Here is a 57,671-nt window from a genome sequence, read left to right as displayed (position 1 = left end):
GGATTGAAAAGGCCAAAGACGTGATGCTGGAGTCCGCTTTGCCCCTGAAAGAGATTGCAATCCTGTGCGGCTTTGCCGATCAGAGCCATTTTACCCGTGTTTTCACCAGAGCGACGGGGGCAACGCCAGCCTCCTGGCGGCGTATTCGACAATTTTAAGGTGCGGCGAAATTTGACAATTGAAATGTACAAAAAGGAGTTTCTATCAACAAGACGTCCATAATTGGTTGCATCATAATCCGCCCATTGCTGAAGACCACTTCAAGCCAGCGGAGATTATCTGATTATGACTTTGAACGCCACACCCACACCAGGCCCAAAGCTGTTGACGCCCAAGGATCACACGCTCATCCTGATTGATTTTCAATCGCAAATGGCGTTTGCCACCAAAAGCATTGATGCCGTTAATCTGCGCAACAATGCAGCCCTCATCTCGCATGGTGCCAAGGGCTTTGGCGTTTCCACCATTTTGACCACAGTTGCGGAAAAGAGCTTTTCCGGCCCGATGTTCAGCGAAATCACCGAGGCTTTTCCCGGTCAGTCCCTGTTTGATCGCACCTCGATGAACACATGGGAAGATGCAGCCGTTATCGACGAAGTCAACCGCCTCGGCAAAAAGCGCATTGTGCTGGCCGGTCTTTGGACGGGCGTTTGCATCGTCGGTCCTGCGCTGTCGGCCATCGACCAGGGCTTTGAGGTTTACGTTATCGCTGATGCCTGCGGCGATGTATCGGATGAAGCCCACAACCGCGCCATGGACCGCATGGTGCAAGCCGGTGCGCAGCCAATGACCTCGGTGCAATATCTGCTGGAATTGCAGCGCGATTGGGCGCGCACGGAAACCTATGACATGACCACCGGCATTGCCAAGAAATATGCTGGCTCCTACGGCATTGGCATTACCTATGCCAAGTCGATGTTTGGTGCCTCCGAAGGCCATTAAGCTGGTGCAAGACACGACATCCGGCGCGAGTTTGCTTGCGCCGGTCTCCTTTGCTCCCAAATGTGCTGGTCGCATATTGCATCATTCTTTAAACCGAAATCGGTTCAAAAAATAAAATTATGAAGCGAAAATAAAGAGTTAAAGAGAATTTTTGTGCGTCATGTATGGCGCACGGCGCTGTAGCGTCGGCCGCATCGTGTCGATTGCGTAAAGCGCATCCCACTCAAGGAAACGTCGATGAAGATCTATCTTTTCTCGCTCGCGGCAGGTTTGCTCGTTGGCATCATCTACAGTCTCATCAATGTTCGCTCGCCTGCGCCGCCGGTTGTGGCGTTGGTTGGCCTGTTGGGCATTCTGGTTGGCGAGCAGATTGTGCCGATCGCCAAAGGCCTCTGGAAGAATGAGCCCGCAGCAACGTCATGGCTGCACCAGATCAAACCGCATGTGTTTGGCCATTTGCCAAAGGGCAATGACGGCGCTGCGCGCGCGTCTGTTCTGGACGCTGAGAAGACGAAAAATTTGAGCTGAGGTGGCCGCAGACCGGCACCGCACATTTTGTTAGACATTGGAGATCTTCCATGACCGCAGACCTTATTCTCCACCACGGCCTTGTCACGACCCTTGATCGCGAAAACCCGACAGCCTCGGCAATTGCCATCAAGGATGGGAAGTTTATCGCCGTGGGTCGAGATCACGACATCATGGCGTTTGCCGGTCCTGAGACGAAGATTGTTGATCTGAAGGGCAAGCGTGTGTTGCCGGGCCTGAATGACAACCACACCCATGTTGTGCGCGGTGGCTTGAACTTCAATATGGAACTGCGCTGGGACGGCATTCGCTCGCTAGCCGATGCGATGAACATGCTGAAGCGGCAAGTGGCGGTGACGCCTGCGCCGCAATGGGTGCGGGTGATTGGCGGCTTTACCGAGCATCAGTTCGTGGAAAAGCGCCTGCCGACCATTGATGAAATCAACGCGATTGCCCCCGATACGCCGGTTTTCCTGCTGCATCTTTATGATCGCGCCTTGTTGAATGCTGCCGCCGTGCGGGCTGTTGGCTACACCAAAGACACGCCCAATCCGCCCGGTGGCGAAATTACCCGCGATGCCAAGGGCAATCCCACCGGCCTGTTGCTGGCCAAGCCCAATGCGGGCATTCTTTATTCCACGCTGGCCAAAGGCCCGAAGCTGCCTTTTGAGTATCAGGTTAATTCCACCCGCCATTTCATGCGTGAGCTCAACCGTCTTGGCATCACCAGCGTGATTGACGCTGGTGGCGGATTTCAAAACTATCCCGATGATTATGCGGTGATTCAAAAACTGGCTGATGAGCAGCAGATGACGGTGCGGCTTGCCTATAATCTGTTTACGCAAAAGCCCAAGGAAGAAAAGGAGGACTTTTTGAAATGGACCTCCTCGGTCAAATACAAACAGGGCGATGATTATTTCCGCCACAATGGCGCTGGCGAAATGCTGGTGTTCTCAGCCGCCGATTTTGAAGATTTCCGCGAGCCGCGTCCCGATATGGCCCCGGAGATGGAAGAGGATCTGGAAGGCGTTGTGCGCATTCTGGCCGAAAACCGTTGGCCGTGGCGTCTCCATGCCACCTATGATGAGACCATTTCGCGCGCCCTTGATGTGTTTGAAAAGGTCAATCAGGATATCCCGCTCGATGGCCTCAACTGGTTCTTTGACCATGCCGAGACCATCTCGGATCGCTCCATCGACCGTATTGCAGCGCTGGGCGGCGGCATTGCCGTGCAGCACCGCATGGCCTATCAGGGTGAATATTTCGTCGAGCGCTATGGCTTTGGTGCCGCCGAAGCAACGCCGCCCGTTGCCAAAATGCTGGAAAAGGGCGTGCCGGTGTCAGCTGGCACCGATGCCACCCGCGTTGCCTCTTACAATCCTTGGGTCTCGCTTTCGTGGATGATCACCGGCAAGACCGTCGGCGGCATGAACCTTTATCCCCGCGCCAATTGCCTTGATCGTGAAACGGCACTGAGGATGTGGACGGAGAAGGTTCAATGGTTCTCTAACGAAGAAGGCAAAAAGGGCCGGATCGAAAAGGGCCAGTTTGCGGATCTGATCGTGCCCAGTCAGGATTTCTTCGCTTGCGCCGAAGACGAGATCAGCTTTCTCACCTCAGACCTGACCATGGTGGGTGGCAAGATTGTTTATGGTGCGGGCGATTTTGCCGGTCTGGATGAAAACCCTCTGCCGCCCGCCATGCCGGATTGGTCGCCTGTGCGCACGTTTGGCGGTTATGGTGGTTGGGCAGAGCCAGACGGTGCCGGTCGCAACTCGTTGCGCAGACACGCAATTTCCTCATGCGGATGCGCGAGCAATTGCGGTGTGCATGGCCATGACCACGCCGGTGCATGGACATCGAAACTGCCAATTGCCGATCTCAAGGGCTTCTTTGGCGCACTTGGCTGCTCGTGCTGGGCTGTTTAAACGGGAGAAAAACATGCTCGGACGTGTTGAAAGGCCTATCGCACAAGCCATCGCACCCTTTGTAAAAAGCAGAGTCCTGTTCTGGATCGGATTGCTGGGCCTTTGCTCCGCCTATCTACAGGGGAGCCTGATGAAGCTCTTCGATTTTGAATCGGCGATTGCCGAAATGCAGCATTTCGGGCTTTGGCCTGCCGCTCCGTTCGCGGCCGCTGTCATCGTTTTTGAGCTTGTTTGCTGCCTGTTGGTTTTAAGCGGTTTTTGCCGGTGGCTCGGTGCGTTGGCCCTTGCGCTGTTCACACTGGCGGCAACATTTGTGGCACTCCGCTTTTGGCAGTTGCCGCCTGGTCCCGATCGCATGATGGCGACCAACGGCTTTTTTGAACATCTCGGCCTGGTGGGTGCGTTCATCCTCGTGGCCTTGAACGATCTTCGACACAAAGCAGATCGCGTTGCATGAATTGGCCAGCCTGCTGGCCGATGGATAACGCTCATCTGCCCATATGTCTGACGACCACCAGAACAAGGAAATTGTTATGAAACAATCGATTAAAGGCACGGTCCTAAAACTCTTGGCCACGGCTGTCGTCAGTGTTGGGCTGCATGGCGCGGCCTTGGCCGATGACACGCAAATCGGTGTCGCGCCACAATATGACACCACCCATGTCTATGTTGCGCCAAAGAATGTTGACGCATTTTCCCGCAGCTTTTTGGCGACATTTGGCGGCAAAAGCACCAAGCAGGTGGTGGCAACCGTAACCCCAACACCCAGCAAAACCACATCGCAATTGCTGCAGACACCAGTAGGCACTGTATCCCTGTTTGGCTTCAAGACACCGGTTCCCTATCCGTTTGGTCTGGAGCGCACCGGATATCTCGTCAAGGATATGGATGTTGCCGTGAAGCAGGCAATAGCGGCTGGCGCGGAGGTGGTGGTCGCACCATTTCCGGATCCAATTGGCCGCGATGCGGTCATTCGGTGGCCGGGCGGCGTGAATATGCAGCTTTATTGGCACACGACGACGCCTCATTATCAGGCGCTCGAGACTGTCCCCGACAACAGGGTCTATTTGTCTTCGCAAAAAGCAGATGCATTCGTCGCCAGCTTTGTGGCCTTTTCCGGCGGTCATGTTGTGTCAGACACGCCGAATGCGCCCGGTGTTACCATCGGACGACCCAATGAAACCTATCGTCAGATTCGCCTGACATCCGCATTTGGCAATATCGTCGCTTTCGTCACCGATGGACATCTGCCCTATCCCTATGGACGAGAAATGACCGGCTATGCCGTGCCTGACCTGCGCCAAACGCTGAGCAAGGCGAAAAAGTCTGGAGCAGAAATTCTTGTGCAACCCGTCACCTCCAACGGCGTCGAAACGGCGATGGTCAAGTTTCCAGGCGGTTATGTTGCCGAAATTCATAGCACCTCTCACTGAAACTGGCTGTGTGCGCGCAGCACACTTGAAAGGGGCCTCGCGATGGCAAATCTCTTGCTCTCCCGTCGTCAAACTCTGATTGTAGGGGGCAGCGCCTCGCTTGTGATGATTGCGCCGGCTTTTGCAGCAATGAAGACCAACTCTCAGCCAACCCATGGAGCTATCCCAATGACAGAAAATTTTGTAAAAACCAAAGACGGTGTCGATATTTTCTATAAGGATTGGGGTCCAAAAGACGCTCAGCCCATCGTTTTCCATCACGGCTGGCCGCTGTCATCCGATGATTGGGATGCGCAAATGCTGTTCTTTGTGCAAAATGGCTTTCGCGTTATTGCCCATGATCGTCGCGGCCATGGCCGCTCGGCACAAGTGAGCGACGGCCATGATATGGACCATTACGCCGCCGATGCCGCCGCCGTTTTTGAGCATCTGAATCTCAAGAATGCCGTGCATATTGGCCATTCCACCGGCGGCGGCGAAGTGGCCCGCTATGTTGCGCAGTTTGGTGAGCCGCAGGGCCGGGTTGCCAAGGCCGTTCTGGTCAGTGCCGTGCCGCCATTGATGCTGAAAACTGCATCAAACCCTGGTGGTTTGCCAATGGAGGTGTTTGATGGTTTCCGCTCTGCGCTGGCCGCCAATCGCGCTCAATTCTTCCTCGATGTGCCTTCTGGCCCATTTTACGGCTTTAACCGTGATGGAGCAAAGGTCTATCCGGGCGTGATCAACAACTGGTGGCGTCAGGGCATGATGGGGAGCGCCAAGGCCCATTACGATGGCATCAAGGCGTTTTCGGAAACCGACCAGACTGAAGATCTGAAAAAGATCACCGTGCCAACCTTGGTGATGCATGGTGATGACGATCAAATTGTGCCAATCGAAGACACCTCGAAGCTCGCCGTCAAGCTGCTGAAAAACGGCACGTTGAAGGTCTACAAGGGCTATTCCCACGGCATGCTGACCGTGAACGCCGATGTGATCAACCCCGACTTGCTTGCCTTTATCAAGAGCTGATCCGCCTGCGTGCCCCGCCGACAGGCCGGGGCACGTCCGCCATGCCTAGAGTCTGTCTGGTTCAATTTAACTCTGACAGACTCTAGGAACGCTTGGCTTCAAAAATAAAAAGGAAACACCATGGCCAAGCCACATCTTGCCGTTGTTCTAAGCCTCAATGCTGGTTACGTCGATACAATGGGCTTTCTCGCCCTTGCCGGACTTTTTACCGCGCATGTCACCGGAAACTTTGTCACGCTGGGTGCTGCCAGTGTTTTTGGCAGCAGTGGCGGTTTGGCCAAGTTGCTGGCGCTGCCGGTATTTTGCATCATTGTTCTGCTGACCGGGCTGCTCATGCTACGCCTGAAGCAAGGGCGTGAGGAAAAGATTCGGCTTTTGCTGGTGATACAATTGCTTTTTCTGATCGCCGCCGCCGTTATGGCGGTCCTCCATGGCCCACTACAGCGCAGCGATCAATACACTGAGGTCACCATCGGCATGACACTGGTGATTGCCATGGCCATTCAAAATGGCCTGCACCGCATTCACCTCGGAAAACTGCCACCCACCACCCTGATGACCGGCACCACCACACAGATCATGCTGGATGCGGCTGAGCTACTCAACGGCAGTGCGGGCAGCCACCGACCTGCTATTATCGGTCGCATGAAGCGCATGATCGCCAATCTCGCCGCTTTCGCCATCGGCTGCGCAGGAGCCGCCATTGCCATCACGGTGTTAGGGATGTGGTGCTTCGTTATTCCACCGGTCATTCAGGCAATTGCGTTTTTCACCGAAACCGCTGAACCAGACGCATAATATTGCCTACCTCGACAGCGAGTTTCCACTGAGATCAAAATAGCTGCCCAAGAAAAGAAAAAGCTGGCCTCATGAGCAGTCATGGGGCCTTTGCCGTGCGATTAAGGCCAAGAAACACTCAGCAGACTTTTGCCGCAGCAAAAGCATAAATTGCATATCATATTGAATGAAAAGAGAGAATTGGCTGGGGAGCCTGGATTCTCACATGATTTCAATGGCTTAACGAAAACGCCTTTGAATTCCCTGTGTTTCCCTGCCGCGAGCGACCGTGGATGCCACCTTTGTGCCCTGGCTTTGGGCCTCAGTCAACAGAGGCAGGGACGGTAATTATTTCCGGATGCAAGCAGCGCTAGCATTGATCTTGAACACTGATCAAAAAATTAAATTTCCTGAGTGAACAATAATTTGGGCTGCAAGCGCCTATCAGCGACGGGTAGATTTGGTCCGGCGTCGCCGCTTTAAAAATCACGTTGACTGAGATAGATACAGAACACATTCTCTATCACAGGTTTTATTCTTGGGCGGAGGGACCGTTACCTTGGGGGAGGGAGATTTGAGCCGCATCACTAGAGTTATTTTTGCTGCCATTCTCATTTTATCTTTTATGCCGATACGGTTCATGGCGATCGCTGCTGATAGCCCTTCAACGATGTCGGCTATCCTTGCGTGCGAAGGTAATGGGCAGTCCCGTAGGGAGTGTTTCAGCGTTGCTCTTCGAAGAGTTTCTTCAATAATCCCAAGGGCTTACAAAGGTCAGGTGCTCTACACGGACATCCTTTTAAAAGACTTGGAATCCGAGGCCACGCTCTTTAACGAAAGCCATCTAGCCCTCGGCCTTATGATTGCCGAAACGCTGGATGGCGCGGATGTGCAGTCAATTCGTGGCACACTGCAAGATGTTTGTAGTCTTTCTTTGAAAGAGGCTTCGAATGACCGCAATATTGTATGTGATGTTTCGCACATGCTTGGCATGCTGCTTGATACGACTGACGAGGTCCTTCAGGATCCATTAGGAAACCCATCTCCGGATAATGTTAAAGCGAGATTATCCGCAGTAAACGATATCCTTCGAAAGGTAACCAAACTTCTTCCGCCTCCTGTCAACGGGCAAAATAGTGTATGCTCTTCAAGGGTGAATTTCCAGTCAGAATGCTTGCCGGTTATGGCGGCACTCGTCTTAGGGATTGAGGTTTCTTCACAGTCGAACAGCGACAGGGCAGCGGCTGTATTGAGCAAACTTTTGCCTGCAATTGTTGATGGCCCTTTGGGGGATAGCCCATTCTTTGTAAAGTTCATTGTGGACAGCGCTCAACGAGTGGCAATAAGCGTCCCCATTGGCGACGACAGTCCACATTCCATTGTCGAAATGCTTATGGCGGCCTTTGATCTTGCCAAAGACAAGGGCGCGGATGTGCAAACCAAGGGCGAAGTCGGCGAAGCGCTTGTTAGTGCGGCGTCCAGTTACAAGTCTAGCGGAGTAAGCGAAGCGGATCGAGAAATGATATCCCGTCGGGCGATCGAGATCTTCAAGGCTTTTGATGCGATTCCCGATCCAACTTCCCGTGATGAGAAGTACAGCAGGGCAGTCGATGCCCTTACCACGATGAATCTTGAAGACCTTGCCTTCCAGGCATTGATTGGGCGCTTGGGCACAGAAGGAACTGACTTAAGCGGAACCATATCGCAGGCAAAGTTAGTTAAGTCTATTGCAGGCCTGCCAGGGCGGGAAGAACAGGCGCGTGATCTTGCATTGCAAATAGGGCCTAAACTTCTTCAGCTTCCGAGAGAAACACCGGAGTTGGCAACTGTCCTCGGGGAGTTGGGGCAAATGCTGCTCTTCTCGGAAAAGGTGAGAGTGTTCAAAGACGTCTGCAACATCTCTCCAAATATAGAACTCGCAGCAAAGATGCTCCACTTTTCGCTCTCAATCCTTGAGGACGAGAAGATACGGGCTAGCTACGAGAACGTGGGATTGGAGCCTGTTGTAAAAGACTTTGTGCGAGAGTTGGATGACCCAGCGCGTGCGCCGGGAGCCATCCGTTTTGATGCCGTGTTCAACTGTCTTAACACCATCGATCAAGTCCATGCGGTGACGGACAAGCTAGTCGATGAAGCACGAGCGACAAAGTCACCAGTTGTTCTAGCGCGAGCTTATCAAAAGGCGCTGACGATCGCGAAGAATTTTCTCGACGATCGCGAAGTCCGCAAAACCAATAGTGACCTAAGGCAGGTTGCCGACATGGTCGCTCAGTGGGTCGGTGCGTTGTGGTCGATCGACCCGGTTGAAGAGACGATCTCGGAGCTACAGGCTGATGTTCATCACAATATATTTTTGACGGCCTTGGGGACAGGTATCACGCAGCCATTTACTGATCTTATCGATGAGCGCCTTGCAGTTAAGCGTAGTAAGTTAGATGGGAATTACTTGCATATTGCTCAGCTATTGGCGACAGATGTTTCACTACGTCAACGTGCCATAAAACCGGACGGCGACAGTGTTGGAATGAAATCACTTTTATTACTTTTTGCCGATCACGGAAGAGAACATGAAGCACTCCAATTGTATCGGAATTTGCCTCCGCAAACGGACAATATTTTTTATGGAGCATTCTTTTCAAAGCTGTCGATGACTTCTCTCCAAAAGATTAAGAGCTTTCTTCCGTCTTCTCTCTCAACGGCAGCGCTTGATCGGTTGGATAGCGAGATTAGGAAAAAGCAGGTGGCTGCACTCTCGCCCGCGGCCATGAGAGTCTTCGTTGCCAGCGCGGACGAAAAGGAAATCATCAGCGAGGCACCGGCAATTGTTTCGGTTACTTTGCTAGCAGGCGGGGATACGGAGTTACGCCTTCTCCTGAAAGAATTGCATTCAAGTGCTAGTATCGGAGCGTTGATCCTTGAGGCTACGAGGCACAAAAGGTTCGAGTTAGCGGAAGAATTTGCCGATCAGCTCTTACCGGCCGACGATCTGAGTAGAATTCTCTCACACTTGAAAGGCTTGGAACCGGGAGAGAAATCGGCAGCTCTCCTTCGAAAGGCTGAATCACTTCTGATGGGTATTGAAGATCAGGCCTCCAAGCAAGCTTTGGCGGCCAGACTGTCGATGTCCGCCTTGATTAAAGAGGATTGCAATAGTGCCCTTCGCTTTTCATCCATTGCATTGAGCTCTGTTCGGTCGGGCAGCAGCGTTTTCGCCGCGCTGGACGGCATGATGCCCCTGTTTAAGTGCGGACAAGGCCAGGAAGCGGATAGGCTTCTGGCTGCAGCTGGACCATATTCGGAAAATCTCGACCTTCTGCCTCGCTTGGCGGTACGGCTCTTTGACAGTGGCGAGGTCGTGAAAGCCAATGAGGTCTTGTCGCTAGCGATCGACGCTGCCAAATCGGCGCCAGCGAAAAACAGCAATTCCTTTTCGTTACTTCTTTCGGCATCCACTCATATTAAATGCGAGGACTTCGCCGACGGTGTGGCCCAAGCCCTTTATCCCAAGCCGACGCGAGCTTCGAACGCTCTCGATGCAGGCCTTATCAAGGCCTACGGAGAGGCTAGGTCCGTCATCGCGGAAAGTCTGGCCAATTCTGGTCTGCTAGAGAAATCGGCCGATTTCTTAACCTATACCACCGAGCTTCCAAAAGAGGATCGGTCCAACATTGCTGCAAAAATCGTCAATGATTTGTTGGATCGAGGCGTGGATCCCGACGCCATATCCACGAACATGCGCAGTCTGCTAACCAGCAAAGCTCGAAGCGAATACGAATATGATATGCTGGTTAGAGTAAAGGCTCTCGCGCGGCTTGGGGCGTTCGATGAGGCTGTGGCTTTAGTAAATACGTTTGGGACGGCAGATAATCGAGTCGATGGCATAATGGCGATCGCCGAGACGCTACCTGAGGATATTAGAGCTATGCCGCTGGCGCGTCGGCTATTTGGGGAGGCGATGCAGTCGGCGACGCAGATTGCGAACGCTTCTCCACGCAGTCGCTACCTAGCAAAGATTGCCAGCGGTTTTTGGACGGTTGATGAATTTCGGGAAGAAGCCCTTGCTGCAACTCGTGTTAAAACAAATGACGATCAGCGCGTTCGCGACGATCTGGCAGAAATCCTTGAGTTGACAACCGCGCTTCAGGAAGACGCCCCTGCAAACGAAGCATTCGCGGAGGTTTTAGTCGATGTCGGAAAGGCTCTTGATGAGATTGGTTGGGCAAAGGAAACATCGACTGTAAGGCATGCGTTACTGTCGAGGCCGTTCCTAATCGATAACGAACGGATTGAGAATTTCGCTTACAGCAAAGATAAAGCATCTGACTACAAGCCTAGCGGCATCGATATTGCATCCGAACTGGCAAAAAAGCCTCCCGAAGACGCGCTGCGTTACCTGACAGATGACTATGTTGGGAACGACATCAGCGATCTTCCTGTCCTCCGGCTTAGCTTGAACATTGGAAAGGAGTCGTACCTCGCAAGATTGTCGCGGGATCCCCTTGAACAGGTCACTGCGCCTCGGGCGCTGCCGATATTGCCAAACGCGATAGCGGAAAATTACATGCGGGCGCTCGCTCAGGAATACACGGCAGAAGCGGACACTACTCGGGCCACCGCGCTGGCAAGAGAGGCGTTGGAGGTCATAGCATCCTCTCACCAGAGCGCAGCGGCGACAGCGTATTTTCGAGGCAAAGCTCTGCGAAAAATCTCGCTGGGCGATGCTACCGGTACGGTTCTGAATGGTTCGAGATGGAGACGGTTGCGACAGATCTTATATGAGCAGCTAAAACAGTCGTCGAAGACTGAAAATCCGCTGCAAACAGACGTTATCCAGCAGATCAAGGAATCTGCAGTTTCCATTTTTCATGATACGCCGCTGCTATTCGGGTTTGTAGAGACCTTCGCAAGGGCTGTGGCCGACGCCTCTGGCCGCATTCCGGACCAATTGAACGGTATCGGAAAAGACGAGGCCCTGATTCACTATCGCATTATGGGTGATGCAGTCTATGCGGTTGTCGCAACACGAGAACGCACGGAGTTGCATGTTCTCACAAACCGCGAATTTGATGCAGTCAAGCTTTCACAACTTGTAGGAACGGTAAGAAAGAGCATCGAAGATTCTTCCAAGCCGATGCAGTCAGGGCAAGAGAGTGAATATTACGTATTTGATTTCGAAGCGTCGACGCAGCTATACAAGCATCTTATAGAGCCATTGATGCCGGCGATCGCCGACAAGCGTCGACTGATCTTAATCCCCGATGGCGAACTGTTAGATCTCTCTTTTGCGCTGTTAACAGCGCAAAAGCCCGACGTGTTCGCAGGTGTAGAGGCCTATCGAAATGCACCCTGGCTGGTTTCCAAATTCTCAATTGAGACGGTACCTTCGCTAGCGATCTGGCGTCTGAACGAGGGAGGCTCGAAAGAGGTCCACAACGGGACGTTTCTTGGCTTGGGCAATCCGATGTTCGCAAATAAACATGCGGTCACCGTTGACTGTGAAAAGGTGTTCGAAGGGGCGTCCCGTCGTGCGCGGGCCTATCCCATCGAAGGGAGCGTCTACATGCCTGGTTCAAGGGGAGAGATAGACCAGATCGCGGATTCCAGCGTACTTGGAGGGCTTGTTTCACTTCCCGAAACGGAATGCGAGCTGAACTACATGGCCTCGCAATTCCAGCATGCAGATGTATGGACACAGGCAACGGCCCGTGAAAACAGGCTAAAGAAATTGAACGAAAGTGGCGAACTGGCGCGGTACGAAGTGATCGCCTTCGCGACGCATGCGATCCGCGCAAACGGCGCGAATGCACCCGGTATTGTTTTGACTCCCCCCGGTGATTCCGATCAAGAAGATGATGGGCTCCTGATCCCCGATGAGATCGCTCAATTCCGGATCGGAGCCCGCTTCGTCATCCTCTCCGCATGTTCGACTGGCGCCGGCAGTGCTATCTCCCAGGAAGCATTTTCCGGCCTGACAAGCTCCTTTCTTCTCGCTGGTACGCAAAATGTTCTTGTTTCGTCCTGGGACGTCGATTCCCAGGCCACGGCGCGGATCCTGGCCGGAATGATGGATGGGGTCGTGGCCGGGAATGACGGCATTGCCGGCTCGCTCCAAGCGTCGATGAAGGCGATGCTTTCATCGGCCAAATCGATAAGGGAAGCCCACCCGGTCTACTGGGCAGCTTTCGCGGTTGTCACGACGAATTGAAATGGTAGGGAGGTGGACATGACTCATTGCGGACGTAGATCTCTTCTGAGCTTAGCATTCGGAGCAGCCAGCGCGCAGTTCCTAACTCCGCGTTGGGCTCAGGCGGTTCCTGAGCTTTTTGGCCAAGCGCCGCCGGTTGGGTTTGAGCCCGATGTGATCGTGCCGACTCTGGATGAGCTGCTCGCAAATGCCCCACCTGCAAGAGGCAATGAGCCGCCCTACCGTGACGAGGTAAAGCTCGCACGCCTGATTTTATCGCGGGCGCCGACCAATGCGACGGCATTCAACGTCGCGCAGTTCTATTACAGCCTGTCTACTGGCCTGATGGACGATGAGTTAGGTGCCAATTCTTTTACCTATGGCACAGAGTGGCCCGTTAGAGCAAATCCACTGATTGTCAGCTTTTTCGATGCTACCTTACTGCGTACGCCAAATGGCGACATAACTCCCTGGTGTGCAGCATTCGTGAACTCCTGCATCGAGCAAGGACTACGGGGTCGCAGTAATTCGGCTACAATTGGAGGTACGAGAAGCGCCGCCGCATTATCATTCAGCGACTGGGGGACGGGCACAGAGAAACCGACGCAAGGAGACATTGTCGTTTTTCAACACAAGCGAAAGGCGGCAAATGGGCATGTTGGCTTCTTTGTCACCGAAGTTGAAAACGGGATTTATATACTCGGCGGGAACCAGATGCCTTTACGTTCAAAGCTGGCGGATGGCACCTACGAAGCCAGAAATACTGGCGAAATAAACGTGAAATTTATGCCACGAGATGGAAAGGATCTCAGGCTTTTGACGTTTCGCACCCATCCAAGTCTACATGACGCGATCTAGTTTCAGATGGTGGCGACCCTTTGCAATTCTGAAAGCAATAACATAACGAGAGCTATGAGCGATTTATCTCAGTGTCTGTTCCGAATCTGCAATACAGCAATCTGCAAAAAGCGGTAGAGCGAAATCAAAGGAACAGGGTCCCCAGCTATTTTATGTTAATGTACGTTGCGCCCGCATCACAAAGGGCTTGCCATTGCGCTGGCATTAAGTAGCTAAAAATTAATAGAGAATCGGAATGTTGCTGAATCCAAGGAATTCGGTGTCTATAGCCCCAAATTGCAATTGCCCGGGGACCATGGATTCTCACATCATTTCAATGACTTAATGGAAAAGTCTCAAATTCCCTCTGTTTTCCCGCCGCGAGCGACCGTGGATGCCACCTTTGTGCCCTGGCTTTGGGCATCAGTCAACTGGACGGGCAAAGCGGCAATAATTTCCGCTTCGTGTATCTCCAGCGGACGCAGACAGGCGGTGATTTAAGTTCAGAACAATCTGAAAGCTTTAGATCAATGGATGGCCGACGGCACGATGAGCGATGGGGTATCGTCGCAAGCAATTTCGACGTCGGAAGTTCTTTGAATGCTCAAGCTGGATCGACACATTATCTGCCGTTAAATCTCAAGTCAGGTTGCCTCAAAAGATGGCTTAACGGCGGAAATGACGGTTCAATACTTGCAACGCATTATCGGTAATGGCCCTCACGCTTTTTCCGGAGCAAATGGCTTTTAAGTCGGAGTGTGTGATATGCGCCGTGGAAAGTCCTGCCCACCGTAGGCAATCCTCAAACTTTGCAAGCTTCTGCCCGTCATTCGAAGGTGCAGCTATAGAGCCGTTGGCGTGAAGTCGCTCGGTGGAGAACCTGCGCCCATCCTTTAACGAAATATGGACTTGATGCGGTAGCCGCTCGACCCCGCGCTCTTCTTCAACGCTATACGAAGTCATGTTGATCTTCGCCATAAGACAACGCAGTTCGGGCCGTATGGCGGCTTGCGGAGTGAAGTCACCAAGCGACAGCCCGCCGTTCGTCAATGCGACGGCAAGGCAATATTGCATCGAAAATCTGGCCTGCATTTCATTGGAAGGATCGGGGTAGGCGAGATTGTCGACCGCTGAGCGCCCGACTTTCGTGTCGATCCGTTGGATGTCCTCGATGGAAAACCCATGCTCCTTTTGCAGATCCAGAGCGGCATCAATGGCGCGATGAGTGGATGCGCAGCACGGATGGAGTTTCGTGACCAGACCGCGGGTTTCGATGATGTGTTTCTCGTCCCATGAAAGATTCGTCCAACCGGTCGCCTCGTCGCCCCCAAAAAGATCGAGAAAGCCCTGTGGACGTTCCAGAATATCGAGCCTGCCCGTCAAACCCGATTGGGCCAGTAGCGCGGCCTCAACCGCGTTTCGAGCTGCGATGCCTGCATGAAAGGGTTTTGCTCCCGTTCCAAACTGTCCTTTGGGGCCGGAAGCCATGCTGGTGGCAAGGCTCATGGCGTTTGCTATCTGAGGCTCATCAAGCCCCAAAAGTACGGCCACGCCTGCGGCGGCCCCTATACAGCCTATTGTCGATGTGCCGTGCCATCCCCGGTTATAGTGCGAGGGGATGACGCCGAAGCCGACCGATGCCTGCGCTTCAAGGCCTGCAAGGTAGGCTTTTACCAGCATGGGGCCTGAAAAGTCATCGCTGCTTGTCGCAATCGAGAGAAGGGCTGGCACCAGAACAGCAGATGCGTGCGCGCGTGCGGGATGGAAATTATCATCGAAGTCCAGACAATGGGCGGCGGTGCCGTTAATTAGAGCGGCAACAGATCGTGACGCACGGCCTCCTGTGAAAACCAGCGATGGTCCATCTCGTTTGATTTCATTTGCGAAAGTCGTGGCGATAGACCGGGGGGACGCGTCATTCATGCCCGCAATCATGCAACCGATCGTATCCACAATTGCGTCTTCCGCCCGCTTCGTCGCGAGAGCTGAAAACGATGTTCTGGACATGAGCTGTCGGGCAATTTTTTCGAGAACCGTTGTCATTCTGGCGCGTCCTTGCAAATTTCGCAGCGAGCGGTATTGATGAACGGGTGCCTTTTCCGGCGCAATCTTATGCAGATTACGGGTGACGTTATCCGGGAGTTAAGAGAATGAAAAAGTCGGGCGACGTCCAGATCAGCATCAAGCATATCCAGGCATTCGATGCGATTGCGGCTACCGGCTCGACCATTGCCGCTGCGGTTGATCTCGGTATTTCCCAATCCAACACCAGCCGCCTTTTGCATCAGTTGGAGGTTTATCTCGGTGTGCGGCTGTTCGACAGGGATAAGAACCGGCTCTCGATGACGCGCGAAGGAATGCAGTTGGGTCCGCAAATTCGGGCCATTGCGGACAAACTGACGGCCTTGAAGATCACTGCCCAGGAGCTTGAAGAGGGGCGTTCGACGGATATTCCGCTGAGACTGGCATTTCCCGCAAGCCTCTCCGCGACGCTGGTGCCTCGTCTGGTCAAGAGGTTTCTGGCCGAAGTCGGTTCGGTACGAATCGAGATTGCGTCTGGAAATTACCAGGTCATCGAGCGGATGGTGGCGGAAGGGGCTGTCGATCTCGGCTTCACGCGCCTGCCTTCTCCGACGCCGGGGCTTCGCGAAGAGCATGTCATGCCGACGCGTAATATTTGCGCGCTGCATGAGGGGCATACACTTGCCGCAAGCTCGAAGATCACCATCGAACAGTTGAAGACCGAAAATCTCATTCTTCTAAACCGTGAGCGTGCGGTGCGCCACGAATTGGAGGCCATCTTCTATCGTGCCGGTCTTCGCCGCCGCCCAGCCATCGAAGCGCACTCGGTCGGCTGCGCCTGTGCTCTTGCTGCGCAAGGGCTCGGCATTGCTATCGTCAGTGAATTGCTGGCGTTGGAATATCAGGCTTTGCCGCTGGCATTCGTTCCCTTGGAACCGACCATCCTGGTCGATTACGCGATTGTCAGTTCCGAGCTTTCCCCGCTTCCGAAAATGGCCATGCACTTCTTGAACTACCTCCGGGAATGGGCTTAAGCCAAGTATCAGGCTGGTGAGGGAGTGACGACGGCATGATCAATTTCAGGCAGCTTGAGGTTCTGAAAACGCTCCTCGCGACTGGCTCAACCATTGCCACCGCAAAAAGCATGGGGCTCAGCCAGTCCGGTGTCAGCCGCCTGCTCCAGCAGTTGGAAACCGATCTGCAACTGAGGCTTTTCGATAGGGACAAGGGCAGGCTTATTCCCACGCCTGAGGCTGGCATTCTGGCGCGAGATGCTGAAACCATATTGCTTGGACTGAACAGATTTTCGGGACTGGCAGAAGATCTTCGCAGCGGTGCAAAGGGCCCGGAACTGGTGCGCGTTGGGCTTCCTAGCAGCATGTGGGAAAACTTTGCGCCTGCCATGATGACGGATTTCGTGCGCGACTACCCCTCAGTGCGGATCGAAACCTTTTTTGAAACGACATCGAACATTGCACGCCTAGTCGAACAGAAGGTCATCGATTTCGGCTTTCTGCGTCACGAAAATCCTGTGTTGCCCGGCATCGATATGGAAATCGTTGCGACGGGAACCAGCGTATGCGTTCTGCCTGAAGGGCATAAACTGGCATCGCTGAAAGAAATTCACGCCAAGGATTTGCGTGGGGTGCCGCTGATCCTCATCGGCCGCCAGAGGCCAACGCGCATGCTGCTCGATCAAACTTTTTCGCGCGAAGCCGTGAGGCAAAACGTGAAGATCGAGACCCACACCAACAGCTCCGCCTGCTCTTATGTGGCGCACGGCTTGGGCGTTGCCATTTTGAGCAGCTTCTTTGCCAATCTCTACCAGCACCTTCCCATCGTTCAGCGTCCGTTCGTTCCTGTCACCACGCAGGAATTTGCCCTGGCGACACCCTCGGGCACATCAGCGTCTCTAGCGGCGAAAGCCCTGATGGAAGCACTCAAGCGACAGATCGAAATCTCCCAGAAAAGTGCGGCTGGTTGAAGTCACGACGGGCATTGGCCTGAGTTCAAAACCGGGCGGTGCTTTCAGATTATGCATTATTCTATGACGAAAATGCATAAGATTGCGCTCATTTTTTTGATCCGTCATAGTCTTTCCCATAACAGCCGGTGACTTTGTAGATCCGGTCCCGACAATCGTGTTCAGGGGAACCGATGATAAGATTCATATTCCATCGATTGCTGATGGCGATCCCGACATTGGTGATCGTCGCAATCACAGTCTTCGCGCTCATTCGATTCATACCAGGCGATCCGGCAGCTCTGATGCTGGGAGATATGGCCACACCGGATCAGGTTGCCGAGATGCGCGTAGAGCTTGGGCTCGATACATCGCTGCCCCAGCAGTTTCTGGTTTGGTCTGGCAATGTTTTAAGCGGAGATTTCGGTCAGTCCATCGTCAACAAGGAGCCGGTGCTGCCACTCGTCGTTTCGCGATTTATGGTTTCCGCTGAGATCGTCATCGTCGCGGTCATTCTGGCGAGCCTGATCGCAGTACCTGCGGGCGTGATTGCGGCCTGGCGTCAAAACAGCGCGACTGATCTTTTCCTGATTGGCACGGCGACAGTTCTGCTTTCAATCCCGACATTCTGGCTCGGATTGCTTTTGCTTCTCTTCTTCGGACTGAAACTCGGCTGGCTGCCGGTGCTGGGATATGTCTCCCTCTCTGATAATTTTGTATCGGGCCTGCTCTATCTGGTTCTGCCCATCATGACACTCGTCATCCACGAGGCTGGTGTTCTGATCCGCATGGCGCGTGCTTCCACGCTCGAGGTTCTCAGGCTGGATTACATTGCCCATGCCCGCGCTAAAGGCCTGTCTGAGCAGGCGGTTCTCTGGAAGCACGCTTTCAAGAATGCCTTCGGTCCGACTTGGACCATGATCGGCCTGATCCTTGGAAATCTGCTCGGCGGCATCGCCGTCATCGAAACAGTCTTCACTATTCCCGGCCTTGGACGCCTGATGGTCGATAGCATTTTTCAGCGGGACTACCCCGTCATTCAGGGCTGCCTTCTCTTTGTCGCCATGTCCTATGTGGTCGTCAACCTGATTGTCGATCTCCTTTACCCTCTGTTTGATCCGCGCGTGGTGGCCGAATGAAACACGTATCCCTCAATGGCCTGATCGGCGGCGTTCTCATCGCCTTCCTTTTGACAATTGCCGTCTTGAGCCTGTTCTGGACGCCCTTCGATCCCATGAAGCTGAGCTTCACCGCAAGGCTTGCGGCACCTGGCCCACTCCATCTGCTCGGCACGGATGAGTTCGGGCGCGATGTCCTGAGCCGCCTGATGGTCGGTGCACGGGCCAGCGTCTGGATCGGCTGCCTCACGGTTGGCTTCGCGGTGATCGCAGGCACCCTGATTGGTTTGGTGAGCGGCTATGCTCGCGGCTGGATCGATGGCTTGATCATGGCAGTCAACAATGCGCTGCTGGCTTTCCCCGGCATCTTGCTGGCGCTCGGGCTTCTCGCAGTGTTCGGCGCAAATCAGTACGGCATCATCTTCGCCCTTGGCATTGCCTACACGCCATCCATGGCGCGCGTCGTTCGGGGAGCGGTGCTGTCCCTGCGAGAGCGCGAATTCGTCGAAGCGTCACGGGTCATGGGCAATGGCGAGATCTTCACGATGTTCAGGCACATCCTGCCCAACTGTCTCGCACCGATCACCGTGCTTGCCACCTCTATGTTCGGCTGGGCCATTCTTTCGGAAAGCGCCTTGAGTTTTCTCGGTCTCGGCGTGCCACCTCCGGCACCAACCTGGGGCAATATGCTGGCGGCAGGTCGCCCCTTCATCGAGCAGGCCGTCTGGCTCGGTCTCTTTCCCGGCCTCTGCATCGCTCTCACCCTGCTTGGCATCAACCTTCTCGGTGATGCTCTGCGCGATAAGCTCGACCCACGCATGAGGGGTTTGAAATGACTGAAGGAACACTTCTCAGCGTCCGCAATCTCTCGCTGCAGATCGCCCGTCGTGATGTGGGTGTCGTGAAGGATGTCAGCTTCGACGTGGCACCGGGCGAAATCTTCGGCATCGTCGGCGAAAGCGGATCGGGCAAATCGCTGGCGACACGCGCGCTCGTCTCTCTGCTGCCACCCGTCATACGCAAGATAGCAGGCACGATCATCTTCAAGGGCCGCGACATCACGGCCATCAGCGAGAAAGACTTGCGCTCGCTCCGTGGCGCGGAAATCGGACTGGTCTTTCAGGAGCCAATGACCTCTCTCAATCCCTCCATGACCATCGGGCGGCAATTGGAGGAGGGGCTGGCGCTTCACACGCAGGATACGCCTTCTGTTCGGCACGAAAAAATCCTTTCCATGCTAGGGCGCGTCGGCATTCGCGATCCCGAAAGAGCGCTTGACTCCTATCCGCACGAGTTTTCAGGCGGTATGCGCCAGCGCATCATGCTGGCATCCGTCATGCTTTTAAAGCCAGCCTTGTTGATTGCCGACGAGCCGACAACCGCGCTGGACGCGGTGATCCAGCGTGATGTCATGGAACTGATGGTGGAACTGACGAAGGCGGAGGGCACCGCCGTCCTTCTCATCAGCCATGACCTGCCAATGGTGGCACGATACACCGACCGCATTGTCGTGATGGAGAAGGGCTCAATCGTAGAAGCTGGCACGACGGAACAGATACTGGAGCGCCCGCAGCACCCCTATACGCGAAAGCTCCTCTCGTCTTTGCCCGTGCGTGGCGAAGTTCGATCCATCGATACGACATCCGCACCGATGATCTCGGCTCGCAACATCGTCGTCGATTATCCTGGACGGAAATCCTTTCTCAAAAAGGGCGAGCCGAAGCGCGCATTGCATGGTGTCTCAATCGATATTCATGAAGGCGAAGTGGTGGCGCTGGTTGGTGGCTCCGGCTCCGGCAAGACAACGCTCGGGCGAACAATCGCCGGACTGGTCAAGGAAACCGAAGGCCAGGTTCTCTTCCAGGGCCGCACACGAGACCATGACTGGCGCGACTATCGTCTCAATTGCCAGATGGTTTTTCAGGATCCCTATTCTTCGCTCGATCCCAGAATGACGATTCTTGCTCTTGTTGAAGAAGCCTTGCGTCTCGTTCCGGGCATCGAGCGTGCGGCAAAGATGAAGCGCGCTTACGAAACGCTGGATGAGGTTGGCCTCAGTGCCGATTTTGCGCTGCGCTATCCGCACGAGCTTTCGGGCGGTCAGCGACAGAGAGTGGCGATTGCCAGAGCAATTGCGCGCAGACCGCGCTTTCTCATTGCCGATGAACCTGTTTCAGCGCTCGACGTGACTGTTCGCGCGCAGGTGCTCTCGCTCTTTTCCGACTTGCAGAAGCGTTATGGCTTTTCCTGCCTGTTCATCAGCCACGATCTCGGCGTGGTCGAACAGGTGGCCGATCGCGTCATCGTCATGCAGGACGGCAGGATCATCGAGCAGGGTGATCGCAACACGATCTTCGACACGCCGAAGGAGGCCTATACGCGGCGGCTTCTCTCGGCAATTCCCGCTCTCGATCTCAACGAGACCGGCGGCGTGAAACTCAAATGGCGCTTGGAGGCGTGACGATGAATACAGCACCCATGACATCTGCCAGCTTGGGGTCAACACCTGAGAGGCTGAATGCGGTTTGCGATGCGCAGCCCTTCATCACACGGTACTGCATCAAGAATTTGCGCACCGGCGAGGTTTTTGAACGTGGAGCGGATGAGGAAACACCTTCGGCAAGCACGCGCAAGACCTCCATCATGATGGCAGCGCTCAAGGCCGTGCATGAGGGCAGGCTCGACCTTAATGAGCAGATTGTCTACGAAGCGCGTTTTGCCGAAGAAGTCGCTAGCGGAATGTTTCGCTATCTGACGCCTGGGATCGTGATTTCGCTCCGCGATGCCATCACCGGCATGATGGTACTTTCCGACAATGTCTGCACCAAGATGGTGTTTGAGCGGCTCACTCTGGAAGAAGTAAACAGCTATTGCCAATCCATCGGGATGGTGGGCACGCACCACCGTTTTCTGATCCCCCCGCTGGCACTTTCACCCGATCATTCGCTGAAATCCGTCACCACGACGACGGCACGCGACCAGATGTTCCTGCTTCAGTCAATTCTCGATGCGCAGAGGTCTGAGGAAGCTTCGGAGCGTCTCGGCGTGTCGAAAACTTTGAGTGTCTACGCCTTGCAGACATTGAAGAACCAGATCCTGCGATACGCCATCCCCTCGCGTCTACCGTTCGGCACGGTGGTTGCACACAAGGGAGGCACGGGGAAGCGCGGCCGAATGAACGCTGGCATCGTCTACGATGACGGCCAGCCGCTCTACATCATCACAGCTTTTACCGATCAGGTTCCGCAGGAAATGCCGGATGGAACGCCGGGCTACACCGTTTCTCTCGAAACCATCGGCCGTCTTTCGCGCGTCTGCTGGGATGATTTTCGAGCCTGAACCAACAGCGTCACAACGAACAATAACAGAGGGTAGAACATGAAAAGCTTAACTCTTGCTGGAACCATGCTGATTGCGCTTTCGGGCGTTGCACAGGCACGCGATATTGTGATTGCGCAAAGTTCGGATCTGCGCAGCAACATCCCTGGCGTCAACCGTGATGGGAATACGGACGGCGTCATTCTGCATATCGTCGAAGGGCTGGTGGGCTATGCCAATAACGGCGAGGTGAAGCCTCTGCTGGCGCAAAGCGTGGAGACATCCGCAGACGGGCTGACCTATACCTTCAAGCTTCGCCAGAACGTCCAGTTCCACAATGGCAAGCCGCTGACGGCAGATGATGTGGTGTGGAACTGGAACCGCTACATGGACCCGGCCACGAAATGGACCTGCATCAAGGATTTCGATGGCGGAACCGTGAAGGTAACCGCGATCAAGGTTATCGATGCCCACACTGTGACCATGTCGCTCGAGAAGCCCTCGGCGGTTTTCCTCGGTCTGATGGCGCGGCCTGAATGTGGCTATACCGGAATGATCTCCAAGGATTCACTCAAGGCAGATGGTGCCTTCGATAAGCCTATCGGCACGGGTCCGTTCAAATGGGATGAGTGGAAGAAGGGCGAATACATCCATCTGTCCAAGTTCAATGAATATCAATCGCCAGCCAATGACGGCAAACCGGATGGCATGGTCGGCTCAAAACGCCCGCTGGTGGATGGCATCAAGTTCATGGTCATCCCCGATGCATCGACCGTGAAGGCTGGGCTGCAATCGGGCGTGCTCGATACGGCGGAGATTTCCCCTGACCTTATTCCCGAGTTCGAAAAAAGCCAGAAGGCGAAGGTCATCATTTCGCAGAACAACGGCAAGAACCTATTCTACATCCAGACACGCGATCCCGTGATGAGCAAGCCGGGCGTTCGCCGTGCCATGGCGATGGCGCTCGACATGGATGAACTTGTTGCTGCGGCCTCCAACGGAACCGGCAAGGCGAACGGCTCCATGGTGGCATCGGATTCAATCTACTTCAGCGAAACCCAGAAGAAGCGTCTTCCCTACGATCTGGCTGCGGCGAAAAAGGAACTTGCAGCCTCTGGCTACAAGGGCGAGCAGATCAACATCATTGCCAATAAGCGCGGTAATGTTCCGAGCTTCCCGGCTGCCGTTATCGCGCAAGCCATGTTGCAGCAGATCGGGCTCAATGTGCAGATCGAAGTGCTGGACTATGCTACGCAGGTTGATCGCCGCCGCTCCGGCAATTACCAGATCATTTCGCAATCCGTTGCACCGCGTCTCGATCCCGCGCTGATGTATAGCTTCTATGTGGGCGACAAGGACAAGAATGCCTCGCTGATGTGGGACAATCCCAAGGCAGTCGAGCTGATGAAGGCCGCCTATGCGGAGATCGATCAGAAAAAGCGGCAGGTGATTTTCGACCAGTTTCACGAACTCATGTTGCAGGATATGCCGGGCATCTTCCTCTACGACATGATTGATGTCTGGGGTGCAACCAAGTCCCTGCAAGGCCAGCCTGTCTGGCAGTCCAATGCGCGGCTCTGGGAAGTGTCACTCGCCCAATAACCCGTCATGCAAGGCACCGTATCTGTGCGGTGCCTTTCTCCCTTACAGAAGCCACCGCCATCGTCGATGGGCGGACATGGTTTCGCTTTGCCTTGAGGAACAGCATGCCAGATCAAACAGCCTTGAAATCCCTGACGCAATCGATTGACCGTCTCGCGCCTGATTTTACCTCCCTGAGCGACCTGATCTGGGATTTTGCGGAACTCAAATTTGATGAATTCAAATCGGCTGATCTCCTTGTTCAAACGCTGAAGCAGCATGGGTTTGCGGTTGAACAAGACATCGCAGGGATGGAAACCGCTTTCATCGGACAGTATGGCAGCGGCAATCCCATCATCGCCTTTCTGGGCGAATACGACGCGCTTGCCGGAATGAGCCAGCTTGCGGGCATTGATGAGCCGCGTGCGGGCGAAACCGGTGCCAGTGGTCACGGCTGTGGCCATAATTTGCTGGGCGCAGGCTCACTGTTGGCGGCTGTTTCGCTGGCGAAGTATCTGGAGGCCAACGGTCTGCGAGGCACTGTGCGATATTATGGTTGTCCCGGAGAAGAGGGCGGTTCCGGCAAGACCTTCATGGTGCGGGCGCGTGCATTCGAAGACGTCGACGCTGCGCTGACATGGCATCCGGCCCCTTTCAATGGTGTCAGATCAACGAACAATCTGGCGGTGCTTGAATATTACTACCGTTTCAAGGGAGTTGCCGCTCACGCCTCTAACGCTGCTCATCTCGGGCGATCTGCTCTCGATGCCGTTGAACTGATGAATGTCGGCGTGAATTTCCTCCGCGAACATATGCCGCAGGATTGCCGCGTTCATTACGCTATCACCGACGCTGGCGGGCGCGCCGCCAATGTCGTTCAGGCGAAAGCAGAGGTACTCTATCTTGTACGTGCGCCCGAATTGTCGCAGGCCTTGGCACTGGCCGAACGTGTCGATCAGGTGGCGCGCGGGGCGGCGATGATGACGGGAACAGAGGTCGAGATCGTGTTCGATACCGCTGCGACGAACCTCCTACCAAATCTGACCCTCGAAAACGCCATCCATGAAAATCTGGTGGCGATCGGGCCGGTGCCTTTCGACGAGGCGGACATTGATTTTGCTCGGAAGATCCAGGCGACATTCACGCAGGAAGCGATCAGGAGCAGCATCAAGCTTTACCAGATCAAGCAGGATGTCTTTTCCAACGAGAAGATCGATGGAGCTACCGCGTTGCACACGGGCCTGCGCGCTTTCGAAGGCCAATCCCACTTCCGGGCAGGGTCTACCGACGTCGGAGACGTGAGCCGCGTTACCCCGACAGCGCAGTGCTGGGCTCCGGCCTGGGCAATCGGAACGAACCCCCATACATGGCAGGTGGTCGCACAGGGAAGAAGCCCTGCCGCTCATAAAGCAATGGTTCACGCCGCGAAAGCCTTGGCCTCAACAGGTCTTGATTTGGCCACCTCACCAGACCTTTTAGCGAAAGCAAAAGACGAGTGGCAAAACGCCGTACAAAATGAGCCTTATGTTTGTCCAATCCCTAACCACATTATGCCGGCTGTCCACTTGTCGACTCAATAGGACCACTGGAAGTATCGGTGTTGTGAGTTCTTTGCTGTCCGAAGGAGGCTCAAGCGCGTTCTGGTGAAAAGGTAGTACAGCCGCTTGGAAGACGCGCCAGCCGGTCGAGATGCGAAGCAGCCAAGCGCTTCGGTGGCATCTGGTTGCAGGTCTGCATAACCTTTTTGGGTCCGTGCTATATTTTGACCTGACAACCATACGCCGTTGAGGTCATCGCTAGAGCGGTTCACTGTTTCACGGAAACAGTGAACCGCTCTAACTTTTTGTTTTTACGCATTTCCGGACGGAAAACCGCTACGCACTTTTCCTGGAAATGCTCTAGCAGGTCCCCAGCCGATTTTGCGAGACCCGTTTCAGCACGACGGATGGCCTTAAGAACAGCAGCCAGGATTGCTCAACTTGTTGAGAAGACGCCACTTTTCCGGGCGGGAAATAGGCGCAAATTTGGATCGAAAAATCGGTGAAAAATGACTTACCTGGGGGCTAGATTCCCACATAATTTCAATGACTTCGCTAAAAAGTCTTGAAATTCCCTCTGTTTTCCCATCGCGAGCGACCGTGGACGCCACCTTTGTGCCCTGGCTTTGGGCATCAGTCAATACGGGTCTGAAACGGAAATAATTTCCGCTTTCGGGCTGAAGTTTACGTTCCCGCGGTCGCCGCGCGGATGGCCGCTTCGCGCCTCCATGTCGGTCATTAGAGTAGCTTGGGCAGATGCCGAAAAGCAGACAGTCCAGCCTGTTCGCTTCTCAATTCTGCAAAGCGCCAGAAGCGGTCACTTCCAGATGGAGTGATCTCATTCAGGCCAAGTGAGGAGTCCGATACATCTGATACTCGGAGTCAGGGGAGACTTCCTCACAAATCCCAGTCCGCGCGGCACGCTTGTGCTTCTGCCAGACCTAGTTGCGACAGCGAATCCGCGGTGCAGCCAACCACAGTTGCCTTATTGCGCTTTGCCTGCTTCTTCTTCGATTTTAATCCTTTCAAGTATCGCGGCGACCACAGGCCTAGCTTCGTCGACTGTCTTTGCCATACGAAGATTACCGACATCCTGCTCGAACCGCCGATCTCTAATTGGCTTCTTGATGCGCGCTATACGTGCTCTAATCCTATAAAGTTCGCAATGATGAATAGTGAAACTTCCCTTGTCGGTGAGAGCGTGGAACGTATAATTTCCTTCGATTTCAATATGCTCCTCGTACCGATCAAAGTGCGGATGCACTATCAAATAGCTTGCTGGTGCCGTCGGGAGCCGGACGGACTCCTTGCGAGTGACGGAAACATTGCTCTTGTTGCCATTGCATTCGGTACAGGCGACCGCAAGATTTCGAGGTTCAAACATGAGCCGAGGGTGTTGTGAGCGAGAAATGACATGCTCCACGTCCCAAGCGCGACCGTGCTCATTGATCAACTCTTGCTGACAATAGCAGCACCTATATTGCTGCTCTGCAATGTAATGTTGCTTCACAGAGGAGCGGATGCCTTCGATATTTGGATCAGCCCAGGTGCCCGACGTAAAATTCACGTCTTTCAAGAACGCCCTGATTATTTTTTTCTCGGTATCGCTATATTGTGCGGGATTAGCAATCATTGATGTCATCTATTTCTTATAGATTTTTTCTAAATCATTGATCAGCTCCACCGCTCCAGGGTTATCTTGGATGAGCGGCCGCATCTCGAGAAGTTCGCTCATGGTGTCGACGAATTCCGGGTCTTTTGTTTTTCCATCGGCAGCGAGCCGCAGCGCGGCCACCAAAAGCTCCTGAAGGAAGGAGTTATCGCCACTTATCGTTTGAAAAGCTTTCGCGAGAAGGAAATCGGTGGAACGTCCTGAAACCTCATTGCCGCTTGTGGGGACATCGTCACTAACCGAACACAACGTCGCGCTAGGCGGTGCATCTGCCAGGATCAACGGCGAATGGGTGGCAAGTATATAGTGGCATCCCTTGTACATTGAGAATGTATTGGTCAGTAAATCTATGTATTTTGATTGCCACTCAGGGTGAAGATTCGTTTCCGGCTCATCAATCAGGACGAGAGCGTTATCTTCCAACGATGACGATAACGACATAAAGCTGATGGCTATACTCAGCTCGCCAGAGCTTGCCTGCTTTAAATCGATGCGCTCACCAGTTTTTTTCTGGACTTCGACCGCAGCGAGCCGAACGACGCCGTATCTCCGAAGAAGCTGCATTTGCTCGAAGTCTGCAACATCACTATCTAATGGATGTCTCACGTCCAGGGATACTGCCACATAATTATTTGTTGCCTTGTCAATGGCACGGGAGGCTGCAGCTCTTATTTTATATGCAGCTTCAGGATCATCGCGGAACTCATTTGTTAGGCGGCGTTCAGAGCGAGGAAAATGATCCAGAACCTCGCTTTCACTTTGACCGTTCGAGATATTTCTCAGAGCGGATGATGAATCTATTCGGAAGACGGTCGTGATGTTTGTCCGATACCCAATGAGATCGAACACCTCAGCGATACGAGACCTATCCATTAGCAGTGATCGCGAGAATAGTCCGCTGACAGCACGGAACAATAGCGTCGTAACAGACGCTCGGCCCATTCTATCTCGCATACCAAAGTAATCATAAATTTCGCTGGGATTAGCCGAATCGAGACGACTTTGATTTGCGCTCCCGATCGGGAACTTGTCGAAAGGGGTCATCGACAAAGCGATCACCTTACTAGGGAGCATGACCTCGGAAATTTCAGTCCGAGCGCCGTTGATGGAAAGCGAGAGCCCTTTACCGTGCGAGAACGCGAATTCGTGCAGTTGGCCATCGATCGAGTAAACCAGCTCACTGAGTGGAAAATTCTTTCTCAGACCTTTAGCTTTGTAGCTGGCAAGCAGCTCTATTGAACCTGCAATCGCGGAAAGCAGACGACTTTTTCCCTGCCCGTTTCGTCCCAACAGAATTGAAACATGCTCATTTTGATCGTTGCGATGAGCAACCGGATTGGGAAATGATACAGCGACCGAGTTGCCCTGCCTCGGCTCGCGAGTTAGGTCCCAGCGCGACATCTCAATTCTGTCTGTGGTGCGCGCACTAATAAGTCTAAAACCAAAGGTCATAGGGTCTCGCTATCCAATTCATGACTATCACTGTCGGTATTTCTCAATCAGAGGTTCGTCAAGCTATTGATCGCTCACACGCGCAGCAAACGCTTATTGCGCGCGCGGCGCGGTTCCTAATGCATCGACGGGCAATATCAACCGGAGGCGCAGTCGGCGCTTCAATCTGCTAAGCCATTACGTGGTCATTGAAGTTAGTCGGTCGCAGGATGGGAAGCTATACTGATGCAGCCGGGAGATGATGCGGAAAGGTCCTGGAGCGAAACCTCATAGGTAGCAACTGCTATCAAGCATGACCGCTTCGGGCCGATAGCGGACGTGATTTCCGCTTTGCGCCTCCCAATCGGCCATTCAGACTCACTTTTCGTTTTCCCAAAAGTTGACGACGCACCCCACCAGCCGCAAGGTGGAAACCGGGTGGGAAGCTATCTGCCAGAATTCGGGCGATCCCGCGCCACTTGCGCCGTCAGTAACCTTCAACGCAACGCGCCTCGCACCAGCCCGGACCGCCTCAAGGCCGACAAACGACCACACCGTTTGCGCCGACTTCCGTGCATGCCGAGAAGAATGATTGTAGCAGCCAGTAGAGTTGTACGAAGGACGGTGCAGGTTTGTGACCGGCTTGAATGGCTATAAACGCGTCCGCGACCGCTTGACGGCTGAGCGACGACGTCACAATGACAGCGCGTCGTCGCGCATCGGGAGTCGTTCTTGCACGACGTAGCGCGACCGCAAGATCAGTAGCATTCGAGCGTATGGTTCTTGGAATCTGTGTTTCCTGATCCGGCGCGTTATAGGTAGAGCCCCACAATCCCAGCTTTGCCGCGAGGCGCCCTTCGGGAAATGTCATGTTACCCAGGTTCTTGGTTGCCTGGCTCACCGACACATGGAAGGGGCTGGCACCAAGGGAAAGCGCTCCGTGTTTTGCGTGGTAGAACGAGATTTGCGTAAGCCCCGCGTCGTCCGTAACTCCGATAAAGTCAGCCCACTCATCTCCAAGATCGTCGCACAGCAAAATCGGATCGGCAGAAGCAATGTGATCGACAATCGCCCCAAAGCTTGACGTGGCATCAAAGGCAGTCTGTCCAGCAGCGAATTCCCCTTTTTCGCTGGTAACTGGGTTCAATGAGGCGCTAGCAGAAAAGTACCGCAAGAATGATTCACCGCCGTCCAATAGGGTCTCGTCCCGGAAGACCTGCCCATCTATATAGGCCAATCGCACATCGTCAAAGAGAACGATAAGCGCGTTGATTTCATCGAGGTATTCGCGCAGCGTTTGGCGGACGTCATCTTCCCCCGCGTTCTGGCTGCTCCGGTCCACGTAGACATCCGATGCCGGAGGTAAGGCCAGGGACCGGAGGGCAATTCGGTTCTTATTAAGGCTGACCGATGCCGCCTGATCTCCCGTTGCGGGTTCACGTGCCATCCTGACGCGTTCATCCCCTTCAATGTTCAGGGGGCGATCGAGCTGTTCCATCAACGCCATCAGTTCGGTGGCGGGGAGTTCGACAGCCGCATCGCCTTCTAGACGAATGAGCCGTATGCCCGCTTCGTCATTGCCCACGGCGTCGGACAACCTGTTCGTATCAATCGCCATTGTGATGGGCACCGCCGCCGTCAGGGCTTCAGCCAATGACACTGGTCGAGCAAAAGACTTGATGAACGGTGAGACGTCCGCATTATCCACACTGAGCGCGTCGATAACGCCTTTTGCGAAGGTCAAGATGCCTGGAAGATCGGCGCGCGCTGAACGAATGCCGATACGGCCTGTGCTTGGTGTTGCGGTAGTCTGCGTGCCACTCACAATCACACTGTAGGTGCGAGGCGCATAACGCCTGCTTCCTGCCGGCCCAACGACATTGGCGAGGTTCTGTGCTTCGACAGTCTTGGCTCGCATTGCGTAGGGCGAAATGGACATGTTGCGCATCGTCATGCGCTGGAAAACCGCATCTGCCTTTGCGATTGCTCCTTCGACCCGCGCCGTCGCAACTGGTGAGAAATGTGTCGTCTTGAATGAAGCCGGGAGGCTCAATCGGGATGACAGAACCGCTGCGTGGCCTTGGTATTCAATTAGCAGGACCAATCCGCAAAGACTCTCCCTGACTTCCGTCGTATCCTCAAGAAACGAAGGTGGGCTCTCATATCTGAAACATAACGCAGACCATCGAGCGCCATCGAGCTGCTCGCGCGTATGCTTGAACTCGTTGTGCGCTGTAACGCCATGGCTGGCGCGCAGCGCAATAAATAAATCTTCTACGGCCTTGTCTGACAGTCTCCTTCGTATCGAATAGAAACTGGCTGACGTCGCGACGGATAGGTCGTCTATCATCTAAATATCTCCACCCCACAACACGGATAGTGCCCAGCAGTGCCTCTAGAGTCGAGTCCTGTAATGCGGTTGTGCAATGCCTGAGTTTGTCTATGTCTTGTCGCGCAACTTCTCGTCGAGTTCCAACGGCGACTCCAACCCGGCTTGCCGTCAAGTCCTTCCTCAAACTGGACCGGCTGACGACAGTCCCGTTCAAGCCAAATCTGCATAATCCTAAAATTGCAGGATTCGAGGCACAGGGAAACCGAACTGAACTACTACGATCAGTTCACACGCGGCAATCGAGATTTAATGCGCTGCACGGTCGCTATTTCTTCCCGTCCTTCGGGACTGGGCGGTGTGCTCTCGGCATCAAGGCAAAAATAAACTCCGTAATGCGCGGCAACCCGTTCAGGTGTGAAATTTTTCTTGTAGGGCCGCGGCTCGACAAGTGCCAAGAAAACATCACAGATCTTTATCGTCTGGACATTGTCGGGTATGTCGGATCCGGACGCCGGTGGCAGGCCGAAGGTCAAAGATCGGCATGAGAAACACTGTCGAGATGCGGAAATCGCCTTGGCGCATATACAACTACGAGTATCGTCAATAGTCGTCTCGACCTGTGGGCGCTATAGAAAGATGGTATTAAGAGCTCAGGCCGTGCCGAATACTGCGAGTTGAACAAGTTTGATTTTAGCCGACCAACACAGGCGCGCAACAATGAGTACCCCAACACCAGATAGCCAGGCAGTTTTCGATCGGACTTTTTACCGCCTGACTAACGAAGAATTAGCTGATCTCGGAACCGCCATTTCGAGCGTACGCCGAGCGTATTGGCGAAAAGAACTAAAGTGGGATGACCTGCTGTCCTCCAAACGAGTGCTACTTGTCTCGGAGGCAGGGTGCGGGAAGACCTATGAGTGCCGCACACAGCAGCAGAAGCTGTGGCACGACGGCGAGGCCGCATTTTTCCTCGATCTATCGGTTCTCGCAACCACGCCCATTGAAGAAATACTCTCTGGCGAGGAGTTTAAACGCCTCGAAAATTGGAAGCATGCTCAGTCCGACGTGGCGACCTTCTTCCTTGACTCAATAGACGAACTGAAGCTCACGCGCGGTAAGTTCGATATTGCGCTACGCAGGCTTAGGAAGCTAGTGGATGGGCAATTGGCCCGCGTCCGTGTTATTGTGACCAGCCGCCCGGTCCCGTTCGACCGGAAGTTGATTGTCGACCAATTTCCGATCCCAAAACCCGAAACCGTCACGGCAGGAGCGAGCGCCTTTGCCGAGATAGCGATGCGGCACAGCCGACCGCAGGTAACTGACGATGACCAGGAAAGTGAAGGATGGTCCAATGTTGGCTTACTCCCATTGTCGACCAGTCAGATGCGGGCCTTGGCTGTCTCCCAGCACGTCACCAATCCCGATGATCTCTTACGCGACATCCAGCGCCGCAATGCCGAGGAGTTTGCCGAACGCCCCCAAGATCTCGTGGAACTTTGTGCGGACTGGCGCGACCTTCAGCGCATCAGGAGCCACCGCGATCAGGTAGAGTCTAACGTTGCGACGAAGTTAAAGCCGAACGCCGAGCGTGAGGAACGGACGGAGCTCTCACTTGAGAGAGCACAGACGCTCGCTAGCCGCCTAGCGCTTGCCGCGATCTTGATGCGAAAGCTGACCTTGCGGCATGATGCCAGCTCGGACGACGTCGAAGCGAGTGAATCTGCACTTGATGTGTCGCGCTTGCTTCCTGACGCTTCCACTGACGAGCACAAAACGCTCCTGGAACGCCCCCTGTTTGGCTTTGCCAGCTATGGGCGGGTCCGGTTCCACCACCGCTCTGTTCTCGAGTACCTCGCGGCAATTCGCTTGGAGGCGCTTCTCCAGCGCGGCGTCCCGATGAAGTCCATCAAGCGTCTTCTGTTCACAGAGACAGCTCAAGGATTGCCTGTGGTACGCCCTTCGGTGCGTCCCGTTGCGGCATGGCTTGCCCTGTCGCGCGACAGCGTCTTCGATGAAATTGTTAGCCGCGATCCTCCGATCGTGCTGGATTTTGGGGACCCGCAATCCCTGAGGCCCGACCAACGCATCCGAGCGCTTGATGCCTTTATCTCGAGGTACCGAGAAGGGGAGTGGCGAGGGCTTAGCATTCCGCACATTCAAGTTCGCCGTTTTGCTTCGCCCGAGCTTGCCGACACGATCAAGAGGCATTGGACTGCTGGCATACCAAATCACGAGGTCCGTGATCTAGTCCTTGATCTCATTGCCGCCGGCCCCATTCCGGAATGCGCCGACATTGCTCACGAAGTAGCTCTGGACCAAGACATACCCGCCACGCTGCGCAGCACCGCCATAAGCGTCCTTGTGGCACTAAACGACCCCAGGCTCGCTGCAATCTCAGAGGGCATGGGTTCGCGGCCTGACCTCTGGAATGACGAGGTTACCCGCCGAAGCTTTGTGCATCTCTTCCCGCAGCACCTGCCGCTGACCATTCTAGGGAATATTCTGGCGCGCGTCCGCGAGGACAAAGGTGCCGTCGGCCATCTTACCTACCATCTTCCGAACCTGATCGAGGGATTGGCAAGTACGGACGTCGACCTGGATGACCTGCGCTCACTGCTGACGCAGCTCGTCAAGAATGGAGTAATCTGGGACCCCTCACGGCATCCGCACCTGGTGACGAACCGTCCAGACCTACTTGAAGCGCTATTTGCTGTGTGCCGTCGCCAGGCAGATCTCGGGGTCCGAACATCGGCGTGGCTCACGTCCACGCTCTTGGTCCTGAGGCTGAACGGCAGCCGTCGTGGGGACAACGACCGCCGGGTATCGCTCATGAAAGCAATCGCCGAACTCAGACCAAGGGCAAGGGAAGAAGCGTTTTGGGCGGAGGATGCCTTCTTGTCTGGCATGCACCCGGAGCCGGACCCGTGGCATCGCCTTTACACAATTGCCCGTGGCGGCGGGATGACCCTGACACCCGACTCAGACTTGGACTGGGTGCATAGTCGGCTCGCCAACCCGGACGAGCCGCTGATCCACCGCCAGATGATGTTATGGGCGTTGACCACCGGGCTGCTGCATCGACACAACGAAGCGCCACCAACGATTGAAAACCTCCGCATTCTTGTGCTGGACTCGGCAGAACTGACGACGATGCTTGAAGAGATGATGAAGCCGCGTCCTCTCAGCGATGACATGGCTCGTCACGAGCGCGAGCACGCCAAGCGTCAAAGGAAGGAGCAGCGTGACACCGCCAAAGCGCATGCGAGCTGGGTCGCTTTTTGGCAAGAGATCATCGATCACCCTGAGCAACTTTTTCAGGATACTCGTGCATCGGGCACGGCCTGGAACCTCTGGTGTGTGATGAAACGGACTGGGTCCGAAAGTAGATCCGCCGGATGGAACCGCGCTTTCATCGAAGAGCAGTTTGGTAAGGCGGTGGCCGACAGGCTCCGGGATTCCATGCTTAAGGTCTGGCGTAACGACCGTCCGTCGCTTCGGAGCGAACGACCCGACGGCCAGAAAGGAACGTTTCTTGTCCGATGGCAATTTGGGCTAGCGGCAATCGAAGCAGAGGCCGAAGACCCCAACTGGGCCATCAAGCTCTCGCCACAAGAAGCTGAGCTTGCTTGTCGCTACGCACCCATCCAGCTCAATGGCTTTCCGTCTTGGCTCAATGCCATTGCAGCGGCACATCCCACTGCGATCGACAACGTTCTGGGCGAAGAAATCAGCCACGCGCTCTTTGACACTTCCAATGAAGACCACTCCCATGTGCTTCAGGACATTAATTATGCGTCCCCTGCCGTCGCAGCCGTGTTCTTGCCTCGGATCAGGCTGTGGCTAGAGACCATGCTGAGCGGCTCCACTTCCAATGTGCGAGCCTCAGAGACCGTCACCGACCACGCCATCGAGATCGTTCTGAAGGTGGGGAACGAAGATGACCGTGCATTTCTCGAAAGTGCGGTCGCGTGTTTCCTGGAGGGAGGTATCAATGTATCCGGCGCTCGAGGCTGGTTGCACCTCTTGTTTAGGCTCAACCCTGCCAGGGCCACCGATTTTCTGGAAGAAGGGCTCGCCGATGTCGTACCAGAAAAAGACAGTGATGCTGTCACTTGGTTCGCCCGGCTCTTCGGACGGGACAACAACAGAGTCTACCCAAAGGCCCCAGGGTTTACGCCGGCCTTGCGATTGCGGCTCACTAAGCTGGCTTACCGGCATGTACGCCCATCAGACGATGTTCGGCACGAGGGAACTTACACGCCAGACACCCGTGACAATGCGGAGAACGCAAGAAACAATCTCCTAGGCGCAGTACTCGATCTCAGCGGTACTGAGGGCTGGGTTACAAAAATGGCGATGATCGACGATCCGCTGCTTGCCCATTTCGCGGATCGAGGTCGCATTTTGGCAGTAGAGAAGGCAGCAGAAGAGGCCGATGCCGCCATCTTGTCGGACATGGAGTTCAAAACACTCGACGCGCATGGCGAAGCGCCGCCAAACATGCGCGACGCTATGTTTGAACTACTGCGCGACCGTTTGGACGACATTGATGACGTCCTTTTGCAAGACACTTCGCCCCGCGAGCAATGGGCGCTGATCAAGGATGAAAGGATTATGCGGCGAGCGGCCGCTCGCGAGCTCAATACGATGAGTAATCATCTCTATACCGTCGATCAGGAAGCGGCCACGGCCGATGAGAAGGAAACCGATATTCGCCTCAGGTCGACGTCGTCGTCGCAACAGGCGACGATCGAATTGAAGATTGGTGAAAAAGATCGCTCGGCCGGAGATTTGCACAGCGCGCTCAAGGATCAATTGCTCACTAAATATATGGCGGCCGAACATTCGAAGTCCGGATGCTTGATGATCACCGTCAACTCCGACCGTAGCTGGAGGCACCCGGACACAAATGCGCAGATGTCGTTGGCGATGCTTATCGACTTTCTCAGCGCTGAGGCCCAGCGGCTTGAGCGGGAGCTAGGTGGTGCCGTTAGGCTGATGGTCAGAGGTCTCGACTTGAGGCCACGACTAAAGAGGGAAGCGGTCAGCCGGAAAGCTGGCGCATGAAACTGGTTTGAACGGCCTGCACCACCCTCGTGAAAGTCCGTTATCGACGGTTCTCGCCCCAGATCCGGACGGTCTGTTGTCGGCCCCATGTCAGACGTTAACCGGAGACAGCCGAACATCTGCGTCTCTCCCAACGAGGCCACTCCCCAACACGCTCGAGGCGACGAACTTCGCACCAATAGTGTCTTTGGATAGAACGCTTCTGGGAAGAGTATTGCCTTGATGTCCCGGAAATTATTTCCGCAGATCGGTGACCTTCTTCATCGGCTGGTCGCCACAACTCTAGTTTGCCAGCTTCGGCAACCTATGGCATGTTCCGCCGAATAGCATTGCAAAGCATCTGGGTGGGGCGGTGTCGGCGAATTTCGGTCATTTGGAAGAGATCAGCCCTGAACTATATCGTTTAGGTATGCTTGCGGAACGGTTTTTCTCCGAAGATGCCAATACCTCACTGATCAAGAGCCGCCAGTTCGGCGAATACATGGTCAAGGAAATCGCCGCCCTTTCCGGCACCTACGATCCCGCCGCACGCGACACAACGAATGATCTGCTTCGCAGGCTTTCGGCCCAGCAAGTGCTACCGCGTGAAGTCGCCAATATATTCCACGCGATTCGTACACGCGGCAACAGCGCCGCTCACAGCCTGGCGGGATCTCCTGCCGAGGCGCTGGCTGCGCTGAAGTTCTGTAGCGCTTTAGCGACCTGTATCGCCGTACCTTTGGGCGTGATCCGAACTTCAGACCGGGTCCGTTCGTCCCGCCTAAACCCTCAACCGAAACCGATCAGGCAACGCAGGCCGAGCTCGCCGCCCTGCGTGCACAGGTTCGTGAGACGGAGGAGAGGCTGGCTGCGGCCCATGCCTCTGCCGAAGAGCTTGCCAGGGCCCGAGCGGCCGCGGACGAACTGGCCCGTCAAGCTTCCGTCGAGAGTGCCGTGTGGGAACAGACGGCCGTCGAGATGGAGGCCAATCAGGCAGCGCTCTCCCGCAAACTCGCCGAGTTGCAGAAGGCAGCCGAGGCGCAGCCCGCACAGATCCAGATGCAATTCAAGCAGGCCGGCCTCCAGGCCGCCAGCCGTTTGGAACTAGATGAGCGCCAGACCCGACGGCTGATCGACGTCCAATTCGTTGACGCCGGATGGGAGGCAGACAGCGACAACCTCCCGGAACACTCAAAATTCTGGCTTTTCGTTAATGATATTCTCATTCAGCGAGCAAACTCCCTCGAGCTTCTCGTCACTACGGTCATTTTCGACGGACCGCCATCTGAGTTTATCTTTCCGGACTTAATGATGCGGATCAGGGCGGATGAGAGGAAAGCTCTGCCCAAGTACCTCGCAACGTTCCTGAACAGCGATGGCGCCAGATCTTACTTCCGAGCGAACGCCACCGGGACTGCCGGCAACGCATTCGGCTTAAGCAAGGAAAGACAGGTGCGCGGGTGGTGATACCTGTGGGCGGGCCGCTTAAGGCGATGCTTGACCCGATCCGGCAAAAGGTAGGCCATGTGCTTCTAACGCTTGATGGTACGCCCTGGACTTCGGGCGGCTTTTCATCCTCGTGGCGTAAAGTGTGCGCGGCGGCTGGTGTCGTCGGTGTGACGTTCAACGATTTGCGGGGAACAGCCGTCACGCGCCTTGCGCTTGCCGGATGCACGGAAGCCGAAATTGCGACAATCAGCGGCCACAGCCTGCGCGATGTTCGTTCGATCCTTGATTCCAATTACCTCAACAGAGACCCAGAGCTTGGCGAAAACGCGATTAGGAAGCTCGAAGAGAGAACAAAGTTTCCCAACTGACCATAGATGTTCTGAAAGAAAACGAGGAATTACGCTGTAAAAACAATTGGCTGGGGAACCTGGATTCTCACATGATTTCAATGACTTAATTGAAAAGTCCTGAAATCCCCTCTGTTTTCCCATCGCGAGCGACCGTGGATGCCACCTTTGTGCCCTAGCTTTGGGCATCAGTCAACCGGGCGGGCTGGCGGAAATAATTTCCGCTGTCCGACCTCACGTTTGCGACGAGGCGGCCGTAGGGCTCCCGGCAGCTTTGCGCCCTCAAGTCGGACGTTCGACGCCAACGCAGGCGATCCCAAAAGCTGCCGTTCGCACTATCTCTATAGGTCTCGGACGTTATGAGATTGGGGCACAATCCGTATCAGCATCTTGTGAGGCATCCATTTGCCGCCAGGTCAGCGTCGTCAGATGTTACAACATATGATCGGCCTGAGAAGCCGGCAGCGGCTGGGACGATGATTTGTACATGAACAGCTTTGAGTACGAACCGATGCCGGAGCGCGTAGCCTTGGAGGTTCGATGGTCTTCGTCATGCGCGCAGATTAGATAGCTTTCCCGCGCAATCGCGCGTAACATGATCGGGGGGAGTCATACGCTATGATAGACACGTCGAGCGAAGGATCAGAGGGAACGGCACAGGCTGGTGCCATCCCAATCGTTCATCAGGTATTTGGTTCGTTTGCCGACGCACTTGCGCTACAGCCGGAACGAACGGCCGTTGCTGAACGGCTGCGCAAGGCACTTATCACTGATGGCGCGCGGACCGAAACGACCCTGCGGGCGGCCCTTTTCGAAGGTGGCGACGCGTGATCAAGATCGGGCTGCTTACCATCAATGATTTCAGGGGCATTCGCTCGATTACGCTCGATCTAAATACGAACAACTTCGCGGTCTGCGGTCCAAACGGGAGCGGCAAGAGCGGCGTCGTTGACGCGATCGAATTCTTGCTCACCGGGGACATTTCGCGCTTGGCGGGCAAAGGTACAGGCGGGCTTTCCGTAAACGAACATGGTCCGCACGTTGACAGCACGCCCGAGCATGCCTGCGTCGAGGCCCAGGTCATTATCACCGCGACGGGAAAGACCGCAACGATCCGCCGAACGGTCAAACATCCCAAGGTGCCGACCGTCACGCCTGAAGATCCGACCGTCCGGGCAGCGTTGGCGGAGCTTGCCGCCCACCCTGAATTTGTCCTCTCGCGCCGAGAGATCATCAAGTTCGTTCTGGCCGAGCCAAGCGCCCGCTCACAGCTTGTCCAAGCCCTCCTTCGCCTCGATGAACTCAATACAGTTCGCGCTCTTCTGACGAAGATCGCCAATGCCGAAATACGCGATGAAAAGGCGGCTCTCCGCAACGCTGCTGATGCTGCATCCGAATTAGCATTGGCCCTCGGGATCCCGAAGATCAGTTTGGCACTATTGCTCGTTGCTGTAAACACGCGCCGGACTGCGCTTGGATTGGACTCGTTGGTCGAGCTCAGTGCTACGACGTCCGTGCGCGAGGGCCTCCAATCCACGACCAGTGACACTTCGGTGGCCGTCAACAAGACGCTGATGCTGACCGAACTCAAGTCCGCTCGCGAGCGTCGCGATGGGCTCGCGACCAAGGCGTTTACCGACTTCCTCGAAACTGCCAGCATCAAGATTGGCGCGCTCGAAGCCGATGTCAGTCTGCTCCAGGGTGCCAATCGAGAGAATATGCTGCGGGCCGCGCTGGCACTCTATGATGACGAATGTCCGGTTTGTGGCACCGATTTTGAACTGGCTGAGTTCCAGACCATCGTGACTGCGAAACTGACGGCCTTGTCGATAGCTACGATGAAGCGCCAGGAACTTGAGAACACGCTGGATCCGATCGCCGACGCTCTCGATCAGGCAGCATCAGCCTTCAAAGCCGCAGCAAAATGGGCAAGCGCCGGGAAGACGCCCATTATTGTCGAGAAGCTCCTCGCCGCAGCTCAAAGCAAGGCGAGCGCCGCAGCGACACTTCGGAAATTATTGCCGATCGATGCCACCAAAGACGCGCTTGCTGTCGCCGGCGAACTCGCGGGCCTGGCCGATGAGATCGCTGCACTCGATGCCGTTGCGGCCCTTCTTCCTGACCCGTCCACACAGGATGCTGCCCGCGAATATCTCGTCATCGCGCAGAGCAAGCTGGATAGCTGGCGCAAATTCCGCAAAGCCGAGGTTACTGCAAAAGCGCGCGCCGAACTCGCGTCCGCCGCAAGTTCCACGTTTGGCGATGCCGTTACATCCGGCCTCGAGACAATCTTCGACGCGGTCAAGGCGCGCTTCGGAGAACTCTATCGAGCAATCAACCACGATGACGAGGGCGCGTTTGCGGCCCAGTTCAAACAAGATCCGGGACGGCTCGCGCTCGATGTAGACTTCTATGGTCGCGGTTTTTTCCCACCGGGTGCCTATCACAGCGAAGGCCATCAGGATGGGATGGGCTTGTGTCTATATCTGGCCCTTACCGACCATCTTCTTGGTAAGAAATTCTCGATCGCGGTCCTCGATGACGTGTTGATGTCCGTCGATGCCGGCCATCGCCGCGAATTCTCGCGCCTCCTGAAGGCAGAATTTCCGCACACCCAGTTCGTTCTTACGACTCATGATCCAATCTGGCTTAAACACATGGCGAGTGAAGGGTTGATCGGCCAAAAAGCGAGCGCTCGCTTCCGCAAATGGGATGTGGATCATGGCCCGGCAGAATGGGATACCAAAAACGTCTGGGCGGAAATCGACAGCTATCTGTCTCTCGATGACGTGCCAGCGGCCGCTGGGGCGCTTCGCCGCTATCTCGAATATCTCGGGGAGGAGGTGTGTCACCGGTTACGGGCGCGGGTCGAGTTCCGAGCGGATGCTCAATTCATGCTTGGTGACACGCTGCCACACGGCATCGCCGCGCTCGGCGATGCTTACAAGAAGGGTCGGGTAGCGGCGGGGAAGTGGAACAAGGCCGAGTTGGTCGAAGAAATCAAAGTGCTCGAAGCGGCTTTCGTGGATGCTAGAACCGCCACGAACGTCGATCAGTGGCAGGTGAACACGGCCGTCCATTACAATGCTTGGGCGGCACTCTCGAAATCGGACTTCATGCCCGTCGTAAATGGGTACCGCGCATTGGTGTCGATCTTCCACTGCGGGGATTGCGGCAGTCTGTTGCGGGTCTCACCCGAGCGCGGGCCGAAAGAGGCCGTCCGCTGCACCTGTGGTACGGTCTTCATTAGCCTTGTCGAACCATGAGACCTGGGTCCGGCGGCACCGCGATGGTGAGGGACAGTACCGGACGCTTCGGCCTGACTCGCTGAGTGTTGCCGAGAGGTCGCCGGACGAAAAATCAAACCTTATTCGACATCCGTCGCGTGTCTGCTTCTCAAGCCTCGCCACTGAAATGCCGCCAGTCGGCTTACGGCCCCAAATATGGCCCCGTCATCTATCGGCCAATGAACGTCTCGATGCCCCAGTTACCGCCCTATCGGCTGAAGCCTAGGGCTCAATATTCTTGGACAGGTTCTCTTTCAGAACATCGAGGCAAGCCGATCTAGCAGCAGCATTGTACGGAAATAATTTCCGGTGGATCGAATGCTTCTTAATAGTGCGTCTCCCGGCAGGAAATTGTGGAAGCGAATTGCATTCCATGTGTGCTCTGCGCGTCCCGCTGCTAAAGTGCACATCAGAATAGATCATGGATAGGTAAGGCCAATGTTTTGAATCGATTGCAGCAGCGCCACTTGCTCGGCTTACTCGCGAACCCACTCGGGAATAGCGCCCGCGTGTTCGAGCTCTCCGGAACGAACGTGCTCATAACGAAACGCGGCCAGATATCGACTATTTCGCTTGAGGATTTGGCCTCACCTCCGTCCGTCGAGAAGGGAATATTTGGAGCCACGGCCATTTTGTCGATGTCTGGCAGACGGGAAATCCTACTGCGCGGCGCGCGGTTTGCGGATGCGCGCCTGTTCTCTGACACGGTCAAATCGGCATGGATCGACTTCAACTTGCAAGCATTGGAGCGCGAAGCGGACCGCTTGGCCGTACTCCATTCCGAAATTCTCAACTTGGCACGACCGACCGCTTATCCCGCTGCCTGCGTAATCACGCCGGTCCTTAATGATGCACTGGCCCTGGAGGCCTCACTTCTTTCTAAGCTGAACCCGGACGCCATCGGTCCAGAGGCGGCGGCCTGCGTGGAGCGCATCAGAAATTTCGCGTTAAATCCGAAGGCGATACGGTCGGCCGCCATTGCAACATATGTCACGACCGAGCTTGAGCGGTGGAAGGATTTCTTCGATACGATCGAGAGCAAGCCGCTCACGGCTGAACAGCGGCTTTCGGTTGTCGTTGACGAAGACGCGACACTTGTCCTCGCGGGCGCTGGCTCCGGCAAGACGAGTGTCATCACCGCGAAGGCCGCTTATCTCGTCAAGGCCGAAATTCGCAAGCCTGACGAGATTCTGTTGCTGGCCTTCGCCAAAAATGCAGCCGCTGAGATGTCGGAAAGAGTCGAGGCTCGCTCCGGTGTGCCGATCGTGGCGCGGACCTTCCACGCGCTCGCCTATGACATCATAGGCTTGGTCGAAGGTAGCAAGCCAGCGCTTGCCGACCACGCGACGGATGATCTGGCCTTCATAAACCTGATTAAACAGATCCTGAAGGATCTCGTCCAGACGCTTACCGAGGTGTCGAGAGGGATCATTCAGTGGTTTGCCCATTTCCTCGTAGAGCCAAAGACCGAATGGGACTTCACATCGAAGCACGCCTACTACAGCCATCTGGAAAAGCAGGATCTGCGCACCCTTCAGGGCGAGAAGGTTAAAAGCTACGAGGAACTGCAAATTGCCAATTGGCTCTACGAGAACGGCATCGAATACGAATACGAACCCGACTACGAGCACAAGATCAAAGCAACCGGACGCCGTGACTATTGTCCGGACTTTCGCCTGACCGAAAGTGGCGTCTATATCGAGCACTTTGGCGTCCGTCGTCAGAAACTGCCCGATGGCACCGAGCGTTTGATGACGGCGCCCTTCGTGGACCGCGACGAATACCTGGCCGGTATGGAGTGGAAGCGCAAGGTTCACGCCGAGCACGAGACGACTCTGGTTGAAACCTACAGTTATGAGCAGCAGGAAGGGCGATTGCTGGCCAGCCTGGAGGCAAAGCTGGCACCCCATGTGACGCTGAAGCCGCTCCCTGCCGACATGATTTTCGATCGCGTCATTGAGCTGAAGCAGGTCGACACTTTCTCGCAACTGCTCGGGACATTTTTGCGCAAGTTCAAGAGCGGTGGCTACAGTCTGGCCGACTGTGACGCCAAGTCCGAACGCATGAAGCTTGGCAAGCGTAGCGATGCCTTCCTGGCGGTCTTCGCGCCCGTCTTCGCCGAGTATCAGAAACGGCTAGGCGGCCGGATCGACTTTGAGGACATGATCTTGCGGGCAGCGCACTACGCCGAGACGGGCCGATATGTGAGCCCGTTCCGCCATATTCTGGTCGACGAGTTTCAGGACATTTCCCAGAGCCGCGCCCGGCTGGTGAAGGCGTTGAAAGGCCAAAATCCGAACGCACGTCTTTTTGCCGTTGGCGACGACTGGCAGTCGATCTTCCGCTTCGCCGGATCGGACATCCACTTGATGCGCTACTTCGGTTCGGAGTTCGGCGGCATTTTCGCCGGTGAAAGCGGTGTGCACAGAGCAGTTGATCTTGGTCGGACCTTCCGGTCTGTGGATCAGATTGCATTCGCGGCCAGAACCTTCGTGCTAAAGAACCCGGCCCAGATTGCCAAACAGATCGTGCCCGCCGGGACGACAACCGAACCTGCCATCAAGATCCGGATGGTGGCGAAGGATGAGGACCAGAGAGCGCTGGGTGATGTACTCCATGAAATATCCGCCAAGATTGATCCTGCCCAAACAGTAGCGGTGTTGCTGTTGGGGCGGTACCGTTTCCTTGAACCTGATATGCGAGATCTCCAGCGCCGTTATCCCCGATTACGCATCGCGTACAAGACAATCCACGCTTCAAAGGGGCTCGAAGCCGATCACGTCATTCTGTTAAATGTCGACAGCGGCCGAACAGGCTTTCCCTCTGAGACCGTAGATGACCCGCTGCTCAGCCTCGTGTCGCCGGAAGCCGAGGCATTCGAAAATGCGGAAGAACGGCGCGTCATGTATGTTGCAATGACGCGCGCCCGGCACACGCTGACAATGATGGCGTCAAAGTCGCGCCCTTCGTCATTCATCACCGAGCTGATTAATGATCCAGCCTACGCCGTTGCGGGTGCAGCGGAAGGTGAGGCGCGACCCCATGAATGCGGCGAATGCGGTGGACGGCTGCTCGACGTGCGCGGCCAGGATGGGCGCATCCGGTATCGATGCGAGCATGTCCAACATTGTGGAAACCTGCTGCCGGCTTGTCCATCCTGCGGCGCAGGCCTGCCGCGTCATGCTGACGGAACAGCGAGTCTTACATGTCGTTGCAGCACCACATTCCCGACATGTCCGGACTGCAAGGATGGCTGGCTGACTGAACGGTCTGGACGTTATGGAGCGTTCCTAAGCTGTGTTCGATATCCCGTCTGCTCGGGAAAGGCTAAAATTACCACAGTGTCCAGTGGCCCTAGATTGATGAACTTAAAGCGATAGCTTCACAAGCGGACGCGGAGTCTGCTTGCGCTCACCTTGTTTTTTACAATTCATGTCTTCAAGGCAATCTCAGCGATCCGTCAGTATCGGCGATAGGCAGTTCGATTTGATCTCGCGCAAACATCATTTTCATCGCGATAGCTAAGGCATCGCCATCTGCTCGGCCTGCATCAGCCGCGATCAATCGTTGCAGTTCCCCAACATCGTCTTGGGTGTCACCCATCGGCCAAAGTGCCGAGCTTGCCAAGCGACGCTTACGAGTCATCAAGCTCTGGAGCAGGCAGTCGAAGGAAAACTCCTTGTAGCCAGGATGGACCGCTAGAGGAAGATGCACGGACACAGGCTTGGTTTGGCCCAAGCGGTGCACACGGTCATTGCATTGCTCTTCAACCGCCGGGTTCCACCAACGTGAAAGATGGATGACATGGGTAGCTGCAGTTAGCGTAAGCCCGGTACCCGCAGCCCTCGGTCCCAGCACCAGCAAATCGAAACCACCGTCGACTTTCAAATGTTGTTGAAATCGATTTACAATTTCTTGTCGCTTGTGAATGGCCGTCTCCCCGTTGATCAGGTCGACACTGGATAAGCCGAACTCCGCCTTGACCAGTTCGATAAAACGATACTGCATCTGCCGATGCTCGATGAATACTAAGGCCCTCTCGCGGCGCGCATTTACAGATCGCAGAACCTCGATCGCAGCCCGTAGTCGAGCTGACGCGTCAATGAAATCCGTATCGCTCGTATTCATATCCATTGCTGGATGCACGGAGACGCTGCGAATATGGTGCAGCATTTTTAGCTGCGCCCCAAGGCCGCCTGCCGCCAGTTTCACCCGTGCGTCGTCGTAGACGGTTGCCTGCATGGGCGGCATAAGACGTGGATGAAGCCTGCGAACTTTTTCAGGTAAATCCCTCGCTACAGTGTCTTTCACGCGCCTCATTGCAAGCGGTGGCTTTCCTTCACTTTTCGAAAATGTTCTCGCGTAGAGGTCGGCCATATTTTCAGCGTCAGGCTGAGAGTATTTCGACCTGAATTCCTTGAGGCTACCGAGAGATCCTGCGGCCAGTTGATCCATGATCGCCCAAAGATCGACAGTCGTGTTCTCAATAGGCGTCCCCGTCAGACCAATTCGAAAATCAGCATTGATCGACCTTGCACCGACCGCGCGGAGGCTAACGGGATTTTTGATCGCTTGAATTTCATCAAAGACCGCCGCAGAAAACCGAATTCGCGCCAGCGAATGTTGATAATTTGTCAGCGTTGTATATGTGGTCAGAACCCAAAAGCGGTGCGCACGGTCCTCCTTTATCGCATCTTGAAGAAAATCGAGATCGAGCTTGGCGCTGCCGTCATCGATATCCTTCCCTTTTGCACCCGGAATCTTCCGGCCAGACATGTTTCCCCCGTAGAGGCGAATTACATGGCCAAGACCTGGGTCATGCATGTGAAGTCTGACTTCCTGCTCCCAGTTTTCCAGGAGTGAGGTCGGTGCAACCACGAGTACGGGACCGCGTACGGCACTCCCTGGATTATCCATGTGCTCTCTTAGCCATGCGAGAAAAGAGATTGTCTGCAACGTCTTGCCAAGGCCTTGCTCGTCTGCATTCAGAATGCCTGGCAGGCCCGATTGCCAAGCTTCCACCTGCCACCGGAAGCTGTCGCCTTGATAACCTTTAAGTTCTGTCCGGATCGATTTCGGAATAGCTGCCACAATGGAAGCAGAGCGCGGTTCTAGTTTCGCGTGCCAGTTAAGATCCGCAAAATTAAGCTCAGTTTCGAGAACGATCGGCCCTCGGAGCGGTTCCTGTAGTATCAGATCTTCCGTCTCCAGATGTTCCCGCTCAGCGATTTTTTCGTTGAGTAAAGCCACCATCTCGGGACGGGCAGGCAGTTGAAGATCCTCGTGATTTACGACCTCTACCTGTTGCTGAACTGCGCTCGCAACGTCGTCCCGTAGTTTTACAAGTCGCTCAACGCCAAGAGGAGAAAGTGCTTCTTGCAGCCTTCGACTAAATTCTTCAGGAAGCCAGGTCGTACCGGTAGACGCATCCATATCGAGTGCCATTTTCTGATAAGCTACGATTCCGGTAACGCGGTCTGAAAACTCCCTTGTCTCGATAAACAACGGCTCTGCAACGGTCTCGATTGCTTCCTGTTCAGCAACCGCCGTCAACCCCTCCAGTTTACCGCTTTCTCGAAGGCTACTTTCCACGGCTTGCGTAATCAACGCTTGCGGATTTTGGATGAACGCCTTTCGCTCTGCCGCAGGTGCATGCTGCATCCTTGCCATGACAGAAAGTGCCGGTGTCGCTGCATTGTCGATGACCAGATAGCTACCAGGAGACAATCTATACGCTGCGAGTGAACCGCGGTCACGAACACGGTTCTGAAAGGTCCGCAGTTCCTGTCCAGCCAGTTCACCCATGCTTTCCGTGGCGACTGCTAGATCGGTGTCCACACCTTCTTCAGCCAGTCGTTTGCCGGAGAAGGGAACAATGTCAAATTTGTCGTCATCCAGAGGTGAAATCGAGAACGCATCTGCAAGCCGCACCTCGAGGCCGCTGAGAAAGTCCGTCAGCGACGCCCTAGCTGCCTGACTAGCACCCTGCGTCGAGGCGATACCTGGGTCTAGTGCTCGTCGAAACTTGGCCAGCGCCTCCCAGTCGGTTGCATCGCCTTGGCCGGGGTTATAGCCATCTGCCACCTCGAGCGCTTCCAACATCCAAAGAGGAACGCGATAGTTTTTGGCTCCAAGTGAAAGGATTGCCCCCGTACGTCTTGGGAAAATCTTCTGTCCGTCGCGTATCCATTCGTAGCGGAGCCGGAAATTGGAGGACCCCACGATGCCTTCAGCATCCGTACGCAAAATGAAGTCGACCAGCAGTGGCAAACCAAGGATCTTGGCAGCTCCACTATCTAAGTCAGCCGCCAAGCGATGAGCCATTTCAATACTGTTGTCTGTGATTGTCAGCGCCTCACCACTCGCATCGGCTTTAGCTCGCAAATCGGCGATCGCGAATGCAATGTCTCGCTCTCTCGACGTCAGAGCGTTTAGGTCTGGCTCTCTGGGTTTGCCAAGCAGTCGCGACAGCAGTCCCGGCGCGTCTCCCTTGGCAACCAGCGTGATGGTGTTCACATCATAGGAAAAGTCGAAGTGCATAGCTTAACCCCTCAGATATGTTCCAAGACCCACCCTTCCCAGCCGGACTGATGCGCCTTTACATGGGTGGTTGGTGGAGGCGGCATCGTCCGCCATTCCGGGATGAGCCGAATATCCTCGCAGTCATAGCTAAACTGGTAGAGCTTCGGGCACTTTGGATGAGAATGATCGAAAACATGGACTTTGTAATTATGAGAACCTTCGATGACGATCTTCCGACCAATCTGAAGGATCAGCAGTGAGGTATTCGAACGCGTTCCACCCGCAATTTGGTGGCCATAGCCAGGGCGAGCATTACCCCTTGAGCCCGCAGTTTTCCTCTTGGCTTCCTCTGCTCCCCTCGGACTAAAAGCTACCCAAGCGGCGTCGATCCGGCCCTGACGATGAAGGCCGAGCCAGAATTTCTTTCGCGGCGCCCACATATGGTTGTCTTCGACAGCAGAAACGACGTCCAGGAAGAAGCGGATATTTTCGCCGGTCAGCCAGCGCATGATTACGTTCAGCGCGGGTTCCGACAAGCCATTCCACGCAATGCCACGCGAGACGCGTGGATCGCCGTACAGCGAAATGAGATTCTCTGTCAGATAGGTAAGGTCATCCGCCGCGGGTGCCTGATTGACCCAATGTCCGAGGAGAGCTTCGATTGCCTCAGCGGCTCCCGCGGTCTTTGTCTCGTGTCCATCAGGCTTCAGCCACGACAGGAGCCGCTCCATCTCACCTCTGAACTTTAGACCCGGCCGTATCAGATTAACGAATGCGAGATGGGCGTGCGCCAGCAACCCAGCGTCATGGGGTTTACGGAGCCCTACGCGGTTCAACTCCGTCCAAGGATCATCCATGTCATACATCAATTTGCCGAGAGCCTCGTGTGCCTGATCTGCGTCCAGGATTTCGGGGATCGCGGCAATCAACTGTGCCCAGCGCGGACCTAAGCGTTCAACTGAGACAGTTAACGCCTTGGCAAGCTCTCGGGTATGATCAGCACCCGAAACATATGTCGAAAGATAGACAGAGAACATGGCATTGAGAAAGCTGGGCCGTGTTGAAATTTTACATTCGTCGAAATAGAACTGGCGCAACCCCGCAAGATCCGACCTGCTCCGCCTTTCCTCATCAAAAAGTGCCCTAGCAGCCGACGTCACGAGATACATTTTCACGCCGGCCCAGTCGTCCTTTTCACAGCACGCCTGCATCTCACGCACCAGCTTTTCCCGATCGCTTTCCGGTGGGTTCTTCACGGTGTCTGGCCAACGGGAGAAGATCCGGTCTGTTGTCGACACGAGCCGATTCAGCGCCGGCAAGGCGGTCATCTCGAAATGGGCAAAGCCCGACATCTTATCTGAGAGGCTCATTTGGGCCTCCTTCGTACTGCCCGTTTTGCAACGCCGTTCTAATTTTACTGATCTCTTCAGACCTGCTCGGCGTAAACATAATGATCCTAAGATCAACACGGCGATTTGTGTCGCGCCCGTCTTTGGTCGAGTTATCGGCGACAGGGCGCATCTGACCGTATCCCGATACCGAAAGCACAGGTTGCTTCCGGAGGTTCTGAAAATCGATGAGTCTCGGTTCACTGTCAGTCATCGCAATAAAGGTCGTATTCGCTCTGTTGGTCGATAACGTCAGGTTACTATTGGCATTGCCGGTACTGTCTGTGTGGCCTTCGATCTGTAAGGCTTCGATAACAACCCCTCCCGAATTGCATGCGAGATCCCACTGGGTGAGTTTGCCAAGGGTGTAGCACGGCAGAATGTTGCCGAGCCTCGTGGCAACACTCGTAACAATTTGTTTTCGATCGGCTCGAAGCTGGGAGGATCCTGTGTCGAAGAGACCGTCTCCCTGAAATCGCAGAGCGTCCGATTGCTCACTCAACTCAACTTTCAGGTCGGGAAAATCGATCTTGAGCTGATCGCGCAAACGTTCCAGGATCTGCTTGCGAACCTGCGCGGCGCTGGCGAGATAGGCTTCGAGCGGATCAGCGACCTCCAGCTTGCGCCTAAGCTCTTCAATCTCGCGCTTGAGCCTGTCGATGTCTTTCGCTTGCTCTCTATTTTGAGCTTGTTGGGTCTCAAGGAGCATTTCAAGCTCCCGTATCCGAGCGTCCTTGATGCCTATCTGCTCTTGCAGCTTAACCACCATTTCCTCTGCGACGGTGCGCAGTTGACGTTCCGCTTCAAGCTCTTTTCTCGGCACGGTGTCGGTGTCGCTGTATTGACTGGCGAAAAATGCAAGCAATAGGATGACGATGAAGAGAAAGCTGACTGTCATGTCGGTCATCGACACGAAAACGCTCTCCTCCTCCTCCTCATGGTTCGACTTTCGAACTCCCCCGCGCATCAGCTTTTCCGCGATTGAGGCGAGAAGTCTTCCATTTGAGCGACAATGTTGCTCATCTGATCAATCGCAGGGCTCAATCGTTCTTGTATTTCGCGGACATGGGAAGACATTCCATTGACCGCATTGGCCACCTGGTTCGTGTAGGTCTCGAATGCGGCTCCGAGCTTTTCGTCCATATCATCCAGACGATCGCCTTGTCCTTTAAGGCGCTCGAGTGTTGACGTAACTCCGATTAGAGCCGCTTCAATTGCTCGCGCCTCGCCACCTAGGATCTCCTGGGCACTTGCCAGAGCGTTCGCCGCCGACCGAGCTGTGGTGTCGGCAGACTTTGTTACAGTGTCAACGGCGTTCTGTGTGCTGTCAGAGAGCTGACGCAGTGACGTATCCATTCGCTCTACAATTGAACGGACCGGGCTCGCTGCCGCAACCAGTTCGTTGGAGGCTCCGCGGAAATTGCTCGCGGCGTCCGACGTCGCCTCCGCGCCGGCGCGAACGCCTTCAGACAAGCGGCGGAGTTCTGTACTACCCTGCTGAAGTTGACCGACCATTTCGCCAAGCTGCTCGGCTATTCCCACTAAAGGGGACATCAGATCCTGCGCAGCCTTTTGAGAGATGTCGGCGGCAACGCGGCCGATTTCCGAACTGGTGCGAGCAAATGCGTCGGCGACGCCCTGGCCTGCCGTCCCAATGAAGCCGCTTGCCTCCACACTGGCCGCCTCCATTCTGGCTTGAGCCACCTCGGAGCCGCTTCTGCTTGCCGCCTCAATCTCCTCACGGAAGATGCCTGCCGATTTTCGCATATCCTCGGCGGCAGCGGACATTGCACGGGCGCCTTCGCCGGTATTGTCTCGAATGCCCTCCAATGTCTCGTTCATCACAGAAAGGAGTTGCTCCGCCCCTTTGGCAAATACGCCGCCCGTGCTCTCGGCCGTGGAAGACATCGCCTTACGAAGCTCGTCGACAGACAGGGCGACACGTGCAACCGCAGTTTCCATTTCCGATCCCATCCGGCCGGAACTGTTGTCCATCCGGTCGGCGAGTTGCCCAATTTTGTCACCCGCATCCGAAATGCGCCGAGCGGCCTCCGAAAGTGCGATCCCGACCTTGTCGGTCAATTGAGATGACAGGCCGGAGACCATGTCGCCAACACCTTCGGCACCCATCTTGCCAACACGCTCCACCAGTGGTGCCATTGCCTCGCTGATCGAGCTTGAGATCGCAGCAGGAAGCTCTTCTCGCAGCGGTCGGCCAATCTCGGCGACAAGTTCCATGCCGATCAAGCGGAAATGTTCCCGCTGCTCGCGTGTCGCCCGCAGTTGCTCAGTGGCAAGTTCTTCCAGGCTGATATAGGTGAGCTTGCTTTCTATTGTTCTGCAAAGCGCGTGTATTTGCCGGTCCACCCGACCGTAGCAGGCGCGAAAAACGAGCGTAAATGCGATTGAGCAGAAGAGGCCGGTCAACGACATGATGAATTTGGCTGAAGCAATTTTCAGCAGTTCCTGCATTTGCAGTGCTCCGATCTCAGCACCGTGCGACATGCCATCGAGCGCGGAAATCAGACCAAGAAAGGTGAAGAACAATCCGCCCGTAACGAAGAGTCCAGGCACGATGCGCCATGCCCCAGGGGCGAAACCCAAATCCTCTGCATTCATGAAGGTGGACGGACGAACGGCGTTGCGGAGAACGATGACATCATCTTCGTCATGGGCAACGAATGTTTCTCTGTATTCGCCCCAAGCTGTCGCTAGAGCCAGTCTGGAGCGCGAGTTTTTCGCGCCCTCGTGAATGCTGTCGGACAGTTCTTCAATCTCTTGGCTGAAATCCCGCTTGCTGACCTTCGCCCTGATCAGCGCATTGAGCCAATGCACGGCACGCGCTTGCCGAGAGGCGCCGTTCCAGTAGACCGCGACGACCAACACCAAAACGAGAACAATCCCGAGCGCCACCATTCCTGGCACCCATTCCTCTTTCAACATACCCGCAAAATAGAGCACGATATCACGGACAATAATGCCAACCGAATGCAGCGGACCCAAAAGAGTGCTCCCCAAATGCCCTTACAAATAACCCCACAGTAGTGGCTATAGGAGGTTGCCGCGCTAGGGAAGGTCCTTCGACGCTTTAGTCCACGAAAAGGTCTGATCAAATTCGACTTTTCTCGAAATGGCACTTTGGAGAAAAGTCAACGCGTCCAGAGGGGTGGCCGTAACGCTTTCGCGGCACCGGAAATTATTTCCGTCTTTGAGACGCTTGCTTGTTTGACAACCGCCGTCAGCCACTCCTGGCGCGCTGCGATCATCCGATAGTTGAAATCCAACTTTACAACCGCCGTTTCACCATCCTACTGTCGCCCCAAAATGATTTGGGGAGACTGCCCTCTTGGCAAAAGACAACAACGGCGACATGAACTTTACGGCCGAGCTTTTCAAGGCTGCCGACAAGTTGCGCGGCAATCTGGAGCCTTCGGAATACAAGCATGTGGCGCTTGGCCTCATCTTCCTGAAATACATCTCCGATGCCTTCGAGGGTCTATCCGAGGCTGAGGGATTGACGGAGGCCGCACAGTGAAGCCCCCAGCTAAATCTCTATGCAAAACTTTTCTGGAGCTTGGTGATGCCGTCTCCAGAAACCTGCATCTAGCGTATGGATCTGCCATTTCTTACGGCGAAGAAACCATCACGGAAAGCACGCTGCTGGAGATCTGGCGTCGCCACTCTAAGATAGTGAAGATCCGAACGTTCACAAAACGACAAGAGGCACGCAACGGTGCCGACTGGGAGTGGCACCTGATAGGCCGCAAATATACGCTGAAGATGCGGGTGCAAGCAAAACGCTTACCTAAGAATACACTGCAGTTTCCAGGGCTGTTTACCTACAAGGCGAAGTCGGCTCCACATCCGCAGGTCGATATGCTGATCGCAGAAGCTAAGCGTGACCGACTGCTGCCTATCCTGTGTTTTTACTCAAAGGAGAGCGCGAAATCGCGTTGGCGAAAGTCTGCCATGCCGTCCCCTTACGAGGCGGGTTGCTTGATTGGTCCTGCCCGCAAAATCCAGAGGCACGGCTATCAAGATCTTGCGTCGTTGGAAGCGCGATGCGTGCCCTGGCATTTCCTGGTTTGCTCCCAGCAAGGCCGAAGTCTATTTTTTCCGAGTGTAGGGAAACTGAATGGTCGGACGCAGATACGTAACGGAGAGATTCCTTCCTACATCGTTCCAACCGATGGATATTTGTTTCGGCCCATTCGAGAGCCAGAGGGCGAACACGGACCGATAGGATTGGTGACAATAGATTGTCGCGATCTATGAAAATAGAACTGCAGGACCGAATTTTGATGAAGGATCAAGTTGCATCATGAAAATCAGCAGCATTTTGGAAAAGATCGACGAACGGCAGCTCTTTGTGCCGGCCTTCCAGCGCGAATATGTCTGGAAGAAGAAGGACGCCAAGCTGCTGATCGACTCGATGATCAAGGGCTATCCGACAGGCACCATCCTGACCTGGGACACCAATCAACCACCCGAACTGAAGGGCGGTCACGTGTATGATCCGCTCCAAGGGGCAATCAAGATCCTGCTCGACGGCCAGCAGCGCGTAACGACGCTGTACATGCTGATCCGCGGCGAGCTGCCGCCCTATTACACGCTCGAAGAGATCACCGAGGATACGCGCGGGCTGCATATCAACGTCGAGACAAGAGAGATCGAATACTATCAGAAGCGCATGGAGACCGATCCGCGCTGGCTAAATGTCACGGACATTTTCAGCCGGGCAAAGCGGGCACGCGATATCGTCAGTGAGCTGGAACAGGCCGGGCGCCAAGTCTCACGCCAAGACGAAGACAATATCGATGATACGTTTTCTGCCGTGCAGGGCATTCTTGACCGGGATTTCCCAGAGCAGAACATCCCGATAAAGGCTTCGTTGCGTGAGGCGATCGATATTTTCTACATCGTCAATGCCGGCGGCGTGGCGCTGACGGACGCCGAACTCGCGCTGGCGCAGATCTCCGGCTACTGGCCGCAGGCCCGCGAGGCCTTCAAGAAGAAGCTCGACGCGCTGAAGAAGAACGGCTTCATTTTCAAACTGGATTTCATAGTCTACGCGCTGCTGGCCATTCTGCATCAGGGCGGCTCCGATATGCGCAAACTCCATTCGGTCGACAACAACGATGCGATCCGCGCGGTCTGGAAGGCGCTTGACGGCAAGGTTCTGGACTATGTGTCGAACCTGCTGCGCGGCCATGCGTTCGTTGACCATACCGATGAGATCAACTCGATCTACGCGGTCATCCCGATCGTCGCCTACTGCCACCGAATGAACTGCAATCTCAACCAGAACGACATCCAGAAGGTCGTGAAGTGGTTTTATTATTCTCAGGTTCGCCGGCGTTACGTCAGCCAGCTTCCGCAGAAGCTGGATCACGACCTCAAGATCGTCGCGACCTCCGAAACGCCCTTTGATCGACTACTGGATGTGATCCGCGAGGATCGTGGCGGCAACATTGCGATCACGCCGGACGAGTTCGTGGGCAGTGCGGTGCAGAACCCCTTGTTCGGGTTGTTGCGCTGGCATCTGAAAAGCCGGGGCGCAAAGTGCCTCACGACAGGTGTCTCCATTCACCAGCCAATGGGCGAGAAATACAAGCTGGAATACGACCACATCTTCGCCTTCGCCAACTTGAAGGCAGCCGGATATGGCCAGGAGAACAGGCTTCGCTATCAATTGGCACAGGAACTGACCAACCGCGCCATTCTCACCCAGACCGCCAACAGATCCAAGGGTGCCAAGGAAACAGAAGCCTATCTCTCCGGCGTTGCCCAGAACCAGCCAAACGCGCTCGGCCTGCAGCTCATCCCGGATGATCGGGAACTTTGGCAGATCGACAATTACGAGCTGTTCCTCAAGACCCGCCGCAAGATGCTTTCCGACAGCCTGAATGCCTGGCTTGAGGGATTGGCCGAAACCCATGCAGTCGCCGAAAAAGTTTCGCTCGACGACATGATCGCGGAGGGGGAAAACGAGGAGGTCGAGTTCAAGCAGACTCTGCGCTGGGACATCAAGCTCGGCACCGTGAACAAGGAGTTGGAGGGTGTGATCATGAAAACGATCGCTGCCTTCGCGAATGCCCATGGCGGCACGCTTCTGATCGGGGTCGCCGACAATGGCGAGATCGCGGGTCTGGACAATGACTACAAATCGCTCAACGGCGGCAATCGCGATAAGTTCGAACTCCATCTCAAGACCCTGATCATCAACACGTTCGGCGAGGCCTTTGCGGCAACCAAGCCCAAGCTTGCTTTTCCTGAAGTTGACGAGAAAGAAATTTGCCGGGTTGAAATTCTGCCGGCCAACAAGCCGATCTACATCAAGCTGGCCGACAAGGGCGGCGCTGCCCAGGATCGGTTCTACGTCCGCAATGGCAATTCCTCGCGCGAAATGACGGGCGACCAGGCCATCACCTATATCAAGGAGCGCTTCGTCTGAGATAGGCGGCGGGAGGGGGGCATGGAAGACATTCTCTACCGACAAATTTCGACGTCACCTTCCGGCTTTTCCGAAGGGTTGGTGGAAGAGGTCGTTCTCGGGACCTTGCAGAAGCTCGGCTATGTCTACCAGCCTTCGGCGGTCATCTCCCCGGATGGCGCGGCTCCCGCCCGTCTCGCCTATGGGGATGTGCTGCTTTCAGACCTACTTGCCGCTGCGGTCGAGCGCTTGAACCCGAACGTCCCGGCAGATGCCCGCGAACAGGCGATCCGCCTGCTTTCCATCACGGTAACGCCGTCGCTGGTCGAAGAGAACCGACGCATCCATCGGCTGATCACCGAAGGCGTCGATGTGGAATTCGGCATCGGCGATGGCGAGGTGAAAGGCGACAAGGTCTGGCTGATCGATTTCGAACATCCGGAGAATAACGAATTTCTCGTCACCAACCAGTTCACCGTCGCCGAGGGCAAGCATACGCGGCGGCCTGACGTCATGGTTTTCGTCAACGGCCTGCCGATCGGCATCATCGAGTTGAAGAATGCCGCAAGCAAAAATGCTACTGTCGATCAAGCCTATCAGCAGCTTCAAACCTACAAGCAACAGATCCCATCGCTGTTCCGCACCAACGCCGTCATGGTGGCGTCCGACGGAATGCTGGCGCGGATTGGCTCGCTGACGGCAGATGAAGAACGCTTCATGCCCTGGCGTTCGGTCACCGGGGCGGACGGCGACTTCACGCCCCACGGTCCCTATGAGATGGATACGCTGCTACGCGGTGTGTTCGATAAGGAACGCTTCCTGACCCTGATCCGGGACTTCACAGTCTTTGGCGATCGCGGCGAAGTGAACCGCCCCGGGTTTGCCGGAGGCCGTTTGGTTTAAGTTACGCGGCCAAGGCTGGTTCGTCCAGCATGGCTTAGTAGCGTTCCTCGGCTTCGGCTGGCGGCATGTTTCCTGTGGGCTCCAGAAGCCTTCGGTGGTTGAACCAGTCGACCCATTCCAGGGGGGCGAATTCGACCGCTTCGAAATTCCTCCATGGACCGCGCCGATGGATGACCTCGGCCTTGTAGAGACCGTTGATCGTTTCTGGGAGCGCGTTATCGTAGCTGTCACCAACACTCCCGACCGACGGCTCGATGCCTGCGTCTGCCAGGCGTTCGGAATACCGTAAGCGGTGTTTTGACCCCACGTCCGTTTAGGCTTGACGGAAGGGAATGACGTCGTTTCCCCGCATGAAGGCGAGCGGACCGTCTGTTTTGATAGCATTGATTGCCATATCCCGTGCCTCTGCGTCGGATACTGTGATTAAGCACGGAACTTTGACCCCTTTCGACGCGGAAGAGTGCCCCGCCGGGTGCTGACTAACATGCTGCGCGACTTGATTTTTCTGCCGAAGGGGCTGGGTCAACTTTCGCCGCCTATGGTGGGTTCAAAGACCGCGCCGAAACATATGATTGCGGTTGCAAAGAATATTGCTCGCAGTAATATTCAGAAAAAGGCATGGGAGTGAGCAGGTTTTGAGTGCATTGGTTTTTGCGAGACGATCAGCGGTCGAGCTAGGCGGCTTTTTCAAAAAGCACGCGAAAAGACCCGCATTGGTGATGTTTGCACGATCTTCGGGATATATTGGTGCTCTTGCGGTCGCCGTCATGTTATTCGTTCTCTACACAAACTACGCGCGGCCACGAACTTGGTGTCATGTTCCCAACTTTAGGTGGGGATACTTTTGGTACGATTTGTCGCCGTATATTCTGGCGATGTCATTGATCGTCGGTATCTTCGTCTTTTCGTTCCAGGTCCTTCGTGCAGACGCAAACATTGGCCACCGCTTCACGGTTCTCACTTTAATTTATGCCATGTCGTCCGTCGTCTTCGCGTTGATCTATTTTTCATTCGGAATCACGATTGAAGGGGGCAATGCTGCGGGGCAGGTCTCATCAAAGGCTGCCGACTATCTTTACTTCTCGCTTATGAACTCTCTAACGTTCCAAGAGACAAAGGGCTTTGTTGAATGTGACAGTCTGCGGTTTATCGTATTTTTTCAGAAAGTCTGTGGACCTCTCTTCGGGTTCTTCTACCTGAATCTTGCAACAGAAAGTGTGTCGAAGAGCGAGATCCCAGGAGGTAGAAAGCCGAAGGTTTAACTGGCAGCATTACGATGGAAAATAGCGGCCCACCGCGTTGTCGCGAGGCTCGACTTCCTGGGAGTTGAGGAACCAGACGTCCTCCATTCGAACAGTTCCCAGAGTTTGGCTTTCCATGGATCCGACGAGCGTGTTCACCCCATAGCCAATGTCCTCTTCGACAAAGGTGGTTTCGATCGATGTGACTTGTAGGTCGGAAACCGTCTTGAACTCATTGGGTGAGAACTTTGCATCACCGTCATCGACCCAAAACCCGATTCCGGCAAGCTCAGCGCCGTCTATTGCCCCGCTTCCATCCACATCAAGCTCCGAAAGCCTGACAAATCCGTTCTCGATGGAGCCGTCTACGCTGTCTCCAAACAGCCAGCTTCCATCAATATCCCGAGGGGGCGTCCCGCGACGGATATCCAGAACAAACG

Annotated in this window: 38 protein-coding genes and 2 pseudogenes (2 of these 40 cut by a window edge); 30 read left to right on the top strand and 10 right to left on the bottom strand. The window is 55.1% G+C overall.

What is annotated here, in order from left to right:
• The 10 genes from BJF95_RS07365 to BJF95_RS07320 all read left to right on the top strand — a co-directional run.
• Nucleotides 1-158, top strand: partial view of an AraC family transcriptional regulator gene (locus tag BJF95_RS07365; protein ID WP_245297259.1) — the final stretch only. The gene continues 751 nt to the left of window position 1, outside the view; the window shows 158 of its 909 coding nt (coding positions 752-909); its start codon lies beyond the left edge, outside the window; it ends in the stop codon at nucleotides 156-158.
• 127 nt (nucleotides 159-285) lie between these two features.
• Entirely contained in the window at nucleotides 286-942 is a 657-nt protein-coding gene (locus BJF95_RS07360; RefSeq protein WP_075638760.1) for a hydrolase, read from the top strand.
• 237 nt (nucleotides 943-1,179) lie between these two features.
• The gene (locus BJF95_RS07355) at nucleotides 1,180-1,470 is read left to right on the top strand and encodes a XapX domain-containing protein (RefSeq protein ID WP_075638759.1); all 291 of its coding nucleotides are present in this window, start codon (nucleotides 1,180-1,182) and stop codon (nucleotides 1,468-1,470) included.
• Between the two features lie 50 nt (nucleotides 1,471-1,520).
• The gene (locus BJF95_RS07350; RefSeq protein ID WP_075638758.1) at nucleotides 1,521-3,398 is read left to right on the top strand and encodes an amidohydrolase; all 1,878 of its coding nucleotides are present in this window, start codon (nucleotides 1,521-1,523) and stop codon (nucleotides 3,396-3,398) included.
• A gap of 13 nt (nucleotides 3,399-3,411) precedes the next feature.
• Nucleotides 3,412-3,855 (top strand): DoxX family protein, encoded by a 444-nt coding sequence (locus BJF95_RS07345; protein ID WP_075638757.1) that lies wholly within the window; start codon nucleotides 3,412-3,414, stop codon nucleotides 3,853-3,855.
• 76 nt (nucleotides 3,856-3,931) lie between these two features.
• The gene (locus BJF95_RS07340) at nucleotides 3,932-4,831 is read left to right on the top strand and encodes a VOC family protein (protein ID WP_075638930.1); all 900 of its coding nucleotides are present in this window, start codon (nucleotides 3,932-3,934) and stop codon (nucleotides 4,829-4,831) included.
• Nucleotides 4,832-4,999: 168 nt separating this feature from the next.
• On the top strand, nucleotides 5,000-5,842 hold the full coding sequence (locus tag BJF95_RS07335; RefSeq protein ID WP_425348679.1) for an alpha/beta fold hydrolase: 843 nt from the start codon (nucleotides 5,000-5,002) through the stop codon (nucleotides 5,840-5,842).
• A 120-nt stretch (nucleotides 5,843-5,962) separates the two neighbouring features.
• A complete protein-coding gene (locus BJF95_RS07330) occupies nucleotides 5,963-6,640 on the top strand; it encodes a DUF1275 family protein (protein WP_075638755.1) in 678 nt (225 codons plus the stop codon).
• Between the two features lie 553 nt (nucleotides 6,641-7,193).
• On the top strand, nucleotides 7,194-12,824 hold the full coding sequence (locus BJF95_RS07325) for a CHAT domain-containing protein (protein WP_139317429.1): 5,631 nt from the start codon (nucleotides 7,194-7,196) through the stop codon (nucleotides 12,822-12,824).
• Nucleotides 12,825-12,842: 18 nt separating this feature from the next.
• Nucleotides 12,843-13,661 (top strand): CHAP domain-containing protein, encoded by an 819-nt coding sequence (locus tag BJF95_RS07320; protein WP_075638753.1) that lies wholly within the window; start codon nucleotides 12,843-12,845, stop codon nucleotides 13,659-13,661.
• A 645-nt stretch (nucleotides 13,662-14,306) separates the two neighbouring features.
• On the opposite strand, the gene BJF95_RS07315 is transcribed toward BJF95_RS07320, so the two are convergent.
• On the bottom strand, nucleotides 14,307-15,683 hold the full coding sequence (locus BJF95_RS07315) for an MmgE/PrpD family protein (protein WP_075638752.1): 1,377 nt from the start codon (nucleotides 15,681-15,683) through the stop codon (nucleotides 14,307-14,309).
• A 107-nt stretch (nucleotides 15,684-15,790) separates the two neighbouring features.
• Between BJF95_RS07315 and BJF95_RS07310 the strand changes: the two genes are divergently transcribed.
• From BJF95_RS07310 to BJF95_RS07275, 8 genes are all read left to right on the top strand, one after another.
• Nucleotides 15,791-16,696 carry a LysR family transcriptional regulator gene (locus BJF95_RS07310; RefSeq protein ID WP_075638751.1) on the top strand — a complete coding sequence of 302 codons (906 nt, stop codon included), beginning with the start codon at nucleotides 15,791-15,793 and terminating at the stop codon, nucleotides 16,694-16,696.
• A 38-nt stretch (nucleotides 16,697-16,734) separates the two neighbouring features.
• A complete protein-coding gene (locus BJF95_RS07305) occupies nucleotides 16,735-17,646 on the top strand; it encodes a LysR family transcriptional regulator (protein WP_075638929.1) in 912 nt (303 codons plus the stop codon).
• 173 nt (nucleotides 17,647-17,819) lie between these two features.
• Nucleotides 17,820-18,764, top strand: a complete 945-nt coding sequence (locus tag BJF95_RS07300; RefSeq protein WP_075638750.1) for an ABC transporter permease — start codon at nucleotides 17,820-17,822, stop codon at nucleotides 18,762-18,764.
• Nucleotides 18,761-19,579, top strand: coding sequence for an ABC transporter permease (locus BJF95_RS07295; RefSeq protein ID WP_075638749.1), 819 nt, complete (start codon nucleotides 18,761-18,763; stop codon nucleotides 19,577-19,579). The genes BJF95_RS07300 and BJF95_RS07295 overlap by 4 nt, the downstream gene beginning before the upstream one ends.
• Nucleotides 19,576-21,204, top strand: coding sequence for an ABC transporter ATP-binding protein (locus tag BJF95_RS07290; RefSeq protein WP_075638748.1), 1,629 nt, complete (start codon nucleotides 19,576-19,578; stop codon nucleotides 21,202-21,204). The genes BJF95_RS07295 and BJF95_RS07290 overlap by 4 nt, the downstream gene beginning before the upstream one ends.
• A gap of 17 nt (nucleotides 21,205-21,221) precedes the next feature.
• Nucleotides 21,222-22,082 (top strand): serine hydrolase, encoded by an 861-nt coding sequence (locus tag BJF95_RS07285; RefSeq protein ID WP_139317439.1) that lies wholly within the window; start codon nucleotides 21,222-21,224, stop codon nucleotides 22,080-22,082.
• 39 nt (nucleotides 22,083-22,121) lie between these two features.
• On the top strand, nucleotides 22,122-23,663 hold the full coding sequence (locus BJF95_RS07280) for an ABC transporter substrate-binding protein (RefSeq protein WP_075638747.1): 1,542 nt from the start codon (nucleotides 22,122-22,124) through the stop codon (nucleotides 23,661-23,663).
• Nucleotides 23,664-23,767: 104 nt separating this feature from the next.
• A complete protein-coding gene (locus tag BJF95_RS07275; protein ID WP_075638746.1) occupies nucleotides 23,768-25,222 on the top strand; it encodes a M20 family metallopeptidase in 1,455 nt (484 codons plus the stop codon).
• Between the two features lie 943 nt (nucleotides 25,223-26,165).
• Here the strand turns inward: BJF95_RS07275 and BJF95_RS07270 are convergent.
• The 3 genes from BJF95_RS07270 to BJF95_RS23630 form a co-directional block, all read right to left on the bottom strand.
• Entirely contained in the window at nucleotides 26,166-26,822 is a 657-nt protein-coding gene (locus BJF95_RS07270; protein ID WP_075638745.1) for an HNH endonuclease, read from the bottom strand.
• Nucleotides 26,823-28,304: an AAA family ATPase gene (locus tag BJF95_RS07265; RefSeq protein ID WP_075638744.1), complete on the bottom strand. Its 1,482-nt coding sequence runs from the start codon at nucleotides 28,302-28,304 to the stop codon at nucleotides 26,823-26,825.
• A gap of 511 nt (nucleotides 28,305-28,815) precedes the next feature.
• Nucleotides 28,816-30,633 carry a hypothetical protein gene (locus BJF95_RS23630; protein ID WP_083638728.1) on the bottom strand — a complete coding sequence of 606 codons (1,818 nt, stop codon included), beginning with the start codon at nucleotides 30,631-30,633 and terminating at the stop codon, nucleotides 28,816-28,818.
• Between the two features lie 699 nt (nucleotides 30,634-31,332).
• On the opposite strand from BJF95_RS23630, the gene BJF95_RS07255 reads away from it, so the two are divergent.
• The 7 genes and pseudogenes from BJF95_RS07255 to BJF95_RS07230 all read left to right on the top strand — a co-directional run bounded on the left by BJF95_RS07255 (nucleotide 31,333) and on the right by BJF95_RS07230 (nucleotide 44,124).
• Nucleotides 31,333-35,682: an NACHT domain-containing protein gene (locus tag BJF95_RS07255; RefSeq protein ID WP_075638926.1), complete on the top strand. Its 4,350-nt coding sequence runs from the start codon at nucleotides 31,333-31,335 to the stop codon at nucleotides 35,680-35,682.
• 409 nt (nucleotides 35,683-36,091) lie between these two features.
• Nucleotides 36,092-36,286: pseudogene (locus tag BJF95_RS24345) on the top strand (hypothetical protein); the annotation flags it as partial.
• Between the two features lie 329 nt (nucleotides 36,287-36,615).
• A complete protein-coding gene (locus BJF95_RS24340) occupies nucleotides 36,616-37,128 on the top strand; it encodes a restriction endonuclease subunit S domain-containing protein (RefSeq protein WP_245297268.1) in 513 nt (170 codons plus the stop codon).
• Nucleotides 37,122-37,478 carry a site-specific integrase gene (locus BJF95_RS07245; RefSeq protein ID WP_245297258.1) on the top strand — a complete coding sequence of 119 codons (357 nt, stop codon included), beginning with the start codon at nucleotides 37,122-37,124 and terminating at the stop codon, nucleotides 37,476-37,478. The genes BJF95_RS24340 and BJF95_RS07245 overlap by 7 nt, the downstream gene beginning before the upstream one ends.
• Nucleotides 37,479-38,075: 597 nt before the next feature.
• Entirely contained in the window at nucleotides 38,076-38,288 is a 213-nt protein-coding gene (locus tag BJF95_RS07240; RefSeq protein ID WP_075638743.1) for a hypothetical protein, read from the top strand.
• A complete protein-coding gene (locus BJF95_RS07235) occupies nucleotides 38,285-40,723 on the top strand; it encodes an AAA family ATPase (RefSeq protein WP_075638742.1) in 2,439 nt (812 codons plus the stop codon). Before BJF95_RS07240 ends, BJF95_RS07235 begins: the two co-directional genes overlap by 4 nt.
• A gap of 530 nt (nucleotides 40,724-41,253) precedes the next feature.
• Nucleotides 41,254-44,124, top strand: coding sequence for a UvrD-helicase domain-containing protein (locus tag BJF95_RS07230; protein ID WP_245297257.1), 2,871 nt, complete (start codon nucleotides 41,254-41,256; stop codon nucleotides 44,122-44,124).
• 58 nt (nucleotides 44,125-44,182) lie between these two features.
• On the opposite strand, the gene BJF95_RS07225 is transcribed toward BJF95_RS07230, so the two are convergent.
• Genes BJF95_RS07225 through BJF95_RS07210 form a run of 4 tightly spaced genes read right to left on the bottom strand, consistent with a single transcriptional unit; the run spans nucleotide 44,183 to nucleotide 51,657 of the window.
• On the bottom strand, nucleotides 44,183-47,284 hold the full coding sequence (locus tag BJF95_RS07225; RefSeq protein ID WP_075638740.1) for a DEAD/DEAH box helicase: 3,102 nt from the start codon (nucleotides 47,282-47,284) through the stop codon (nucleotides 44,183-44,185).
• A gap of 11 nt (nucleotides 47,285-47,295) precedes the next feature.
• Complete coding sequence (locus tag BJF95_RS07220) at nucleotides 47,296-48,636, bottom strand: EH signature domain-containing protein (RefSeq protein ID WP_083638726.1); 1,341 nt, start codon at nucleotides 48,634-48,636, stop codon at nucleotides 47,296-47,298.
• On the bottom strand, nucleotides 48,620-49,561 hold the full coding sequence (locus BJF95_RS07215) for an OmpA/MotB family protein (RefSeq protein ID WP_245297265.1): 942 nt from the start codon (nucleotides 49,559-49,561) through the stop codon (nucleotides 48,620-48,622). The genes BJF95_RS07220 and BJF95_RS07215 overlap by 17 nt, the downstream gene beginning before the upstream one ends.
• 59 nt (nucleotides 49,562-49,620) lie before the next feature.
• On the bottom strand, nucleotides 49,621-51,657 hold the full coding sequence (locus BJF95_RS07210; protein ID WP_083638725.1) for a hypothetical protein: 2,037 nt from the start codon (nucleotides 51,655-51,657) through the stop codon (nucleotides 49,621-49,623).
• A gap of 343 nt (nucleotides 51,658-52,000) precedes the next feature.
• Between BJF95_RS07210 and BJF95_RS07205 the strand changes: the two genes are divergently transcribed.
• The 4 genes from BJF95_RS07205 to BJF95_RS07190 are packed head-to-tail and all read left to right on the top strand — an operon-like array spanning nucleotide 52,001 to nucleotide 55,990.
• The gene (locus tag BJF95_RS07205; RefSeq protein WP_245297256.1) at nucleotides 52,001-52,189 is read left to right on the top strand and encodes a type I restriction-modification system subunit M N-terminal domain-containing protein; all 189 of its coding nucleotides are present in this window, start codon (nucleotides 52,001-52,003) and stop codon (nucleotides 52,187-52,189) included.
• The gene (locus tag BJF95_RS07200; RefSeq protein WP_075638738.1) at nucleotides 52,186-52,929 is read left to right on the top strand and encodes a DUF6615 family protein; all 744 of its coding nucleotides are present in this window, start codon (nucleotides 52,186-52,188) and stop codon (nucleotides 52,927-52,929) included. The genes BJF95_RS07205 and BJF95_RS07200 overlap by 4 nt, the downstream gene beginning before the upstream one ends.
• Before the next feature lie 46 nt (nucleotides 52,930-52,975).
• Nucleotides 52,976-55,108, top strand: a complete 2,133-nt coding sequence (locus BJF95_RS07195; RefSeq protein WP_075638737.1) for a GmrSD restriction endonuclease domain-containing protein — start codon at nucleotides 52,976-52,978, stop codon at nucleotides 55,106-55,108.
• A gap of 21 nt (nucleotides 55,109-55,129) precedes the next feature.
• Nucleotides 55,130-55,990 (top strand): type I restriction endonuclease, encoded by an 861-nt coding sequence (locus BJF95_RS07190; protein ID WP_245297255.1) that lies wholly within the window; start codon nucleotides 55,130-55,132, stop codon nucleotides 55,988-55,990.
• 34 nt (nucleotides 55,991-56,024) lie between these two features.
• Here BJF95_RS07190 and BJF95_RS07185 read toward each other — a convergent pair.
• A pseudogene (locus BJF95_RS07185) lies at nucleotides 56,025-56,276 on the bottom strand (integrase core domain-containing protein); the annotation flags it as partial.
• Between the two features lie 349 nt (nucleotides 56,277-56,625).
• On the opposite strand from BJF95_RS07185, the gene BJF95_RS07175 reads away from it, so the two are divergent.
• Nucleotides 56,626-57,252, top strand: a complete 627-nt coding sequence (locus BJF95_RS07175; protein ID WP_139317428.1) for a hypothetical protein — start codon at nucleotides 56,626-56,628, stop codon at nucleotides 57,250-57,252.
• A 9-nt stretch (nucleotides 57,253-57,261) separates the two neighbouring features.
• On the opposite strand, the gene BJF95_RS07170 is transcribed toward BJF95_RS07175, so the two are convergent.
• Nucleotides 57,262-57,671 carry the 3' portion of a hypothetical protein gene (locus BJF95_RS07170; protein ID WP_139317427.1) on the bottom strand. Its footprint extends 310 nt past the window's final position, so the window shows 410 of its 720 coding nt (coding positions 311-720); its start codon lies off the right edge, out of view — the gene reads right to left on this strand; it ends in the stop codon at nucleotides 57,262-57,264.

It is taken from the genome of Rhizobium oryziradicis (assembly GCF_001939045.1).
Lineage (GTDB): Bacteria > Pseudomonadota > Alphaproteobacteria > Rhizobiales > Rhizobiaceae > Allorhizobium > Allorhizobium oryziradicis.
Note: the sequence above shows the minus strand (reverse complement) of the source record. Positions and strands in the feature narration are given on the sequence as shown.

Coding starts and splice junctions, on each gene's coding strand:
- BJF95_RS07190 (WP_245297255.1), top strand. CDS start 55,130: ATGGAAGACATTCTCTACCGACAAATTTCGACGTCACCTTCCGGCTTT.
- BJF95_RS07220 (WP_083638726.1), bottom strand. CDS start 48,636: ATGAGCCTCTCAGATAAGATGTCGGGCTTTGCCCATTTCGAGATGACC.
- BJF95_RS07240 (WP_075638743.1), top strand. CDS start 38,076: ATGATAGACACGTCGAGCGAAGGATCAGAGGGAACGGCACAGGCTGGT.
- BJF95_RS07275 (WP_075638746.1), top strand. CDS start 23,768: ATGCCAGATCAAACAGCCTTGAAATCCCTGACGCAATCGATTGACCGT.
- BJF95_RS07215 (WP_245297265.1), bottom strand. CDS start 49,561: ATGACCGACATGACAGTCAGCTTTCTCTTCATCGTCATCCTATTGCTT.
- BJF95_RS07350 (WP_075638758.1), top strand. CDS start 1,521: ATGACCGCAGACCTTATTCTCCACCACGGCCTTGTCACGACCCTTGAT.
- BJF95_RS07195 (WP_075638737.1), top strand. CDS start 52,976: ATGAAAATCAGCAGCATTTTGGAAAAGATCGACGAACGGCAGCTCTTT.
- BJF95_RS07285 (WP_139317439.1), top strand. CDS start 21,222: ATGACATCTGCCAGCTTGGGGTCAACACCTGAGAGGCTGAATGCGGTT.
- BJF95_RS07340 (WP_075638930.1), top strand. CDS start 3,932: ATGAAACAATCGATTAAAGGCACGGTCCTAAAACTCTTGGCCACGGCT.
- BJF95_RS07330 (WP_075638755.1), top strand. CDS start 5,963: ATGGCCAAGCCACATCTTGCCGTTGTTCTAAGCCTCAATGCTGGTTAC.
- BJF95_RS07315 (WP_075638752.1), bottom strand. CDS start 15,683: ATGACAACGGTTCTCGAAAAAATTGCCCGACAGCTCATGTCCAGAACA.
- BJF95_RS07225 (WP_075638740.1), bottom strand. CDS start 47,284: ATGCACTTCGACTTTTCCTATGATGTGAACACCATCACGCTGGTTGCC.
- BJF95_RS07345 (WP_075638757.1), top strand. CDS start 3,412: ATGCTCGGACGTGTTGAAAGGCCTATCGCACAAGCCATCGCACCCTTT.
- BJF95_RS07320 (WP_075638753.1), top strand. CDS start 12,843: ATGACTCATTGCGGACGTAGATCTCTTCTGAGCTTAGCATTCGGAGCA.
- BJF95_RS07265 (WP_075638744.1), bottom strand. CDS start 28,304: ATGACCTTTGGTTTTAGACTTATTAGTGCGCGCACCACAGACAGAATT.
- BJF95_RS07300 (WP_075638750.1), top strand. CDS start 17,820: ATGATAAGATTCATATTCCATCGATTGCTGATGGCGATCCCGACATTG.
- BJF95_RS07290 (WP_075638748.1), top strand. CDS start 19,576: ATGACTGAAGGAACACTTCTCAGCGTCCGCAATCTCTCGCTGCAGATC.
- BJF95_RS07310 (WP_075638751.1), top strand. CDS start 15,791: ATGAAAAAGTCGGGCGACGTCCAGATCAGCATCAAGCATATCCAGGCA.
- BJF95_RS07270 (WP_075638745.1), bottom strand. CDS start 26,822: ATGACATCAATGATTGCTAATCCCGCACAATATAGCGATACCGAGAAA.
- BJF95_RS07295 (WP_075638749.1), top strand. CDS start 18,761: ATGAAACACGTATCCCTCAATGGCCTGATCGGCGGCGTTCTCATCGCC.
- BJF95_RS07360 (WP_075638760.1), top strand. CDS start 286: ATGACTTTGAACGCCACACCCACACCAGGCCCAAAGCTGTTGACGCCC.
- BJF95_RS23630 (WP_083638728.1), bottom strand. CDS start 30,633: ATGATAGACGACCTATCCGTCGCGACGTCAGCCAGTTTCTATTCGATA.
- BJF95_RS07355 (WP_075638759.1), top strand. CDS start 1,180: ATGAAGATCTATCTTTTCTCGCTCGCGGCAGGTTTGCTCGTTGGCATC.
- BJF95_RS07255 (WP_075638926.1), top strand. CDS start 31,333: ATGAGTACCCCAACACCAGATAGCCAGGCAGTTTTCGATCGGACTTTT.
- BJF95_RS07335 (WP_425348679.1), top strand. CDS start 5,000: ATGACAGAAAATTTTGTAAAAACCAAAGACGGTGTCGATATTTTCTAT.
- BJF95_RS07280 (WP_075638747.1), top strand. CDS start 22,122: ATGAAAAGCTTAACTCTTGCTGGAACCATGCTGATTGCGCTTTCGGGC.